Annotated in this window: 51 protein-coding genes and 1 pseudogene (2 of these 52 only partly in view); 27 read left to right on the forward strand and 25 right to left on the reverse strand. The window is 63.1% G+C overall.

The features are described from left to right. The 9 genes from ACPDZI_RS02060 to ACPDZI_RS02100 form a co-directional block, all read right to left on the reverse strand. Positions 1-1,772 carry the 5' portion of a cation:proton antiporter gene (locus ACPDZI_RS02060; protein ID WP_438833922.1) on the reverse strand. Its footprint begins 16 nt before the window's first position, so 1,772 of the gene's 1,788 nt are visible here — the first part of the coding sequence; its start codon is at positions 1,770-1,772; its stop codon lies beyond the left edge, outside the window. 176 nt (positions 1,773-1,948) lie between these two features. Further along, a complete protein-coding gene (locus ACPDZI_RS02065; protein ID WP_005308438.1) occupies positions 1,949-2,470 on the reverse strand; it encodes an MltR family transcriptional regulator in 522 nt (173 codons plus the stop codon). 114 nt (positions 2,471-2,584) lie between these two features. Then, positions 2,585-3,730: a mannitol-1-phosphate 5-dehydrogenase gene (locus tag ACPDZI_RS02070; RefSeq protein ID WP_016349320.1), complete on the reverse strand. Its 1,146-nt coding sequence runs from the start codon at positions 3,728-3,730 to the stop codon at positions 2,585-2,587. Between the two features lie 37 nt (positions 3,731-3,767). Continuing rightward, the gene (locus ACPDZI_RS02075) at positions 3,768-5,690 is read right to left on the reverse strand and encodes a PTS mannitol transporter subunit IICBA (RefSeq protein ID WP_016349321.1); all 1,923 of its coding nucleotides are present in this window, start codon (positions 5,688-5,690) and stop codon (positions 3,768-3,770) included. A 453-nt stretch (positions 5,691-6,143) separates the two neighbouring features. Further along, the gene (locus ACPDZI_RS02080) at positions 6,144-7,190 is read right to left on the reverse strand and encodes a DUF418 domain-containing protein (RefSeq protein WP_438833923.1); all 1,047 of its coding nucleotides are present in this window, start codon (positions 7,188-7,190) and stop codon (positions 6,144-6,146) included. Between the two features lie 21 nt (positions 7,191-7,211). Beyond that, positions 7,212-7,805, reverse strand: coding sequence for a TetR/AcrR family transcriptional regulator (locus tag ACPDZI_RS02085; protein ID WP_438833924.1), 594 nt, complete (start codon positions 7,803-7,805; stop codon positions 7,212-7,214). Positions 7,806-7,992: 187 nt separating this feature from the next. After that, on the reverse strand, positions 7,993-10,014 hold the full coding sequence (locus ACPDZI_RS02090; protein ID WP_276844609.1) for an exoribonuclease II: 2,022 nt from the start codon (positions 10,012-10,014) through the stop codon (positions 7,993-7,995). Positions 10,015-10,114: 100 nt separating this feature from the next. Beyond that, positions 10,115-11,014: a LysR family transcriptional regulator ArgP gene (locus ACPDZI_RS02095; protein ID WP_438833925.1), complete on the reverse strand. Its 900-nt coding sequence runs from the start codon at positions 11,012-11,014 to the stop codon at positions 10,115-10,117. A gap of 267 nt (positions 11,015-11,281) precedes the next feature. Then, positions 11,282-11,905, reverse strand: a complete 624-nt coding sequence (locus ACPDZI_RS02100) for an acyl-homoserine-lactone synthase (protein WP_076361577.1) — start codon at positions 11,903-11,905, stop codon at positions 11,282-11,284. A gap of 62 nt (positions 11,906-11,967) precedes the next feature. On the opposite strand from ACPDZI_RS02100, the gene ACPDZI_RS02105 reads away from it, so the two are divergent. The 3 genes from ACPDZI_RS02105 (at position 11,968) to ACPDZI_RS02115 (ending at position 15,691) form a co-directional block, all read left to right on the forward strand. Beyond that, the gene (locus tag ACPDZI_RS02105; protein ID WP_076361576.1) at positions 11,968-12,750 is read left to right on the forward strand and encodes a LuxR family transcriptional regulator; all 783 of its coding nucleotides are present in this window, start codon (positions 11,968-11,970) and stop codon (positions 12,748-12,750) included. 213 nt (positions 12,751-12,963) lie between these two features. Further along, positions 12,964-13,584, forward strand: a complete 621-nt coding sequence (gene lysE, locus ACPDZI_RS02110; RefSeq protein ID WP_011704530.1) for an L-lysine exporter — start codon at positions 12,964-12,966, stop codon at positions 13,582-13,584. A gap of 127 nt (positions 13,585-13,711) precedes the next feature. Continuing rightward, a complete protein-coding gene (locus ACPDZI_RS02115; RefSeq protein ID WP_029301886.1) occupies positions 13,712-15,691 on the forward strand; it encodes a bifunctional 2',3'-cyclic-nucleotide 2'-phosphodiesterase/3'-nucleotidase in 1,980 nt (659 codons plus the stop codon). Between the two features lie 56 nt (positions 15,692-15,747). On the opposite strand, the gene ACPDZI_RS02120 is transcribed toward ACPDZI_RS02115, so the two are convergent. The 9 genes from ACPDZI_RS02120 to hslR all read right to left on the reverse strand — a co-directional run bounded on the left by ACPDZI_RS02120 (position 15,748) and on the right by hslR (position 24,344). Next, a complete protein-coding gene (locus tag ACPDZI_RS02120; protein ID WP_438834546.1) occupies positions 15,748-16,683 on the reverse strand; it encodes an IS1595 family transposase in 936 nt (311 codons plus the stop codon). A 122-nt stretch (positions 16,684-16,805) separates the two neighbouring features. Then, positions 16,806-17,282, reverse strand: coding sequence for a glycine zipper 2TM domain-containing protein (locus tag ACPDZI_RS02125; RefSeq protein WP_005308463.1), 477 nt, complete (start codon positions 17,280-17,282; stop codon positions 16,806-16,808). A 137-nt stretch (positions 17,283-17,419) separates the two neighbouring features. After that, entirely contained in the window at positions 17,420-17,872 is a 453-nt protein-coding gene (locus ACPDZI_RS02130; RefSeq protein ID WP_438833926.1) for a GNAT family N-acetyltransferase, read from the reverse strand. Between the two features lie 120 nt (positions 17,873-17,992). Then, positions 17,993-18,388 (reverse strand): nitrous oxide-stimulated promoter family protein, encoded by a 396-nt coding sequence (locus ACPDZI_RS02135; RefSeq protein WP_026080215.1) that lies wholly within the window; start codon positions 18,386-18,388, stop codon positions 17,993-17,995. Positions 18,389-18,500: 112 nt separating this feature from the next. Next, entirely contained in the window at positions 18,501-20,303 is a 1,803-nt protein-coding gene (locus ACPDZI_RS02140) for an aminopeptidase P family protein (protein WP_438833927.1), read from the reverse strand. Positions 20,304-20,336: 33 nt separating this feature from the next. Beyond that, positions 20,337-21,002 (reverse strand): GntR family transcriptional regulator, encoded by a 666-nt coding sequence (locus ACPDZI_RS02145; protein ID WP_168967982.1) that lies wholly within the window; start codon positions 21,000-21,002, stop codon positions 20,337-20,339. 175 nt (positions 21,003-21,177) lie between these two features. Beyond that, complete coding sequence (pckA, locus tag ACPDZI_RS02150; RefSeq protein ID WP_011704536.1) at positions 21,178-22,803, reverse strand: phosphoenolpyruvate carboxykinase (ATP); 1,626 nt, start codon at positions 22,801-22,803, stop codon at positions 21,178-21,180. A 149-nt stretch (positions 22,804-22,952) separates the two neighbouring features. Then, positions 22,953-23,837, reverse strand: a complete 885-nt coding sequence (hslO, locus tag ACPDZI_RS02155; RefSeq protein WP_438833928.1) for an Hsp33 family molecular chaperone HslO — start codon at positions 23,835-23,837, stop codon at positions 22,953-22,955. 108 nt (positions 23,838-23,945) lie between these two features. Continuing rightward, positions 23,946-24,344, reverse strand: coding sequence for a ribosome-associated heat shock protein Hsp15 (gene hslR / locus ACPDZI_RS02160; RefSeq protein WP_016349333.1), 399 nt, complete (start codon positions 24,342-24,344; stop codon positions 23,946-23,948). Between the two features lie 214 nt (positions 24,345-24,558). Here hslR and exeC point away from each other — a divergent pair, with 214 nt between their 5' ends. From exeC to exeN, 13 genes and pseudogenes are all read left to right on the forward strand, one after another. Further along, positions 24,559-25,407, forward strand: coding sequence for a GspC family type II secretion system variant ExeC (gene exeC / locus ACPDZI_RS02165; protein ID WP_302054596.1), 849 nt, complete (start codon positions 24,559-24,561; stop codon positions 25,405-25,407). Positions 25,408-25,428: 21 nt separating this feature from the next. Further along, the gene (gene exeD, locus ACPDZI_RS02170) at positions 25,429-27,462 is read left to right on the forward strand and encodes a GspD family T2SS secretin variant ExeD (RefSeq protein ID WP_263680572.1); all 2,034 of its coding nucleotides are present in this window, start codon (positions 25,429-25,431) and stop codon (positions 27,460-27,462) included. Continuing rightward, positions 27,462-28,967 carry a GspE family T2SS ATPase variant ExeE gene (gene exeE, locus ACPDZI_RS02175; RefSeq protein WP_016349336.1) on the forward strand — a complete coding sequence of 502 codons (1,506 nt, stop codon included), beginning with the start codon at positions 27,462-27,464 and terminating at the stop codon, positions 28,965-28,967. Before exeD ends, exeE begins: the two co-directional genes overlap by 1 nt. 1 nt (position 28,968) lies before the next feature. Beyond that, complete coding sequence (gene exeF / locus ACPDZI_RS02180) at positions 28,969-30,189, forward strand: GspF family T2SS innner membrane protein variant ExeF (protein ID WP_166464098.1); 1,221 nt, start codon at positions 28,969-28,971, stop codon at positions 30,187-30,189. 151 nt (positions 30,190-30,340) lie between these two features. Then, complete coding sequence (gene exeG / locus ACPDZI_RS02185) at positions 30,341-30,772, forward strand: GspG family T2SS major pseudopilin variant ExeG (RefSeq protein WP_005308483.1); 432 nt, start codon at positions 30,341-30,343, stop codon at positions 30,770-30,772. 47 nt (positions 30,773-30,819) lie between these two features. Beyond that, positions 30,820-30,930, forward strand: a pseudogene (locus tag ACPDZI_RS02190) (type II secretion system protein); the annotation flags it as partial. 5 nt (positions 30,931-30,935) lie between these two features. Further along, on the forward strand, positions 30,936-31,487 hold the full coding sequence (gene exeH, locus ACPDZI_RS02195; RefSeq protein WP_029301893.1) for a GspH family T2SS minor pseudopilin variant ExeH: 552 nt from the start codon (positions 30,936-30,938) through the stop codon (positions 31,485-31,487). After that, positions 31,484-31,843 (forward strand): GspI family T2SS minor pseudopilin variant ExeI, encoded by a 360-nt coding sequence (gene exeI, locus ACPDZI_RS02200; RefSeq protein WP_005308487.1) that lies wholly within the window; start codon positions 31,484-31,486, stop codon positions 31,841-31,843. The genes exeH and exeI overlap by 4 nt, the downstream gene beginning before the upstream one ends. Before the next feature lie 44 nt (positions 31,844-31,887). After that, entirely contained in the window at positions 31,888-32,541 is a 654-nt protein-coding gene (gene exeJ, locus ACPDZI_RS02205) for a GspJ family T2SS minor pseudopilin variant ExeJ (protein WP_016349341.1), read from the forward strand. A gap of 89 nt (positions 32,542-32,630) precedes the next feature. Next, positions 32,631-33,656, forward strand: coding sequence for a GspK family T2SS minor pseudopilin variant ExeK (exeK, locus tag ACPDZI_RS02210; RefSeq protein WP_252411096.1), 1,026 nt, complete (start codon positions 32,631-32,633; stop codon positions 33,654-33,656). Between the two features lie 119 nt (positions 33,657-33,775). Further along, a complete protein-coding gene (gene exeL / locus ACPDZI_RS02215) occupies positions 33,776-34,960 on the forward strand; it encodes a GspL family type II secretion system protein ExeL (protein ID WP_146061914.1) in 1,185 nt (394 codons plus the stop codon). Then, positions 34,957-35,448: a GspM family type II secretion system protein ExeM gene (gene exeM, locus ACPDZI_RS02220; protein WP_016349344.1), complete on the forward strand. Its 492-nt coding sequence runs from the start codon at positions 34,957-34,959 to the stop codon at positions 35,446-35,448. The genes exeL and exeM overlap by 4 nt, the downstream gene beginning before the upstream one ends. A gap of 61 nt (positions 35,449-35,509) precedes the next feature. After that, positions 35,510-36,265 carry a GspN family type II secretion system protein ExeN gene (gene exeN, locus ACPDZI_RS02225; RefSeq protein ID WP_268031723.1) on the forward strand — a complete coding sequence of 252 codons (756 nt, stop codon included), beginning with the start codon at positions 35,510-35,512 and terminating at the stop codon, positions 36,263-36,265. A 60-nt stretch (positions 36,266-36,325) separates the two neighbouring features. On the opposite strand, the gene ACPDZI_RS02230 is transcribed toward exeN, so the two are convergent. Continuing rightward, positions 36,326-37,141, reverse strand: coding sequence for a helix-turn-helix transcriptional regulator (locus tag ACPDZI_RS02230; protein WP_268031722.1), 816 nt, complete (start codon positions 37,139-37,141; stop codon positions 36,326-36,328). A gap of 176 nt (positions 37,142-37,317) precedes the next feature. Between ACPDZI_RS02230 and tyrS the strand changes: the two genes are divergently transcribed. Further along, the gene (tyrS, locus tag ACPDZI_RS02235) at positions 37,318-38,586 is read left to right on the forward strand and encodes a tyrosine--tRNA ligase (RefSeq protein ID WP_438833929.1); all 1,269 of its coding nucleotides are present in this window, start codon (positions 37,318-37,320) and stop codon (positions 38,584-38,586) included. A 174-nt stretch (positions 38,587-38,760) separates the two neighbouring features. Here tyrS and yrfG read toward each other — a convergent pair whose 3' ends face one another. Further along, positions 38,761-39,429 (reverse strand): GMP/IMP nucleotidase, encoded by a 669-nt coding sequence (gene yrfG / locus ACPDZI_RS02240; protein WP_103827358.1) that lies wholly within the window; start codon positions 39,427-39,429, stop codon positions 38,761-38,763. Between the two features lie 138 nt (positions 39,430-39,567). Here yrfG and nudE point away from each other — a divergent pair, with 138 nt between their 5' ends. From nudE to ACPDZI_RS02255, 3 genes are all read left to right on the forward strand, one after another. Then, positions 39,568-40,176 carry an ADP compounds hydrolase NudE gene (nudE, locus tag ACPDZI_RS02245; RefSeq protein WP_029304530.1) on the forward strand — a complete coding sequence of 203 codons (609 nt, stop codon included), beginning with the start codon at positions 39,568-39,570 and terminating at the stop codon, positions 40,174-40,176. Positions 40,177-40,213: 37 nt separating this feature from the next. Continuing rightward, the gene (cysQ, locus tag ACPDZI_RS02250; RefSeq protein WP_011704554.1) at positions 40,214-41,026 is read left to right on the forward strand and encodes a 3'(2'),5'-bisphosphate nucleotidase CysQ; all 813 of its coding nucleotides are present in this window, start codon (positions 40,214-40,216) and stop codon (positions 41,024-41,026) included. 412 nt (positions 41,027-41,438) lie between these two features. Next, a complete protein-coding gene (locus ACPDZI_RS02255) occupies positions 41,439-42,710 on the forward strand; it encodes an aromatic amino acid transport family protein (RefSeq protein ID WP_044799096.1) in 1,272 nt (423 codons plus the stop codon). Positions 42,711-42,781: 71 nt separating this feature from the next. Here ACPDZI_RS02255 and ACPDZI_RS02260 read toward each other — a convergent pair whose 3' ends face one another. From ACPDZI_RS02260 to metJ, 3 genes are all read right to left on the reverse strand, one after another. Beyond that, positions 42,782-43,120, reverse strand: coding sequence for a tRNA-binding protein (locus ACPDZI_RS02260; protein ID WP_438833930.1), 339 nt, complete (start codon positions 43,118-43,120; stop codon positions 42,782-42,784). An 84-nt stretch (positions 43,121-43,204) separates the two neighbouring features. Next, on the reverse strand, positions 43,205-43,957 hold the full coding sequence (locus ACPDZI_RS02265) for a helix-turn-helix domain-containing protein (RefSeq protein WP_438833931.1): 753 nt from the start codon (positions 43,955-43,957) through the stop codon (positions 43,205-43,207). A gap of 35 nt (positions 43,958-43,992) precedes the next feature. Next, a complete protein-coding gene (gene metJ, locus ACPDZI_RS02270) occupies positions 43,993-44,316 on the reverse strand; it encodes a met regulon transcriptional regulator MetJ (RefSeq protein ID WP_005308521.1) in 324 nt (107 codons plus the stop codon). A 208-nt stretch (positions 44,317-44,524) separates the two neighbouring features. Between metJ and metB the strand changes: the two genes are divergently transcribed. The 3 genes from metB to ACPDZI_RS02285 all read left to right on the forward strand — a co-directional run bounded on the left by metB (position 44,525) and on the right by ACPDZI_RS02285 (position 48,883). Next, positions 44,525-45,688 (forward strand): cystathionine gamma-synthase, encoded by a 1,164-nt coding sequence (metB, locus tag ACPDZI_RS02275; RefSeq protein WP_429044936.1) that lies wholly within the window; start codon positions 44,525-44,527, stop codon positions 45,686-45,688. Next, a complete protein-coding gene (locus ACPDZI_RS02280; RefSeq protein WP_438833932.1) occupies positions 45,688-48,156 on the forward strand; it encodes a bifunctional aspartate kinase/homoserine dehydrogenase II in 2,469 nt (822 codons plus the stop codon). The genes metB and ACPDZI_RS02280 overlap by 1 nt, the downstream gene beginning before the upstream one ends. Positions 48,157-48,289: 133 nt before the next feature. Then, a complete protein-coding gene (locus ACPDZI_RS02285) occupies positions 48,290-48,883 on the forward strand; it encodes a hypothetical protein (protein WP_438833933.1) in 594 nt (197 codons plus the stop codon). Between the two features lie 142 nt (positions 48,884-49,025). On the opposite strand, the gene ppc is transcribed toward ACPDZI_RS02285, so the two are convergent. Further along, positions 49,026-51,659 carry a phosphoenolpyruvate carboxylase gene (ppc, locus tag ACPDZI_RS02290; RefSeq protein WP_017408960.1) on the reverse strand — a complete coding sequence of 878 codons (2,634 nt, stop codon included), beginning with the start codon at positions 51,657-51,659 and terminating at the stop codon, positions 49,026-49,028. Positions 51,660-51,874: 215 nt separating this feature from the next. Continuing rightward, complete coding sequence (gene argE, locus ACPDZI_RS02295) at positions 51,875-53,020, reverse strand: acetylornithine deacetylase (protein WP_323934129.1); 1,146 nt, start codon at positions 53,018-53,020, stop codon at positions 51,875-51,877. Between the two features lie 268 nt (positions 53,021-53,288). Between argE and argC the strand changes: the two genes are divergently transcribed. The 4 genes in view from argC to ACPDZI_RS02315 are tightly spaced (at most 54 nt apart) and all read left to right on the forward strand, a layout consistent with a single transcriptional unit that may run on beyond the window. Then, positions 53,289-54,296, forward strand: coding sequence for an N-acetyl-gamma-glutamyl-phosphate reductase (gene argC / locus ACPDZI_RS02300; RefSeq protein ID WP_438833934.1), 1,008 nt, complete (start codon positions 53,289-53,291; stop codon positions 54,294-54,296). A 23-nt stretch (positions 54,297-54,319) separates the two neighbouring features. Then, positions 54,320-55,099, forward strand: coding sequence for an acetylglutamate kinase (argB, locus tag ACPDZI_RS02305; RefSeq protein ID WP_438833935.1), 780 nt, complete (start codon positions 54,320-54,322; stop codon positions 55,097-55,099). A 25-nt stretch (positions 55,100-55,124) separates the two neighbouring features. Next, entirely contained in the window at positions 55,125-56,036 is a 912-nt protein-coding gene (locus ACPDZI_RS02310; RefSeq protein ID WP_171282074.1) for an ornithine carbamoyltransferase, read from the forward strand. 54 nt (positions 56,037-56,090) lie between these two features. Further along, a protein-coding gene (locus ACPDZI_RS02315) for an argininosuccinate synthase (protein ID WP_016349361.1) crosses the window boundary here: on the forward strand, positions 56,091-57,260 show its 5' portion. Its footprint extends 66 nt past the window's final position; the window shows 1,170 of its 1,236 coding nt (coding positions 1-1,170); its start codon is at positions 56,091-56,093; its stop codon lies off the right edge, out of view.

The raw sequence follows: 57,260 nt of genomic DNA on the forward strand, positions 1-57,260 counted from the left end.
TCCTTCGGTGGCTGCAGGGCGATCAGCAGCTCCCCGGCCAGCGGTTCGACGGGGCCGGTGACGATGCGGGTCCGCCCCTTGCCGTCCAGCACGAACAGCGGGATGGCGCCCGGGTTGGCCTCCTGGTACTGGGCCCAGTCGAACGCCTCGCTCAGGCGGGTCGCCTTGATCTGGCCGCCCCGGCTCAGCAGGCCGCTCAGCCGGGCGTAGTTGATGTCGGGACCGAACAGGTTCTGGCGGGCGCGAAAGGTGGCACTCTCCCGATTGGCCTTGCCGTGCTGATCGCTGGAGCGCAGGGAGTAGACCTTCTCCTCGCCGTAGAGGTGGGCGAAGTGCAGCACGCCGAGGGCGTTGTTGTGGCGGTTGGGGGAGAGCGCCAGCACTGTGCTGATGCTGGTGAGCGGCAGGTGCAGCTCGGCGTGTTCGGATTGCGGGTTGCCGAAGTAGCAGGGCAGGTTGCTCATCCGTGCCTGACGGCAGAACTCCCAGGCTGGATCGCAGAGCTGGACCGGCAGCCCCTGATCCGCCAGGGCCCGGCCGATGGCCCGCGCCACCGAGTTGGCCCCGATGATGAGCCAGGTGTTGGGGGCGCTCTGGCGCATCTTGAGCAGACCGGCCAGCGGTGCCGAGGTGAGGCTCTGCAGCACCACGGTGGAGATGATCACCGCAAACACCAGCGGCACCAGCTTGTCGGCATCGGGAATGCCGGCCTGGTGCAGGCTGATGGCGAAGGAGGCGCTGACCGCCGCCGCGACGATGCCGCGCGGTGCAATCCAGCCGAGCAGGGCGCGGGCTCGCCAGGATAGATCGGATCCCCAGGTGGAGACCAGGATGCAGAGCGGGCGCGCCACGAACTGCACCACGCACAGCAGTGCCAGCACCATGGGGCCGAGCTGCCAGAGCTGGGCCAGATCGAGGCGGGCCGCCAGCAGGATGAACAGGGAGGAGATGAGTATGACGGCGAGATCCTCCTTGAAGGCCAGCACCTCCTCCAGATCCAGCCCCTCCTGATTGGCGAGCCAGATGCCGAACACGGTGACCGCCAGCAGGCCGGATTCGTGGCTGAGCCAGTTGGAGAGGCTGAAGGTGACCAGCACCAGCGCCAGCACCCCGAACTTGTGCAGGCTGACCGGCAGCCAGTCCTTGCGGATCAGCAGGGTGGTGAGCCAGCCGGCGCCGACCCCGATGAGCGAGCCCACCCCCACCGTCTTGGCCAGCGCCAGCAGGGTGTGACCGATGAGATCTCCCTGACTGCCGAGGCGCACCGCCTCGAACACCAGCACCGCAAACAGGGCGCCGATGGGATCGATGACGATCCCCTCCCAGCGCAGGATGCGGTCTACCTCCCGGGTCGGGCGGATCACGTTGAGCATGGGGGCGACCACGGTGGGGCCGGTCACCACCAGTACGGCGCCGAGCACCATGGCGACCCGCCAGTCCAGTCCCAGCAGGAAGTAACCGGCGCTGCCGATGACGGCGAAGCTGGCCAGCATGCCCACCGAGCAGAGGTTGCGCACCACCTTGCCGATCCCTTTTAGCTCGGCCAGGTGCAGGGTGAGCGCCCCCTCGAACAGGATGATGGCGACCGACAGGGAGACCAGCGGAAACAGCAGGTCGCCGAGCAGGGCATCGGGGTCGAGCAGGCCGCTGACCGGGCCAAGCAGCAGGCCGGTGAGCAGCAGAAACAGGATGGCGGGCACCCGCAGCGACCAGGCCAGCCACTGGGCCAGCACGGAGACCAGGGCGATCCCGGCCAGGGAGAGAGCAATCATGCAGACCTCGATTAAGGCGATGAACCTGGAGGAAGTGTAGTGGGGAAGATGGTCAGATTGACACCAGCCGGCGGCGGGAACAAGGGGGTAAGCGGATCACGCGACAGCGGGCGTCACGGGGGCATGGCCGCGGGAGAGGGGCGGGGTGTGGCCGCTGGCTGCGGCCACCAGCTGGATTAGATGGGGCTCTCTTTGTGGAGTTCGGTGACGCAGTCGGCCACCGCCAGCACCAGCGCCGAGCGCACCACCTGATCGAGCCGGTTCAGCTGCATCTGGTAGAAGGGCCAGTCCTCCTCATTGGCGGGGGCCTCCTGCGGCATCATGCCGCCCTGGCTGACGCCGTGCAGGCGTGCCAGCAGATCGCGGATCGGCTTGTCGCTGAAGCGGTAATCCTTGGGGTCGCGCACCAGAAAATCGCGGATCTTCAGGTAAGCCTCGAGATCCTGATAGCGTTCGAGGGAGATGAGGCCGAGGGCGAAGATGAGCTTGAGGCGCACCTCCAGCTGGCCGAGAGGACCGCTCTGGTTGAGCAGGGGTTCGATGGCGTATTTGACGGCATACTCCTCCTGACGGAACGCGCGTCGCATCAGAGAGTCGACCGCCTCTTCCAGGATGGTCACGACCTCGAGAAAGAAGCCGCGAGGGCCATCTTGCTCGTTCAGTCGCTCCAGTACTTCATCTTCCTGGTGTGTGGTCATAAGTGCATTGGGTCCAGCTGACAGGGAGAGAGTGGGCCTCTCTCCCGGTTTTTATCGTATGAGGCGCTTAGGTTGCCGGCCTTAGTGGGCCGGCGGCGACGGCGCCTCATCAGGTCACTTCAAATTGCCATAACGGGTGACGATGGCGCTGACGATGTCGCTGTCGGCAGCCAGGCCGGTGATGCGAGCCAGAGCCTGGGCCGGACCCAGCTCCGCCAGCAGCTGTTGCAGCTCCACCGCCTGCGGGTCGTCGGCGTTGCGATAGTGCAGCGCCGCGGCGATCCCCTCCTGCAGGTGATCGCTGGGCAGGCCGTACTCCAGGGTGCCGAGCAACGGCTTCACCAGCCGATCCCCCGCCGCCAGCTTGCGCAGCGGCTGACGGCCGACCCGGTCAATCTCGTCCACCAGATAGGGGTTGGCGAAGCGGGCCAGGATCTTCTCGATATAGGCGGCGTGCAGACGCGGGTCGAAACCGTAGCGTTGTACCAGCACGGCGCCGCTCTCCTCCATGGCGCGGCGCACCTTGCTGCGGATCAGCGGATCCTCGATCGCCTCGCGGATGGTGCGATAGCCCCTCAGCTTGCCGAGGTAGGCGGTGACGATGTGGCCGGTGTTGAGGGTGAACAGCTTGCGCTCGACGAAGGCCATCAGGTTGTCGGTGGGCTCCATGCCCGCCACCTGCGGCAGCTCGCCCTTGAACTGGGTCTGGTCGACGATCCACTCGCTGAAGCTCTCCACCGTCACTTCCAGCGGATCATCGTTGGCAGCCGCCGGCGGAACGATGCGGTCCACCGCCGAGTCGACGAAGCCGATGCAGGCGTCGAGGGTGGCATGATACGCGACCGGCAGGTACTTGAGTACCTCCTGCTTGAGATGGCTGGTGCCGCGCACCATGTTCTCGCAGGCGATGACGTTGAGCGGTGTCAGGTTGCCGGCATCGAAGCGGGCCTGCAGCCCCTTGGCCAGGGTGCTGGCAATCTTGTCCAGAATGTTGGGGCCGACTGCGGTGGTGACCAGATCGGCGGTGATGATGCGGGCGATCACTTCGTGGCCGGCAGAGCTCACCGCCGCCACGTTGCGCACCACGTCCAGCTTCTGATCCGCTCCCACCACGTGCACCTTGTACTCCTGGCGGTGGTTGAGCTGGTCGATCAGGGTCTCGTTGACGTCGGCGAAAGTGACCTGGTGGCTGGCGTCAGCCAGCAGTTTTCCGATGAAGCCGCGACCGATGTTGCCGGCACCAAAATGCAATGTTTTCATGATATTAACCTCTTGAACCAAAGACGATGAAGGACGATCAGGCAGCCTGTTCGGCACCCAGCAGATCCAGGAATTCCTGGGGATCCTGAGTGCTGGCCAGTCGGTCGATGAGGCCGGGTTCGTCCAGTGCATTGGTCAGGCGGGTTATCACCTGCATGTGTTCGTCGTTGCGGGCGGCGATGCCGATCACCAGTCGCGCCACTTCATCGGCCGCCTCGCCGAAGGCTACCCCGGCCGGGTATTGGCAGATGACGATGCCGGTGCGCTTCACAAACTCCTTGGCGGCGATGGTGCCGTGCGGCACGGCGATGGATTCGCCGAGGTAGGTGGAGACCAGCTGTTCGCGCTCCAGCATGGCGTTGACGTAGTCGGGCGCCACGTAGCCCCGCTCCGCCAGCAGCTTGCCGGCAGCCCGGATGGCGGCCTCCTTGTTGTCGGCCTTGAGCCCCAGGTGCACATCATGACGGCTCAGGGTGAACACTTCGGCGGCCTGCGGCTCGTAGCTGTCGTCGTTGGCAGCTACCAGCAGCTGCGGGTTGGCGACATCATCGTTGGCGGCTTGAGTCAGACTCTGTACCAGCTCCTGATAGAGACCGTTGTCGAGGAAGTTGGTGAGCGAGATGTGGTGGGCGTGTGGCGCGTGGCGACGGGCCCGCTCGGTCAGATCCTTGTGGGTGATGACCCAGTCCACCTGATCGTCGAGCTGATCGATGGCGCGGTTGGTGACGCTGATGTCGAGGCCGGCGGCCTGCACCCGCTTGCGCAGCAGGCCGGCGCCCATGGCGCTGGAGCCCATGCCCGCATCGCAGGCGACCACGATGTTGCGCACTGCCATCAGTTCACCGCCCGGCTTCTTGGCCGCTGCGGTCTCGGGCTTGGCACCCTTCATGGCTTTCATCTTGCGAGTGGCTTCACCCAGAGCATCGGCCTCGTCGGCTTCCGGCTGCTGGGCACGCACGAACACGGCGGCGACCAGGAAGGAGACGGTGGTGGAGGCGACGATGGAGAGCAGCACCCCGATGAGGGAGGCTTTCGGCGTCATCAACAGCACGGCGAAGATGGAACCCGGTGAGGCGGGGGAGACCAGACCTGCGTTGAACAGGGTCAGGGTGAACACCCCGGTCATGCCGCCGGCGATCACCGCCAGGATGAGGCGCGGATTCATCAGCACGTACGGGAAGTAGATCTCGTGGATGCCGCCGAAGAAGTGAATGATGGAGGCACCGGCAGCGGACTGCTTGGCGGCGCCGCGACCGAACACCATGTAGGCCAGCAGCACGCCCATGCCCGGGCCCGGGTTCGCTTCGATCAGGAAGAAGATGGAGCGGCCGTGCTCGGTCGCCTGCTGGATCCCCAGCGGCGAGAAGATGCCGTGGTTGATGGCGTTGTTGAGGAACAGGATCTTGGCCGGCTCGACGAAGATGGAGGTGAGCGGCAGCAGGTTGTTGTCCACCAGGAAGCCGACGCCACCGGCCAGCACGCCGGAGAGCACCTTGACGAAGGGGCCGATCACGAAGAAGGCGAGGATTGCCAGCAGCATGCCTATAAGACCGGCAGAGAAGTTGTTGACCAGCATCTCGAAGCCGCTCTTGACGCGACCTTCCATCGCCTTGTCGAAACGCTTGATGGCCCAGCCACCGAGCGGGCCGACCATCATGGCGCCCATGAACATGGGAATGTCGGTCCCCACGATGACGCCCATGGTGGTGATGGCACCGACCACGCCGCCGCGCTCACCGCCCATCAGCTTGCCGCCGGTATAGCCAATCAGCAGCGGGAGCAGGTAGGTGATCATGGGGCCGACCAGCTTGGCCAAGGTTTCGCTCGGCAGCCAGCCGGTGGGGATGAAGAGGGCGGTAATAAAGCCCCAGGCGATGAAGGCGCCTATGTTGGGCATGACCATATTGGACAGGAAGCGTCCAAAATTCTGTATCTTGACTTTGGTATCCGGTGATAACATGTCGGGACCCCGTTTTAAGCCTGTTTGATTAAAAGTGGTAGTCGGGCTGGCCGGTTTTGCCGAACCGCCATCCCTGTCGTCTAAGCAACTTCAATCTACCAGCTTGCGATCAAATTAGGCTGAAAACGGGGTGTCTTGTGACGCAGCTCTCAAATACCCCGACCTCCCCCTCCTTTCATAGTGATGTCGATCACATTCACCCTCTGTATTTCGGCTACATTTCGATCTTTGCTGCCGCCAGCATCGTTTTTATGTGACACGAATCACCCTTTGCTGTTTGCGCAAACCTGATGTCAATGTGATCTGTCTCTCATTTCTATTATTTGTATTCAATTGGAGCAATTCACCTGACCTTAAAAGCGAGGGTGTTGACGATGAATTACTTTAATTCACATTCAAATAACCAATGAATCAATTATTTTGTAACCCACTTTCAGTTTTTCATGATGCCCTTCAGCCGCAGAGCCGACGCATCAGCCACTCCAGCGGGCCTCGCTCGAAGCGCTGACTCCAGAGATTGGCAAACAGTAACGCCGCCAGGGCGAAGAGGCTGGCGGCCAGCACCACCTCGGGCAGATCCTGCCCCTGCAGCCAGCCGATGGCCTCCAGTCCCCCCATGCCGAGCATGATGTGAGCCAGATAGAGGGTCAGGGTCTGCCGGCCGACCGGCAGCCACACTCGCCACCAGCGGGCCTCGGGCAGGGCGCGTCCCAGCCAGAGGCAGAGGGCGATCAGGGTGCTGGCCGCACCCATGCCGAACAGCAGGTAGAGCGGCGCCGGGGGAATGGGCTGGGTCGCCAGCAGTGGCGCCAGCTCGGGGTTCGGCAAGAGGGTCGGCAACCAGAGCGACAGCCCCTTGGCCAGCGCCATGGCACTCACCCCGCCGGCCAGCAGCCAGCGCTGGGTGACCGGATTGGCCAGAGACTGACGGCTCAGCCAGAGGCCGTAGAGCAGAAAGCCCAGCCAGGGCACCACCGGGTGCCAGCCGTTGAACAGCAGATTGCGGATGAAGCCGGTCAGGGTCCAGAACTCGGGATAGCTGAAGCTGTGCCACTGCCAGCCCCGATCGTAATCGAGCAGGAACAGCAGGCCGACGAAGCTTGCCGCCAGCAGCGGGATCAGGGCCAGTAGCCAGGGGGAGGGAAGCCGGAGACAGCAGGCTCCCAGCAGGAAGTAGACTGCGTAGTAGTGGATGATGTCGGCCGGAAACACCAGGTAGTTGAGCAGCCCCACGATCAGCAGGAACAGGGCCCGCCTGGCGGTGTGGCTCATGGCCGCCGACCACGCCAGCTTGCGGGTCGACAGCCCCAGCCCGATGCCGGCCAGCACCACGAAGCTGGCGGCGGAGCGCCCCTCCAGTGCATCCAGCAGGGGCTTGAGCCAGGTCGGCCCCCCCGCCAACACCCCCATGGCGATGCGAAAATTCACCAGCACCATGCCGATAAGCGCCATGGCGCGGGCCAGATCCAGTCCTTCCAGTCGATTGTGCGGGGTCGTCATGGTGGTGACTCCTTGGGGTGATCAGCCGGCCGGACCGAGCAGCTGGTCCAGCAAGGACGGCAACCTTTGTTCCACCGGTGCCTGCTCTGGATGCAGGGCCAGGGCGTGGCGCACCGCCTGCCCCTCCAGTGCGTCCAGCAGCAGCTGGGCCGTGAGATCCGGTTGCAGGTGTGCAGCCAGCTCCCCCGCCTGCTGGCCACGGCGCACCGCCGCCGCCAGGGCATCGCACAGCTGGCGCTGGTTGCTGGCGAAGGTAGCAGCCATCTCGGGGTGGCGGGTCAGCTCGGCCAGGATCTCGGTGCCGAGCAGCAGGTTCTCCGGGGTCAGCGACCAGGCGAGGTAGCCGGCGGCGAAGCGGGCCAGCGCCACCCTGGCCGGCCCCTGGGCCAGCTCATCCAGCAAAGGTTGCAGCTCGGCCGCCTCCAGCGAGGCGATCAGGGCGATCAGTTCCTCCTTGCGGGCGAAGTGGTTGTAGAGGTTGCCGAGGCTCACCCCGGCGGCGGCGGCGATGTCGCGCATGCCGGTCTGGTGGAAGCCCCGTTCGATAAAGCAGCCGAGCGCCGCCAGGATGATCTGCTCGCGCCGCTGCTCCAGCCGCAGGTTGTTGGTGGTCATGGGGATGCCTCTTGCCTGAAAATCCATTATGAGCGAACGTTCGTTCATTTGTGGATTCACTCTATGCTCGTAACGAGCAACTGGCAAGCTCGGGGCGTACAAAAAGTGATCGGCGGACTCGGCGGGCGGCATGGTCCAATAAAAAAGCCCGCAGGATGCGGGCTTTTGCAAGGTGGGGAAGCCTGGCTTATTCGGCTTTGGGGGCCTCGTCGGCAGGCGTGGCATCGGCCTCACTGACCGGGGCGACCGGCGCCGGGCCCGGCACCAGCTCCACCGCCGGCTTGGCGATGAGGGAGCGGGTCTCTTCCACCGCTTCGGTCAGCTTGACCTCGATGATCTGGCCGAGCTCGTAGACCACCTCGGTCTTGTCCAGATAGACGCGACCGTTGTCCCAGTTGCACTCCAGCCGATCCTTGTTGTCGAGGATATGGCGGGCGGGCATGAACACCACGGCACCGTTCTCGCGCAGACGCAGCTTGAGGCCGGCACGCATCACGTCGATGATCTCGGCGTTGAACACCTTGTCGGTGCCGGCATCGGCCTTGAGGTAGCGGACATAGAGCCAGTCGCCGATGTCACGCTCCACCATGCGGTGCAGGCGGCGGCAGGCGGTCAGGTGCTCGGTGAGCTCCAGGCTCGGGCGCTCACCCGGGGTCTTGCCGGCGATGACGGCTTTCAGCAGGCGATGGTTGACCATGTCGCCGTACTTGCGGATCGGTGAGGTCCAGGTGGCGTAGGCATCCAGCCCCAGGCCGTAGTGGGCGCCCGGCTCGGCGGACATCAGCGCATAGCTCTGGAAGCGGCGGATCTTGCCGTCCAGCCAGCGGGTGTCGAGGTTGTCGATCCAGCGGCGCAGGGCACAGAAGCCGGACAGGCTGGCGATCTCTTCTTTCTCGAACGGGGCCTCGGCGCTTTTCAGCAGATCGATGGCGCCGTCGAGGGACTCTTCGTCAAAGCCGGTATGGACGTTGAAGATGCCGTAGCCGACCTGCTTGCCGAGCACGCGGCCGGCACAGATGTTGGCGGCGATCATCGACTCTTCCACCATGCGGTTGGCGATACGGCGCGGCTCGACGTGAATGGCCAGCACTTCGCCGTTCTCGCCCAGCTCGAAGTCGTAGTCGGGACGATCCGGGAACACCAGGGCATGCTCGGTACGCCACTTGATGCGCGCCTCGGTCATCGCCTTCATCAGCGGCAGCTGTGCCAGCACGCCGGCGTCGATATCCAGCTGTTTGCCGTGTTCGGCCCAGTCGGAGACGTCGTCATAGGTGAGGCGGGCGTGGGAGCTGATGCGGGCGGCGAAGAACTCGGTCTCCTCCAGCAGCAGGCCGTCCTCGGCGATGAGCAGACGGGCACACAGGGTGTTGCGCTCCTCGCCCTCTTTCAGGGAGCAGAGCTCGTCGGAGAGGGTGCGCGGGATCATCGGCACGTTGCGGCCTGGCATGTAGACGGTGAAGGCGCGCTGGGCGGCTTCCTTGTCCAGCTCGCTGCCCTCGGCCACATAGGCGGTCGGGTCGGCGATGGCCACCAGCAGCTCCCAGCCGTTGTCCAGCTTGCGGATGGCCAGGGCATCGTCCATGTCCTTGGTCTTGGCGCCGTCGATGGTGAAGAAGGGGGTCGCGGTCAGATCGGTGCGCGGCAGCTCTTCCTCTTCGATCACCTTCCACTCCGGCAGATCCGCCGGCTCGACCTGGGCCAGATTGTGGCGCGCCAGCACCACCCACCAGGGCACGTTGTGATCTTCCTGCGAGGCGATCTTCTGGGTGATCTCGGCAGAGAAGTTGCCGTCCACCAGGGCGTGACGCTTGAGGGTGGCAACCACCCAGTCCCCTTCCTTGAACTCTTTCTCGTCCAGCCCCTTCTTGACGCGGGCCTTGATGGCATCCTTGATCAACGGGTGATCGGCGACCACGTTGAGGCGGTCGCGGAACATCTTGACGCGGGCCACGAAACGGGTGACGGACTGCTCCAGCAGGGCATCCGGCTCGGCCACTTCCTTCTCTTTCTCGGTACGGATCAGGGCGCTCACCCGGTCACCGTGCATCACCTTCTTCATGTAGGGAGGCGGCACGAAATAGCTGGTCTTCTCATCGACCTCCAGGAAGCCGAAGCCCCGATCGGAGGCGCGGATCACACCCTCTTTCTTGGGGATGTTTTCGCGGATTTGTTGCTTGAGCTGGGCCAGCAGCGGATTGTCTTGGAACATAAGTGAGGAACCTGAAGTGGAAAACCTGGGTGGAGACCTGATGACGGATCGCCCAGCACTATACGTTTTTACCCCTCCAAAGCCAAGGTGAATGGCCGGTTCAGCCGGGTTGCAGTGCCCGGCGACCCTGCTCGATCAGGCGCTGGGATATCTGTTTGTGCAGCCCCCGTTCCAGCACCCAGCGGTGCCAGTAGAGCCGCTCGACCAGATGCTGGTCCGGGCTGAGATCGAGCAGGCTGCCCTCCGCCAGCTGGCGGCGGATCTGCAATTCCGGGATCAGGCAGCAGGCCAGCCCCTGTTCGGCCATGGCAACGAAGGCCTCGGACGAGCGCACCGTGTGACAGGGGTAACCGCCGGGCTCCAGCCCGAAGTGGCGGGCCATGTAGCTGACGTGCATGTCGTCGCGCTGATCGAAGGCCACCGCCGGCGCCTTGGCCAGCGCAGCCAGGGTCAGCCCCTGCGGGAAGTGGCGGGCGACGAAGGCGGGGCTGGCGGTGAGCTGGTAGCGCATCTCGCCGAGCTCGTCGACGCAGCAGCCGGCCAGCGGCTGGCCGTGCAGGCTGACGGCGCCGAACGCCTGCCCCTCGCGTACCCGATCCAGGGTGCGGCTCTCGTCATCCACCAGCAAGTTCAGCTCGATGGGGTGCTGCTCCAGCAGCGGGGCCAGGGCCGGCAGAAACCAGGTAGCCAGGCTGTCGGCGTTGACGGCGATGCTGACCCGGATCGGCGCCTGCGGCTCGGCGGGGGAGAGCTCGCCAGCCAGTTCCAGCTCCAGCTGGCGCACCTGACGGTAGTGGGCCAGCAGCTTCTGACCGAGCGCGGTGGCCTGCAGCGGCTGGCCGCGGATCAGCAACGGTTCGGCAAACTGCTGCTCCAGCTGCTTGATACGCTGGGAGATGGCGGACTGGGTGATGTGCAGGCGCTGGGCGGCCCGCTCGAAGTTCTGCTCTTGCATGACCGCATCCAGCGCCAGCAGCAGCTTGTAATCCAACGCCTTCATCAGCATGCCTTATCAACAGAGGGGATTAAGAAGAGATGCTACTCAAGTGGTGGCGGCAGAACAACCGGGGATCGCTGAAAATGTCGGCAGGCCAGGCGTGACAAGGGCTGCGGGGTCAAAGCGGATTTGTCACTGTGAGATGTGACAGTGGTGGTCAAAAGGTATTCAAGAGATACTCTTTTGCGTCCGTTTTTGCATGGGGTGGAAACGGGCCATAGCGAGAACTTTTAATCCCGGGTCTTACCCCGGGATTTTTTTGCGTCGCCTTTATTCGGTGACCAGTTCGCGCGCCTCGTCATAGGCACCCTGCAGGGGTTGGCCGACGGCGCGGGCGAAGCGCTCATCCAGATGGAAGCGGATCCCGACTCCGCGCACGGCGCCCAGATCCACCGCCTGGCGGTGACCGAGCCGTTCGATGGGCAGGCCGAGACGGCGGAAGATGCGCTCCACTGGCAGGCTGACCACGGCAACCAGCTCGCGGATCCCCTTCGCCTTGGCGAAGGCATAGACCTCGCGGAAGATGATGCAGGTCAGTTCGCTGATGCCGTTGCCAAGCCGGGGAGCCCGTTCGGCATCGATGGCGAGGCGGGTCAGCTCCCACACGTCGTTGCTGCGCGGCGGGGCTTCGCCGGCGAGGGCGGTGGGGAAGATGCTGGGCAGCATGTAATCCTGGGCACAGCTGAGCAGACGGATGCAGCCGCACAGGCCTTCTTCGTCTTCGATCAGCACCCAGTGGGTGTCAGGGGTATCGAAACTGTCCTGCTCCAGACCACGGTGGGATTCCACATCCCAGCCGAGGCGGTCGGAGAAGACGCGATTGCGAAAGCGATAAAGCTCGTTTTCTACCTCCCATCTGGGGTGTTCTTTTAATTTTCCTTTGAAAACAAGCATTCAGATGTCTCCATTTCAGTGTTCGGCGCTATAATCGAGGCCCTGGCCAGGGGGGCTAGCATATGAAACAAGACCAACTGCTTGAGTACCTCGAACATTTCACTTCGGTAACGGACGGGGATCGTTTGGCCGAGTTGATCGGTCGGTTCACGCTCGGTATGGGTTACGACTACTACCGGTTTGCGCTGATCATTCCCATGTCGATGCAAAGACCCAAGGTGGTGCTGTTCAACCAGTGCCCAGATTCCTGGGTGCAGGCCTACACGGCCAACCATATGCTGGCCTGTGATCCCATCATTCAATTGGCCCGCAAGCAGACCTTGCCCATTTACTGGAACCGGCTGGATGAGCGGGCGCGTTTTCTGCAAGAGGGCAGTCTTGACGTGATGGGGTTGGCGGCGGAGTTCGGGCTGCGCAACGGAATTTCGTTCCCGTTGCACGGTGCGGCGGGGGAGAACGGCATACTGTCGTTCATCACCGCCGAGCGGGCATCGAGCGATCTGCTGCTGGAGTCCTCGCCCATCCTCTCCTGGATGTCCAACTACATCTTCGAGGCGGCGATCCGGATTGTGCGGGTCAGTCTGCGGGAAGATGACCCTCAGGAGGCCCTGACTGACCGGGAGACCGAATGCCTGTTCTGGGCCAGTGAAGGGAAAACGTCGGGTGAAATCGCCTGCATCCTGGGGATCACGGAGCGAACCGTGAACTACCACCTCAATCAGGTCACCCGTAAAACGGGGTCGATGAATCGCTACCAGGCCATCGCCAAGGGGGTGAGCAGTGGCATTTTGCTGCCCAATCTCGAGCAGGTCATGGTCACCAACTTCCCCAAGCTGATGCAATAAAACCCGATGATTCTCGGGGCAGAGTGACTGGCTAACAATTGTCAGATCCTGCAATTGACAGTCATGGCCGAATGACGGCCCTTCTGCCCCGAAGGGGTTATGCCTGCCGCGCAGTCATTAGCAAAACCAATGGCTCAGCAGATCAATGAATTTCTCTAAATAGAACTGCCCCCTTTATAGTGCCGTCCAATCACTCTGCTGGACGGTTCATCCATGTTTGCTACCACCCTGCAAGGCTTCACCCTCGGCCTTGCCATGATCATTCCCATCGGTGCCCAGAATGCCTTCGTGCTGAGTCGGGGCATCCACCGCAACCACCATCTGCTGACGGCGACCCTCTGCTGCCTGTGCGATCTCGTGCTGATCGGCATCGGAGTATTCGGCGGGGCCAACCTGCTGGCGGCCAGCCCGATCGGCCTGGCCCTGCTGACCTGGGGCGGCGTGCTGTTTCTCGGCTGGTTCGGTATCCGTTCCCTGCGCAGTGCCTGGCGCGGGCAGGGAGCCAAGCTTGCGGACTCGCCACAGTTGATGGGGGTCAAGAGCGTGCTGGCCATGACCCTCGGGGTGACCCTGCTCAACCCCCATGTCTACCTGGATACCCTGATGTTGCTCGGCTCCTTCGGCAGCCAGTTTGCCGAAGAGTTGCGGCCGGCCTTTGCGGCCGGGGCCATGCTGGCCTCGCTGGTCTGGTTCTACAGCCTGGCGTTCGGGGCGGCCGCCCTCTCGCCCTGGCTAGCTCGCGGCAGGGTTCAGCAAGCTATTGATACTATTGTTGGTTTCATCATGCTGGGGCTGGCGTTGCAGCTGGCGAGCGGGGCTCTGCTGGCGTCATAAGGCTATTTTTGTGCCGCACCTCATAAAAATTAATCCCGGCTTCATGCGCTGACATATTCGTCTGTTAAATTCCCGTCGCTGGTAAAGCGACACTCATAATAAAAGGGACAAGACAGTGAATAAAACCATGAAGCTGGGTGCTATTGCAGCCATCGTGCTGTTATCTGCCTGTAGCAATGAAAACGACAGCAAGGCGCAACCGGGTGAGGTTGCCCTGCGTCTGATCCAGACCTCCGATATCCACTCCAACGTACTGGGCTACGACTACTACCAGAACAAGGAAGATCGCAAGTTTGGCCTCTCCCGCACCGCGCTGCTGATCCGCGCGGCCCGCGCCGAAAACCCCAACAACCTGCTGCTCGACAACGGCGACCTGATCCAGGGCACGCCGCTGGCGGACTACATCTTCGAGCAGTCCGGTGCCGGTTACCTCGACAAGCAGGCCCACCCGGTGTTCAAGGCGATGAACGAGCTCGGCTACGATGCCGGCAACCTGGGCAACCACGAATTCAACTACGGGCTGGATTACCTCACCAAGACCCTGCAGGGAGCCAAGTTCCCCTATGTGAACGCCAACGTGTTCGAGGCGGGCGCCTTCAAGCGCGATGCCAAGGGGCAAATAGACTGGAGCGGCAACAAGTTCACCCCCTACCTGCTGCTGGAGCGCAAGGTGAAGGATGACAAGGGCCAGCTGCAGACCGTCAAGGTCGGCATCCTGGGGCTGACCCCGCCGCAGGTGCTGCAGTGGGACAAGCGTCACCTGGAAGGCAAGGTGGTGGTGGCCGACATGGTCGAGACCGCCAACCACTATGTGCCCGAGCTGCGCGCCAAGGGCGCCGATATCGTGGTGGTGGTGGCCCACACCGGCATCAACGCCAGCAGCTACGAGGCCATGATGGAGAACTCCGCCTGGCACCTGGCCAAGGTGAAGGGGGTGGATGCCCTGATGCTGGGCCACGCCCACAAGAACTTCCCGGGTGACTTCCCGGATCTGCCGGAGGTGGACAACAAGGCCGGCACCCTGAGCGGTATTCCGACCGTGATGCCGGGTTACTGGGGCAACCACCTTGGCATCATCGACCTCAAGCTGGAACAGGTGGACGGCAAGTGGCAGGTGAAACAGAGCCAGGCCAGCCTGCGCAAGATCGACTCCAGCGAGGGCAGCGCGGTGGATCAACGGGTGGTGGACCTGGTACAGGCCGACCACGACGCCACCAACCAGTGGCTGGACGAGCCGCTTGGCAAGATCACCTCCTCCATCCACAGTTTCTTCGCTCTGGTGCAGGATGATCCTTCGGTGCAGCTGGTGAGCGATGCCCAGCGCAAACATGCCGAACAGCTGCAAAAAGACGGCCTGCTCAAGGAGTCCTACCCCATCCTGTCGGTGGCAGCGCCGTTCCGTGGCGGCCGCAACGGCATCAATGACTTCACCTACGTGGCTCAGGGCGACATCTCCCTGCGCAACGTCTCCGACCTCTACATCTATCCGAACACCCTGCAGGTGGTCGAGGTGAATGGGGCCACCGTCAAGGAGTGGCTGGAGATGAGTGCCGGCCAGTTCAACCAGATCGACACCGGCAAGACCGAGGTGCAGTGGCTGGTGAACGAGAAGTTCCCCACCTACAACTTCGACGTGATCGACGGGGTCAACTACGAGGTGGATATCACCCAGCCGGCCCGTTACAACAAGGAAGGGGCCAAGGTCAGCGACGGCCAGCGCATCAGCAGCCTCACCTTCAACGGCCAGCCCATCGATCCGGCCCAGAAGTTCTACGTGGTGACCAACAACTACCGCGCCAGCGGCGGCGGCCACTTCCCGGGCATCGACGGCAGCAACATAGTGCATGAAGATCCCTTCGAGACGCGCGAAATCATCGCCCAGTACCTGAAGGCCCAGTCTGCCGACAACCCGGCCGGCTTCAGCCCGGCGGCCAACAACAACTGGCACATGAAGGCCCTGCCGGCCAACGTGGACGTGCGGCTCTACTCCTCGCCTCGCGAGGAGGCCAAACAGCTGGCCGGTGCGGATCTGGAGTACAAGTCCACCCTGCCGATGGATGACGCCCAGCACCCTGGTTACGCCATCTTCCGGCTGATCCGTCAGTAATTCCCGGCCGACATGGCAATAAAAAAAGCCCTCGCACTGCGAGGGCTTTTTCATGGCTATGTCCCAATTACGTGTTGCATGGGGCGCCCCAGCGCCTCATGCAAGCAACATGAGATATTCACTTCCCGCCCATAGCGCTCCAACATCCTTCGCCAACCCAGATAATTCCTCAGATAGTGGGTCGCGACCCCATGGAACCGTTCCATCCACTCCTTCAATCGCCTGTGGTACCCGTTCACATGTTGGATGTGATATGCACCTACCACTCGCTCTCCCGCACGGTTGTGCACCACTTGGTGGGTCATGCCCTGCGACTTGCTGAAACTGGCATACACCCCAGCGCCATCGCTGCACAGGACGGCATCCGGGGCGATAAGCGGCTCAAGCACCGCCTTAACTGCCCTGGCATTCAGCTGCTTCAACTGGAAGTCAGCCAGGTGACCTGCTCTGTCTTGCACCACCATCACCGGGATGTAATCCGGCCCTGTGCCTCGGGTACAGCCTTTGCCTCCACGATGGCGGGCCGGGCGGGGCAATCCGCGCTGTCCTTTGAACGACGCTAAGAAGAAGGTCTCATCGACCTCGACGATACCCTCTTCCCGTACTGCCTGGTGGCTAGCCATGGCCTTCAGGAAGCGGTGGCGCCATAAAAAGGCGGTGTTTTTACCGACCCCACAGCGGAGCGCCGCCTGCCGGACGGTCAGACCTTCGATGAGGGCCTGAGCATAGTCTTCCCAGCATTGTGGCTTGCGAAGTCGGGCGAGAGGCGTGTTGGTGAGAACGGAACTGGTGCGCAAACACTGCTTGCAGCGATAACGGCGCAGCCCGCGAGACCAGCCCCAGGGAGCCAACTGTGTGGCCTCGGCCTGACAGTGAGGGCAGCATTGGCATGCGGGCAGTTGAGTGGCCAACGAGGTGATGGGGTGAGGGGTGGTGAGTTCATGTTGCGCGAGACGACGCTGACGCAAAGTGAGTAATGGGAAGAGGGACAGTAGGTGTTGAAAGGCTTAGGTATCCATGGTGGAGGCCCTCAAGGTGATGACCTACTTCAAGATTAGCCTTTCAACACATAACTGGGACAGAGCCTTTTTCATGGGCGGAGGGTTCCGAGGGCTTAGTTGACCACGGCCACGTTGATGGTGCCGTTGCCCTGGGTCATGCGTACCCGGGCGCCCGGTACGAAGGTGGGGCTGGCCTTTTGCACCACCACGATGGATTCGCCGTTCTCTTTCTTGATCTCGAGTTCGACACCGTCCACCTGGTTGAGCTTGTCACCGGCTGCTTTGCCCGCTGCCGCACCCGCGATGGCGCCACCGGCTGCGGCGATGTCGCTGCCGCGCCCGCCGCCAATGGTGCTGCCGAGCAGGCCGCCGACCACGGCACCGCCGATGGTGCCGATCAGCGAGTTCTCATCGGCCTGGATCTTGACCGGGCGAGTGGAGAGGATGGTGCCGTAGCTGACGGTCTGCACCTGCTTGGCGCGATCCTTGGTGTAGACGTCACCGGAGTAGACGTCGCTGTTGGCACAGCCGCTGAGGGTGGTGGCGGTGGTGGTGGCCAACAGGGCGATGAGGGTAATGCGTTTCAACATGATGGGCCTCCTGGGCTGGCATCTAATCTGGTTTGTTCGGTCAGTGATTCAACTCTACGCCAACCGGATTGAGCATGAAACCAGCAAAGTGTAACCAATTATAAGGCCTGGGCCCCGCAAACCCCGTCACTGCCAGTTCAGCCGAGCCGTTTTTCCAGCAGCAGGCGGTCCTCGCCCGGGCCGAAATAGTCGCGTTCCTCAGCCAGCTGTTGATAACCGAGTCGAAAGTAGAGGCGCTGAGCCGGATTGGCCGGATCCACAGTCAGTCTGACCCGCTCGATCCCCAGTGTCAGCAGTGACTGCTCCACCTGCAGCATCATGCGTTCGGCCAGGCCGAAGCCGCGCGCCTCCGGCAGCACCGCCAGTGACAGCAGCCAGCTTTGCGACCGATCCTGTCCCAGTCCGCCCAGGGCATAACCCAGCAGCTTGCCGTCCAGCTCGGCCACCAGCAGCAGCTCGGGCCACAGATCCATGGCCTGGCGGAAGAAGAAGCCGGGATAGACATCCTCCCCGAATACATTGACGTCGATCTGCCAGATGGCGTGCATGTCGGTGTGGCGCGCCACTCTCAAAACGGGGGGCTGGTGCATCCGGGCTCCTGTGGTGTCGTACGTGCTGCCGGGCGGCAGTCAAAAAGGAGCCACAGGGTAGTGGGCCCGCCGGACTGATGCAAGCGGGTCTGAGGCGCTGAGCGGCAGGGCAGCCCCGACTCAGGGCGGCAGGGGACGGCTGCCCGGTCGTTTGGGGGCCTTGCGACGGCTGTCCAGCAGGTGGCGCAGGGCCAGCCAGGGGTGATGCCACAGCATGCGCGGGCCGCTCCACTTCATCACCAGCTGGATCTGCTTGCGCATGGCCGGGGCATAGCAGTGGATGTGGCAGTTGGCACAGGTGGGCTTGTGGCCGTGACCATAGCGGCAGCGGCGCAGCCGCTGGTGGGCAAACTCCTGCAACTGCTGGCAGTGGCGGCAGGCGGGATCCTGATGATGGTGGTCGCAGTAGAGGCGGATCATGGCGCTGACCGTCTGCTGCTCCCGCTTGAGCCTGGGATGCACGGGCGCCTTGTCGGCACGGGCCGGGCGCGCGGGGTGGGAGTGATGGGTTGTCATGCAGGGCATTGTCCGGACCTGGGGCGACGGGGTCTTGATACAGGTCAAACCGGCAGGCAAAAAAACAGGGCCCGCGGGCCCTGTTTCATCAGACAAGCAGCGTTGTCTGCGCTTAGATGAGGCTGGTTGCCTGCTCCAGCCAGGCGAGATCCTCTCCCTCCAGCAGCGGGCTCAGGCGGCGGTAGACCTCGGCGTGATACTCGTTGATCCAGCGGAACTCGGCCGGGCTCAACAGGCTGCGATCGATGAGGCGGGTATCGAACGGTACATAGGTCAGCCGCTCGAAGCCCAGCATCGGCAGCTCGCCGATCTGCTCCTGCTCGGTGACCACCACCAGGTTCTCGCAACGGATGCCGAAGGCATCTTCCCGGTAGTAACCGGGTTCGTTGGAGAGCACCATGCCCGGCTGCAGGGCCACTAGGCTGCCCTTGGGGGCGATGCGCTGCGGACCTTCGTGCACGCTAAGGAAGTGACCGACGCCGTGGCCGGTACCGTGGTCGTAGTTGTAACCGGCCTGCCACAGCGGCTGGCGGGCCAGCACGTCGAGCTGGATGCCGGCGGTGCCGCGCGGGAAGCGGGCCTGATCCAGCGCGATGTGACCCTGCAGTACCCGGGTGAACATCGCCTTGTGCTCGTCGGTCAGCTCACCCACCTTGATGGTGCGGGTGATGTCGGTGGTGCCGTCCAGATACTGGGCACCGGAGTCCACCAGATAGATGCTGTCCTGGCCAAAGGTGCGCGGGGTGCCGTTGGTGTGGCGGTAGTGGCACATGGCGGCGTTGGGGCCGAGCGCCGAGATGGTGTCGAAGCTTGGCTCGACATAGTGCTCCTGCTCGCGGCGGAAGGCTTCCAGCTGGTCGGCCAGAGTGCCTTCATCCACCCCGTCGAACTCGCCGCTGGCGATCAGCCGATCCAGCCAGGCCAGGAAGCGGGTAACGGCTACGCCGTCGCGCAGATGGGCGGCACGCATGCCGGCCAGCTCAACCTGGTTCTTGCACGCTTTTGGCAGCATGGTCGGGTCCTGACCGGCTACCAGGATGGCGCCCGCCTCTTCCATGACCAGCTGGGTCCAGGCGTTGGCAGTGTTGGGATCGGCCAGTACCTTCTGCTGATCCTCGCCGATGCGCTGCAGCACGTCACCCAGCTTGTCGATGGGGTAGACGGAGACATCCTGCCCCACGTGCTGGCTGAAGGCGAAGCAGTCGATCTTGTCGGTGTCGACGAAGAAATCCATGGTGGCGTTGGCGTAGAGCACAGCAAAGCCCAGCACCACCGGCAGCCGCTCCACGTCGCGACCACGCAGGTTGAGCAGCCAGTTGATGGGCTCGGCCTGGGTCAGCAGCACTGCATCCAGCCCGCGCTTGCGCAGATCGCTGGCCAGCATCTCGCGCTTGGCCTGGCTGGACTGGCCCGCCAGCGCTTCGCTGTAGAGGATGGCCGGATTCTTGGTGGGGGTGGGGCGATCGCTCCAGTGCAGATCGATGGGGTTCTGCTCCACGCGCACCAGCTCGATGCCGCGCTCGGTCAGCACCGCCTTGGCATTGTGATACCAGGCCAGGCTGTGCAGGCGGGCATCAAAGCCGACCCGGGAGCCGGACGGCAGCTGATCCGCCAGCCACTGCACATGGGGATCTTCCACCAGATGGAGAAACTCGAAGAGCTCGGCCGGTGCCTGCATGCGAGCCTGCACCGTGTAACGACCGTCGATGAACAGGGCCGCCCGCTGCGCCAGGATGATGGCGAGGCCGGCGGAGCCGTTGAAACCCGTGATCCAGTCCAGTCGCTCGGCGTAGGCGGGAATGTACTCCCCCAGGTGCTCGTCGTCGTGGGGGACGATGAAGGCGTCCAGCTCCATCATGGCCAGTTCGGCCCTGACCTGGGCGACGCGGGTTTCAATAATCTCGAAATGATTCATGTCGTTAATGCCAGATTGTAGTGATGTGAGTGTTCAGTGGTTGTGGCCGCTGTCCAGGATCCGCTTGACTGACTGGCCAGCCGCCTCGATATGTTGCTTGAGCAGTACCACCGCCTCGTGCTTGCGGCGAGCGCGGCACAGCTCCAGCAGCTGGGCGTGCTCGCGCTCGGCCTTGTCGACGCCATCGCTGGCAAAGAGCAGCTCGAAGCGCACATAGCGGTCACAGCTCAGATTGATCTGGGCGATCAGCTCCAGTGCCTGGGGGCGGCCAGCGGCCTGATAGAGGGTGGCGTGAAAACTGTGGTTCAGTTCGGCCCAGCGTTCGATCTGGGTGCCCGACTCGAGGGCCTGGTCGAACTGGGCGAGGATCGCCTGCGCCCTGGCGAAGGTCTCCTCCGTCATCAGGTCGACGGCGTGGAACAGGGTATCGGCTTCCAGCAGGGCTCGCAAATAAAAGAGCTCCTCGATGGCCGCGGCGTCCAGCATGGTGACCACGGCGCCACGGTGGGCCTCGAACTTCACCAGCCCCTGCGCTTCCAGCTGCATCAGGGCTTCGCGCACCGGAATGCGGCTCACCGCCAGCTCCTTGGCGATGGCGTCCTGGCGCAGGGGGGCGCCGGCGGGAAACTCACCGCGCAGGATCCGGCCACGGAGGTTTTCCATCACCATTTGGGTACGGGTCTTGTAGGGTGGAGTCATGATCGGGTCACAGGGGAATCGTTACAAAATTGTATATTGTATAAAGTTGGGCTGAATCTAACGCGCAAGGGCCCACAAGGCAAGGTTTGGCAGGAGTCAAACGCCGCGCTCTGCTCAAAAAAATACCGGCCAGCTGGGCTGACCGGTATGAGATTGGCAGTAAACGGGCTGGCTGTTACAGCTGCGGGCCTGCCGCTACCAGACGCTTGCCCTCTTCATTGTCGGTGAAGCGCTCGAAGTTCTTGATAAAGCGTCCTGCCAGGTCAACCGCCTTGGCATCCCACTCGGCCTTGTTGGCGTAAGTGTCGCGCGGGTCGAGGATCGCCGGGTTCACGTCGTGCAGGGCGGTCGGCACTTCCAGATTGAAGATCGGCAGCACCTTGGTCTCTGCCTTCTCGATGGAGCCATCCAGGATGGCGTCGATGATGGCGCGGGTGTCCTTGATGGAGATGCGCTTGCCGGTGCCGTTCCAGCCGGTGTTGACCAGGTAGGCTTCCGCGCCGGCGGCTTCCATCCGTTTCACCAGCTCCTGACCGTACTTGGTCGGGTGCAGGGAGAGGAAGGCTGCGCCGAAGCAGGAGGAGAAGGTCGGGGTCGGCTCTGTGATGCCGCGCTCGGTACCGGCCAGTTTGGCGGTGAAGCCAGACAGGAAGTGGTACTTGGTCTGCTCCTTGGTCAGCTTGGAAACCGGGGGCAGCACGCCGAAGGCGTCGGCGGTCAGGAAGATCACCTTGTTGGCGTGACCCGCCTTGGAGACCGGCTTGACGATGTTCTCGATGTGATAGATGGGGTAGGAGACCCGGGTGTTTTCGGTCTTGGAGCCATCGTCGAAGTCGATGGTGCCGTCGGCCGCCACGGTCACGTTCTCCAGCAGCGCATCGCGACGGATGGCGTTGTAGATGTCCGGCTCGGCTTCCTTGGAGAGCTTGATGGTCTTGGCGTAGCAGCCACCTTCGAAGTTGAACACGCCGTCGTCGTCCCAGCCGTGCTCGTCATCGCCGATCAGCTGACGCTTGGGATCTGTGGAGAGGGTGGTCTTGCCGGTACCGGACAGGCCGAAGAAGATGGCCACGTCCCCGTCCTGACCCACGTTGGCGGAGCAGTGCATGGAGGCGATGCCGCGCAGGGGCAGGAAGTAGTTCATCATGGAGAACATCCCCTTCTTCATCTCGCCACCGTACCAGGTGCCGCCGATGAGCTGGATCTTCTCGGTCAGGTTGAAGGCGACGAAGTTCTCGGAGTTGAGACCCTGCTCCTTCCAGTTCGGGTTGGTGCACTTGGCACCGTTCATCACCACGAAGTCCGGTTTGAAGGTTTTCAGCTCTTCATCGCTCGGGCGGATGAACATGTTTTTCACGAAGTGAGCCTGCCAGGCCACCTCGGTGATGATGCGCACGGCCAGGCGGGTGTCCGGGTTGGCACCGCAGAAGCCGTCGACCACGAACAGGCGCTTGCCGGAAAGCTGTTTGGTCACCAGGGATTTCAGATGTGACCACACTTCCGGGCTGATGGCTTTGTTATCGTTTTTACCCTGGTCAGACCACCACACAGTATTCTGGGTAGTGGCGTCTTTAACGATATATTTATCTTTGGGGGAGCGGCCGGTGAAGATGCCGGTATTGACATTGACGGCGCCCAGTTCGGTCACCACGCCGCGCTCGAACCCTTCCAGGTCGGCACGTGTCTCTTCCGCGAACAGCTGGTCGTAGGAAGGGTTGCGCAGGATTTCAGTGGAGTTCTTGATACCGTACTGGTCCAGTCCTAATTGCTTGGCCAGGGTGGGTTCTGCCACGATTGTCATTGTATTCTCCTGGGTTCAGAGGTTGGTAGGGTTCTATCTGGCGTTCATCCTATCACTTAGGTGGTAGAGTTTAGCGATCGCCATCAAACTTTATAAAATAGGGTATTTTTTTGTTATTTAAGTTAAAGGCGGGTTTTGCCCGCCTTCAATTAGTGTAACTTGTTTGCATCATTACCGGGAGCCCTGCTGAACAGGGTTTCGACGTCGATCCCATCAAATTGGTACTGGGCGCCGCAATAATCACAGTGCATGTCGATCTTGCCGAGCTCCTGCACCATCTCCATCACTTCCTCTTTCTCTATCTGCAGCAGAGCCCCTTCGCAACGAGCGCGGGAGCAGGTGCAGCGGAACTCGACCGCCTGCGGATCGAACACCCGCACCTTGTCCTGGTGGTAGAGGCGGTAGAGGATCTCTTCCGCTTCCAGCCCGAACAGCTCTTCATCCTTGATGGTGCTGGTGAGCTGGGTCAGGTGTTCGAAATCGTCGCTGTGATCCTCGCTCTGGGCGGGCAGCTCTTGCAGCAGGATGCCGGCGGCGCGCGGCTCACCCTGGTGGTAGCCGGTGCGGATCCACAGCTTGGTCGCCAGTTGTTCGGATTGGGCGAAGTAGTGCTCCAGGCAGCCGGCCAGGGTGTCGGCGTCCAGCGCTATGATGCCCTGATAGCGTTCACCCTGTTCCGGGGTGATGGTGATGACCAGCTGGCCTTCTCCGATCAGGCTCTGCAGCTTGTCGTCGCTCGGCAGTTCCCCTTCATAGCGGGCCACACCACGCAGCTGCTGGTTGTTGTCGCCGTTGATGACGGCCAGCCGTACCGGGCCGTTGCCCTGCAGCTGCACCGTGATGGAGCCTTCGAACTTGAGGGTGGCGGTCAGCAGGCTGGTGGCGACCAGCAGTTCACCCAGCAGTTTTTGCACCTGTACCGGGGAGTTCTGGGCCTCAACCACGTGGCGGTAGGTGTGGTCCAGCTGGACCAGCTCGCCCCGGACTTCGTACTCTTCGAACAGATAGCGATACAGGAGATCTTGGTTACTCATCATGCATTCCTGGGTTCTTCGGTGGGGTAAATAGATAAAAACATTAATAAACAGCTGGTTAGGAACTTATTCCGGCAACTGTCGTCATAAAAGGGCCATCTTGGCGGGTCAATATTGCTTGACCTTGATCAGCTGGCGCCGCTCCTGCTTGTCGGGGCGACGCTCGGGGCTTGGCGCAAACTGGCTGTTGAAGCGGCGTGCCTCGCTGTTTTCGGCCCGCTTTTTCAGGCTGGCCTCGGTCTCTTCATAGAGCTGCTGGGCCAGCGGGGCGGATTTGCGCTGCTCGCTCACCTCGAGCACCCGCACTTCCCGTTCGTCCTGGCCCTGCCAGCAGCGAATGAGGGCGCCGACCTCGACATGCTTGCCCGGTTTGCTGCGCTGGCCGTTGTAATGCACCTTGCCCCCTTCAATCTGGTCGCGGGCCAGGCTGCGGGTCTTGTAAAAACGTGCCGCCCACAACCACTTGTCGAGACGGACCAGGGCTGGGGTTTCTGCGGGGTTCGGCATGAATCGACTCCGGAATCGCTGAAAGGGGTGCCTGATTATACCAGAGGCGGGCCCCGGGATAGAAACAGGGGGGCTGATGGTGTGACGGAATGTCAATTTTCGCAGCTTCATCCCATCCGGTCGGTTGTCTCTGGGTCCATTGCCGTACACAATAGCCAACCGATTTGGATGCCAGAAAATATTGATAAACATGACGCTACCGTTCAGGGATGACTTGTTGAGCTCCCTTCTGGCCCGTTGTAAAACCGTGCCACTCTCCCGATTCAGCCAGCCTCTGTTCTGGCTTCTGCTGCTGTTGCTGGCCCACCAGTGTGCCGGTCTCACCTGGCGTCTGCTGGATCTCGGCAGCCGGCCCGTCAGCCAGTCCTGGCAACCGTCGGTGGTCGCCAATCAGAGCCAGGGTGCAAACCGGCTTGACCTGAGCGGCGTCAGCCGGCTGGCACTGTTCGGCAAGGCCAAACAGCAGGCCCAGGCGGCCGATGTTGTCGCAGCCGATGCTCCCAAGACCCAGCTCAACGCCCAGCTCAACGGCGTGCTGGCGAGCTCGGACCCGGCCAAATCCATCGCCATCATCGCCCACAACGGGCTGCAGAACTCCTACGGCATCGGTGATCTCATCGATGGTACCCAGGCCAAGATCCGCCAGGTATTCCCGGATCGGGTCATCATCGAGCGGGACGGCCGTGACGAGACCCTGATGCTGGACGGGGAGGAGTACGGCAAGCCGCTGCCCAAGCCGGGCAACCAGGACAGCAAGCTCTCCTCGGTACGCAACGAGCTGATGGGCAACCCCGGCAAGATCACCGATTACCTCAATATTTCCCCGGTCCGGGTCGATGGCCGCATGGTCGGCTATCGCCTCAATCCGGGCAGCAATCCGGAACTGTTCAATCAACTGGGGCTGGTCGCCAACGATATGGCGGTCAGCATCAATGGGCTGGATCTGCGGGATAACGCTCAGGCCATGCAGGCGATGCAGCAGGTGGCTGGCGCAACGGAAATGACCGTCACCGTCGAGCGGCAAGGACAGCTCTACGACGTTTATGTCGGCTTGTCAGAATAATGATTTGGAGTAGCACCAAGAATGAGAAATAAAGGGAAGGGCTGGCGTCTGGCCACCGTGGCTGCGGCGCTGATGATGGCAGGTTCTGCCTGGGCCACCGAATATTCCGCCAGCTTCAAGAATGCCGACATCGAAGAGTTCATCAACACGGTCGGCAAGAACCTGAACAAGACCATCATCATCGAGCCTTCGGTGCGCGGCAAGATCAACGTCCGCAGCTATGACCTGCTCAACGAAGACCAGTACTACCAGTTCTTCCTGAGCGTGCTCGACGTCTATGGCTTCGCCGTGGTCCCGATGGACAACGGCGTGCTCAAGGTGGTGCGCTCCAAGGATGCCAAGACCTCCGCCATCCCGGTGGTGGACGAGAGCAACCCCGGCAGCGGTGACGAGATGGTGACCCGGGTCGTGCCGGTGCGCAACGTCTCGGTGCGCGAACTGGCGCCGCTGCTGCGCCAGCTCAACGACAACGCCGGCGGCGGCAACGTGGTCCATTACGACCCCTCCAACGTGTTGCTGATCACCGGCCGCGCCGCCGTGGTCAACCGGCTGGTGGAAGTGGTACGCCGGGTCGACAAGGCGGGCGACCAGGAAGTGGACATCGTCAAGCTCAAGTACGCCTCCGCCGGCGAGATGGTGCGGCTGGTGACCAACCTCAACAAGGACGGCAACAATCAGGGTGGCAACACCTCCCTGCTGCTGGCCCCCAAGGTGGTGGCCGACGAGCGCACCAACTCGGTGGTGGTGAGCGGCGAGCCCAAGGCGCGCGCCCGCATCATCCAGATGGTGCACCAGCTCGACCGTGACCTGCAGAGCCAGGGCAACACCCGGGTCTTCTATCTGAAGTACGGCAAGGCCAAGGATCTGGTGGAGGTGCTCAAAGGCGTCAGCTCCAGCATCGAGGCGGACAAGAAGGGCGGCGCGGCCACCACCACAGGCGGTGGCGGTGCCAGCATCGGCGGTGGCAAGCTGGCCATCTCCGCCGACGAGACCACCAATGCGCTGGTGATCACCGCCCAGCCGGACGTGATGGCCGAGCTGGAGCAGGTGGTCGCCAAGCTCGACATTCGCCGTGCCCAGGTGCTGGTGGAGGCGATCATCGTCGAGATCGCCGATGGCGACGGCCTCAACCTCGGGGTGCAGTGGGCCAACACCAATGGAGGTGGCACCCAGTTTACCGACACAGGTCTGCCCATCGGTTCGGTGGCCATCGCCGCCAAGGATTACCAGAAGAACGGCACCACCACCGGCCTGGCCTCGCTGGCCAAGGATTTCAACGGTATGGCGGCCGGCTTCTACAAGGGTAACTGGGCCGCGCTGGTGACGGCCCTGTCGACCGATACCAAGAACGATATTCTCTCCACCCCGAGTATCGTCACCATGGACAACAAGGAAGCCTCCTTCAACGTCGGCCAGGAAGTGCCGGTGCAGAGCGGCTCCCAGAGCTCCACCACCAGCGATCAGGTGTTCAACACCATCGAGCGCAAGACGGTGGGTACCAAGCTGGTGGTAACGCCGCAGATCAACGAGGGGGATTCCGTGCTGCTCAACATCGAGCAGGAAGTTTCCAGTGTGGCGCAGACCCAGGCTCCCGGTACCAGCACGCTGGGCCCGACCTTCGATACCCGTACCATCAAGAACGCGGTGCTGGTGAAGAGCGGCGAGACAGTAGTACTGGGTGGCTTGATGGACGAGAAGACCCAGGAGAAGGTTTCCAAGGTGCCGCTGCTCGGCGACATCCCGGTGCTGGGCTATCTGTTCCGTTCTACCTCCAACTCGACCTCCAAGCGCAATCTGATGGTCTTTATCCGACCGACCATTTTGCGTGATGCCGATGTCTACAGCGGTATCTCCAGCAACAAGTATTCCCAGTTCCGCTCCGAGCAGCAGGAGGCGGCGGCGCAGGAGGGGTACCTCACCTCGCCCAAGCGCCAGGTGCTGCCCGAGTACGGCCAGGGCGTGACCATGTCGCCCGAGGTGCAGAAGCAGCTCCAGCAGACACAGTCGGCCCCGCAGACGAGCGGCGGGTCCCAGCCATTCGTGGGTAACAAGTAATGGCGGCATACCAGCTGGATGGCGTCGACATGCCAGCAGCCCTGCCCGAGCTGCCGTTTGCCTTCGCCCGCAACTTCGGGGTGATCCTGACCGAGCGGCAGGGGGCCCCGGTGCTGCTCTGCCGCCAGGGCGTGACGCCGCAAACCCTGCTGGAAGTGCGGCGGGTGGCGGGCTGCGCCTTCACGGTGGAGCAGATGGACGGCGAGGCCTTCGAAGAGCTGCTGATGGCCCACTACCAGCGCGACTCTTCCGAGGCGCGCCAGCTGATGGAGGATCTCGGCAACGAGATGGACTTCTTCGCGCTGGCCGAAGAGCTGCCCCAGAGTGAAGACCTGCTGGATGCCGACGACGACGCCCCCATCATCCGCCTCATCAACGCCATGTTGAGCGAGGCGATAAAAGAAGAGGCGTCCGACATCCACATCGAGACCTTCGAGCGGGCCCTGGTGATCCGGTTTCGCATCGATGGGGTGCTGCGGGAGATCCTGCGCCCCCATCGCAAGCTCGCCTCCTTGCTGGTGTCGCGCATCAAGGTCATGTCGCGGATGGACATCGCCGAGAAGCGGGTACCGCAGGATGGCCGCATCTCGTTGCGCATCGGCGGTCGGGCGGTGGACGTGCGGGTCTCCACCATGCCGTCCAGCTACGGCGAGCGGGTGGTGCTGCGTCTCTTGGACAAGAACAACGTGCGGCTCGAGCTCAAGCAACTCGGCATGACGCTGGCCAACCGCAACATCATCAGCGAACTCATTCGCAAGCCCCACGGCATCATTCTGGTGACGGGCCCGACCGGTTCGGGCAAGTCGACCACCCTTTACGCGGCCCTCTCCGAGATCAACTCGCGGGATCGCAACATCCTGACCGTCGAAGACCCCATCGAATATGACCTCGAAGGGGTGGGCCAGACCCAGGTCAACAGCAAGGTGGACATGACCTTCGCCCGCGGCCTGCGCGCCATTCTGCGCCAAGACCCGGATGTGGTGATGGTGGGGGAAATTCGTGACCTCGAGACCGCCCAGATCGCGGTGCAGGCGTCATTGACCGGTCACCTGGTGATGTCGACCCTGCACACCAACACCGCTATCGGCGCCATCACCCGGATGCGGGACATGGGCATCGAGCCCTTCCTGCTCTCCTCGTCGCTGCTGGCGGTGCTGGCCCAGCGGCTGGTGCGCACCCTCTGCCCCGATTGCCGCGCGCCGCGCCCCATCACCGAGCAGGAGCGCATTGCCATGGGCATCGAGCTGGCGCCGGATCAGCAGGTGTGGCGGCCAGTGGGCTGCGAGCAGTGCAACCACACCGGCTATCGCGGCCGGACCGGTATCCACGAGCTGGTGGTGATCGACGAAGCGGTGCGCGAGGCGATCCACAGCGCCAGCGGCGAGCTGGCCATCGAGCGGCTGATCCGGGGTCACACCCCCAGCATCCGCCGCGACGGCATCGACAAGGTACTCAAGGGGCAGACCAGCCTCGAAGAGGTGCTGCGCGTGACCCGGGAAGACTGAGATGGCAGCATTCGAATACAAGGCCCTCGACGGCAAGGGACGCAACAAGAGCGGCGTGCTGGAGGGGGATTCCGCCCGCCAGGTACGCCAGCTGTTGCGCGAGCAGGGGCTGACCCCGCTCGAGGTGAACGAGACCACCGAGAAGGCCAAGCGCGAGGCGAACCGCTTCGTGTTGTTCCGTCGTGGTGCCAGCACCGCCGAGCTGGCGATGATCACTCGCCAGCTGGCGACTTTGGTGGGGGCTGGCCTCACCATCGAAGAGGCGCTCAAGGCCGTCGCCGAGCAGTGCGAGAAGGCTCACCTGCGCAGCATGGTGGCCACGGTGCGCAGCAAGGTGGTGGAGGGCTATTCGCTGGCCGATTCGCTGGCGGCCTTTCCCCATGTGTTCGATCAGCTGTTCCGCTCCATGGTAGCGGCCGGCGAGAAGTCCGGTCACCTGGAGAAGGTGCTCAACCGCCTCGCCGACTACACCGAGCAGCGTCAGCACATGCGCACCAAGCTGCTGCAGGCGATGATCTACCCCATCGTATTGACCTGCGTCGCCATCGGCGTCATCTCCATCCTGCTCACCGCCGTGGTGCCCAAGGTGGTGGCCCAGTTCGAACACATGGGTCAGCAACTGCCGGCCACCACCCGCTTCCTTATCGGTACCAGCGAGCTGATGCAGCACTACGGCCTCTGGTTCCTGTTGCTGCTGCTGCTGGGTGGCTTTGTCTGGCGCTGGTGGCTGACCGACGACAAGCGTCGCCGTCACTGGCACCAGCTGATCCTGCGCCTGCCGGTGATCGGCCGGGTCAGCCGCGGTCTCAACACTGCCCGTTTCGCCCGCACCCTGAGCATCCTCAACGCCAGCGCCGTGCCGCTGCTGGAGGGGATGAAGATCTCCGGGGAAGTGCTCTCCAACGACTTTGCCCGCATGCGCATCGGTGAAGCCACCGAGCGGGTGCGGGAGGGGACCAGCCTGCGCAAGTCGCTGGATGAAACCAAAATTTTTCCGCCCATGATGCTGCACATGATCGCCTCCGGCGAGCAGAGCGGCGAGCTCGACAACATGCTGGAGCGGGCGGCGGACAACCAGGATCGGGAGTTCGAAACCCAGGTGAACATCGCCCTCGGGGTGTTCGAACCCATGCTGGTGGTCTCCATGGCCGGGGTGGTGCTGTTTATCGTGATGTCGATCCTGCAGCCGATCCTCGAGCTCAACAATATGGTGAATTTGTAAGGTTCGGACGTTCGAATACGCTTCGCTATTCGAACCTACCAATCCAATCAACTCAGTAGGTTCGATTAGCCGACAGGCGTCATCGAACGATCGAGGTTTAACAATTTATCGTTGATGGTTCATGCCATCTCATTTCGTGAGGGAGTAAGTCATGCAAAAGCGTCGTCAATCGGGTTTTACCCTGCTGGAAGTGATGGTGGTCATCGTGATCCTGGGGATCCTGGCCAGCCTGGTGGTGCCCAACCTGATGGGCAACAAGGAGAAGGCCGACCAGCAGAAAGCGGTCTCCGACATAGTGGCGCTGGAAAACGCCCTCGACATGTACAAGCTGGACAACAACCGCTACCCGACCACCGAGCAGGGGCTGGACGCGCTGGTCAACAAACCGACCGCCGCACCTGAGCCGCGCAGCTACCGCGAAGGGGGCTATATCAAGCGCCTGCCGCAGGATCCCTGGGGCAACCCGTACCAGATGCTGAGCCCGGGCCAGTTTGGCAAGATCGACATCTTCTCCATGGGGCTGGATGGCGAAGCCGGTACCGATGACGACATCGGCAACTGGAACCTGAAGGATTTCCAATAAGTGATCTCGCCGCGTCGCGCTCACCGAGTCATCCCGAGGCTGCCTGAATGAAGGTGGCCTCTTCTACCCGTCGCCAGGCCGGTTTTACCCTGCTGGAAGTGTTGCTGGTGGCCATGTTGATGGGTCGGCTCGAGGCCACTGCCATGCAGTTGAGGTTGGTGCCATGAAACATAGTCGTCAGGCCGGTTTTACTCTGCTGGAAGTGTTGCTGGTCGCCATGTTGATGGGGCTGGTTGCCACTGCCGTCACCCTCAGCATGGGCGGCGCCAGGGGGGATAGAGAGCTCGACAAGCAGGCGCGCCGCTTCATGGCCGTGCTGCAGCAGGCGCAGGAGTACTCGGTGATGGATGGCCGGCTGGTGGGCCTGCGTGTCGAGGACAACAGCTGGCAGTTCATGCAGCGCGCGGCCAAGGATCGCAAGTGGCAGGTAATGAGTGGTGACAAGCTGCTGGATCGGGTCGAGTTGCCCGACAACATGCGGCTGGCCATCGAGCTCGAGGGCTTCAGCTGGCGGACCGACTCCGACGAGAAGTACGAGAAGGGGCGCGACGAGAAGGAGCGCACCCCGCAGGTGTTCATCTTTCCTGGTGGCGAGCTGACCCCCTTCGTGCTGACCCTGACCCAGCAGGACGACGATCTGCGCTATGTGCGCACGGTCAAGGCGGACGAGTTCGGCCGCCTGCGCCTGCTGCAGGACGAGGAGGAAGAGGAATGAACGCCCGCGGCATGACCCTGCTGGAAGTCATGGTGGCGCTGGCGGTGTTTGCCATCGCCGGGCTGGCGGTGATGAAGACCGCCAGCGAGCACCTCTCCGGCCTCAACTATCTGGAGCAGAAGACCCTGGCGACCTGGGTGGTGGAGAACCAGCTGGTGCAGCAGAAGCTCGAAGCCAAGTGGCCCGGTGACAGCTGGGTGGAAGGGGACGAGCAGATGGCGGGCCAGACCTGGTACTGGCGCTATCGCGGCGTCGCCACTGCAGACAGCAACTTCAAGGCGCTGGACATGGAAGTGCGTACCGCGCCCAAGGCTGACAGCCCGGTGGCCATGATCCGGACCTATATCAGCCGATGAACCTGCATCAAGGTGTCTCCATAAGCCGGAGCCGGCATCAGCCGATGAACCTGAATCCGCTTTTCCCCACGCACCGGCACCAACGTCAGGCGGGGTTTACCCTGCTGGAGATGCTGGTGGCCATCGCCATCTTCGCCGGCCTGAGCCTGGGCGCCTATCAGGTGCTGCAAGGGGTGCTCACCAGCGACGAGGTGGCCAAGCGCAAGGAAGCTCGTCTCTCCGAGCTGCAACTGGCCTTCTCCGTGCTGGAACGGGACATCACCCAGATGGTGCCGCGCAGCGGCCGCATCGACGGTGAGAACAACAAGGTGCTGCTGGCGGCCTCCCGTTTCGGCCAGCAGAGTGACGACTGGGGCATGGCCTTCATGCGCGGCGGCTGGCTCAACCCGGACGGCATGCTGCCGCGCTCCGGCCTGCAGCGGGTCGGTTGGCGCCTCAAGGATCACAAGCTGGAGCGGCTGAGCTACCTCTACCCGGATCCGGTGATCGGCACCGAGCCGCGCATCCAGCCGATGCTGGAGCGGGTGACGGCGCTGCGGCTCTACTTCTACGACAAGGGTGCCTGGAAAGAGGAGTGGACCCAGCGCAACGTGCTGCCCTACGGGCTGGCGGTGGAGCTGGATCTGGAAGACTACGGCACCATCCGCCGCCAGTTCCTGATCGGGGCCGGTGGTCAGAGGGCAGAGAATGGTAACTGAGCGTCATTTTCCCCTGTCCGTCACCGAGGATGACGGCACTATTCGACGTCGCCAGTTCCTGATCGGCGCCGGCGGCCAGCGAGCGGACAATGGCAATTAAGCGCGGCCGGGGCCGATCCCGCACCACTCCGGGTCGCCAGGGGGGCATGGCCCTGCTGGTGGTGCTGCTCATCCTGTCGGTGATGGTGATCATCGCCAGCAACATGAGCGGCCGGTTGCAGCTGGAGCTGCGCCGCACCGCCAACCTCACCGCCGGCAAGCAGGCCTGGTGGTATGCCATGTCGGCGGAGGCGCTGGTGAGCAAGGTGCTGGCCCAGGATTTCAAGGACGACCCCAACGTGGTCAGCCTGGGGCAGAACTGGGCGCGCCAGGATGCGGTCTTCCCGGTGGATGACGGCAAGCTCACCGGCCGGGTGCGTGATCTGCAATCCTGCTTCAACCTCAACAGCCTGAGCGTGCCGTTGAAGGACGGGATCAGCGGCGACGATCTGGAGAAGCAGCCCTATCCGGTCAAGGTGTTCAAGGCGCTGCTCAAGCAGCTCGAGGTGGAAGATTACGAGGCGGTGCAGCTGACCGATGCCATCCGCGACTGGACCGACAAGGATACCGTGCTGGTGTCGAGCTACGGCGCCGAGGATGCCTATTACGAAGGGCTCACTCCCCCTTACCTGACTGCCAACCAGTGGATGCTCGGCACCGACGAGCTGCGGGCGGTGCGCGGGGTGAGCGCCAAACTGTACGCCCGGCTGGCGCCCTATGTGTGCGCCCTGCCCAACGACAAGCTGGTGGTGAACGTCAATACCATCCGGCCGGAGCAGTCGGCCCTGCTGGTGGCGCTCTATCTGGACAAGGTGGGGCTGGACGATGCCAAGCGGGTGCTGACCAGCCGCCCCCAGAAGGGGTGGAAGAACAAGAAGGAGATGACGGACCAGATGCCGCTGCAGGTGAGCTCCATTCCGGGGCTGGATGCGGCGCTGGACGTCAAGAGCAGCTATTTCGAGGCCAGGCTGATTGCCGAGGTGGGTGACACCCGGGCCCGGCTGGAGAGCGTCTTCGTGCGCGGCAAGGACAACAAGCTGGTGATGCTGCGCCGTCTGAACGGCGGCGCCGAATAACAAGGGAGGCGGGCAACGGCCGTTGGCCGGCCCGCGCCATCCCCCGATTGGACTGCAGCCCATGGCTGCGCGCCCGCCCATCCCGAGGGATGCGAGCGAGCATGGCAGGAGAGACATTAGTGAGCGAGAGTCTGGTCATCCGTCTGGGGACCAATGCGCAGCAGCCGGTCGAGTGGCTGGTGTGGTCGGGTGGGGAAGAGGAGGTGATCGCCTCCGGTACCCTGGCCTCGGCCCATGCCCTTGGCGAGCTGCAGGAGCGGGCCGGTGGCCGCCCGGCGGTGGTGCTGGTGCCCGGCAGCGATCTTATCTTCCGGCGGGTGAGCCTGCCGGGCAAATACAGCCGCCAGTCTGCGGCCGCCTTGCCCTATCTGCTGGAGGAGCAAATCGCCTCCGACGTGGATGAGCTGCACCTGGTGGTGCTGGGTCATCAGGGTCACGAGGTGGACCTGATGGCGGTCGACAAGGAGAAGATGCAGACCTGGCTCGGCTGGCTGGAGCAGGCCGGTCTCAAGAGTCGGCAACTGCTGCCGGACGTGCTGGCGCTGCCGCTGGCGAGCGAGGGCTGGTCGGCGCTGCAGCTGGGCAAGGAGTGGCTGGTCCGCCAGGGCCCCTGTCAGGGCATCGTCGCCGACGAGCCGCTGCTGGCTATGTTGCTGGCGGCGGAGCCGGCATCGGTGACCATTCACAGCCATACCCCGCCGCCGGCCATTGCGGCGGCCAGCTGGCATGCGGCCGATCCCGAGCTGCCCATGCTGTTGCTGGCCCGTGGCGCGCTCGCCAGTCAGGCCAACCTGCTGCAGGGCCCCTACCGGCCGCAGACCGAATACTCCCGCTACTGGCAGCAGTGGCGCAAGGTGGCGGTGGTGGCCGGAGCGCTGCTGGTGGTGGCGTTCGCCCAGCGCGGCGTGCAGCTCTATCAGCTGACGGAGCAGGACAAGGCGCTCAAGGCGGAGATCCGGCAGGTCTACACCCGGATCTTCCCGGGGGAGAGCCGCATCGTCAACGTGCGCAGCCAGATGACCCAGCACCTCCAGCAGCTTGGGCAGACGCCGCAGGATGGGGTGTTGATGGTGCTGACCGAGCTGGCGCCCACCTTCGCCGAAGTGCCCGGCCTCAAGCCCGAGGTGCTGCGTTTCGACGCGGCTCGCGGCGAGCTCAGGCTGCAGGTGACGGCCCCCGGTTTTGCCGAGATCGAACGTTTTCGCGAGCTGGCCGGCAAGCGCTTCGACGTGCAGCAGGGGGAGGTGCGCAGCACCGAAGGCAAGGTTGAAGGGGCACTGGTGCTGAAGGGTAAATCATCATGATGGACAAACTACAAGGCTGGTGGCGCGGCATCAGCGCCCGCGAGCAGCGGCTGGTGGCGGTGGGCGGCAGCGTGCTGTTGATCGGCTTCTGCTACTGGGTCATCTGGCAGCCCATCGGCAATCGCATCGACGAGCGGGAGCGGCAGGTATTGAGCCAGCAGCAGACCCTCGCCTGGCTGAAAGAGAAGGGTGAAGAGGTGCTGGCGCTGCAGGGTGGTCAGGGCCGCCAGCTCGATACCAGCGGCACCCTGGAAGGGGTGGTCAACCGCACCGCCTTCAACCAGAAGATCAAGATTGCCCGGTTGCAGCCCCAGGGCCAGGAGCTGCAGGTGTGGATCGACACGGTGGCGTTCGATGATCTGCTGATCTGGCTGGCGACCCTGGCGGATCGCCATGGCGTGCAGGTGCAGGTGATCGAGGTGGCCCGCGAGAATCTGGCGCCCGGTCTGGTCAAGGTACGCCGCTTGCAGCTGAGCCGTCCCCAATGAAACAACGCGTCCCGAGCAGGGCCATGCGCCTGCTCGGGCGTTTGCAGTCGAGTCGTTTTCTATGAAGCAAAGAGTGCTGATTGCCGTGCTGTTTCTGGCGGCCTATCTGGTTTTCCTGCTGGCCAAGCTGCCGGCGTCACTGGTGGTGCGCTACTTGCCGCTACCGCCCCTGATACAGCTGGAAGGGGTTAGCGGCACCCTCTGGAGCGGCCAGGTTGCCCGCCTGCAATACGCCAGCGAGTCGCTGACCCAGCTGCGCTGGGAGCTCAACGGCTGGTCGCTGCTGCGTTTTGCCCCTGAGGTGTCCCTGCGCTTTGGCGAGCGCAGCGGCCTCAACGGGCAGGGGGTGGTTGGCTGGAGCGGCGCCGCCTTTGGTCGCGACATCACCCTCAACGTGCCGGCCCCCTGGCTGCTGGCGCGGGTGCCGATGCAGCTGCCCGTGCCGGTGACGGTGGCCGGCCAGCTGCAGCTCAAGCTCGATCAGGTTGCCCAGGGCAACCCCTGGTGCGACAACCTCTACGGCAACCTCTACTGGTACGGGGCCGATGCCGATACCCCGGCCGGCAAGCTGGTGCTGGGGGATCCCGAGATCAAGCTGACCTGCATCGACTCCCGGCTGGTGGCCGAGCTCAAGCAGGGCTCGGAGGCCGTACAGGTGCAGGGCAAGCTGGAGCTGCAGGCCAATCGCCAGTACCTGTTCCAGGGCACCCTGAAACCCGGGCCCGAGCTGCCGGAGCAGATGAAGCAGGGGCTGCCCTTCCTCGGCCAGCCCGACGGTCAGGGGCGCTTCCCGCTGCGCTATCAGGGCCGCATCTGACGACCTTGCTGTCTGAGCTAGCAAACATCAACACCACCCCGCCCCGGCGGGGTGGTGTCGTTATGGGGCCGCGGCGGCCGGCGCCGTGATGAGGTGATTGAGGAAGAAGCGGAACAGCTCGGCCCGCGAGCGCAGGTGCAGCTTGGCGTAGAGGTGCTTGCGATGATTCTTCACCGTACCGCTGCCTATGCCGAGCTCCGCGGCAATCGCCTCGGTGTCGAGCCCCTGCAACAGCAATCCCGCCACCTGACGCTCGCGGCGGGTGAGGCTTGCGCCCCCCACGCTGGCGATGGCCTGCTCCACGGTCGCCTTGAGATCGGTGCCACCCGGCAGTGCCGGACTCTGTGCCAGCAGGGCGGCCCCCTCCCGCCAGTGTTGGCGGCACAACGAATGGACCAGCGGAAACAGCGCCTCCAGCCGGGCCAGCTCGTCACGGCTGAGGCTGCTGCGCTTGTCGAGGCGGCCCAGAAACAGCATCAGGGTGAAGCCGCCGCGCACCGGCAGGATCAGCCCCACCTCCTCCTGCCAGCCGGTGGCCTGATAGAAGTGGTGGCGATACTCGGGGTCGAGCCGCCCGCGCGACACTTGCGCCAGCGTCCAGACCCCGGCAGGTAAGCCCTGCTCCAGCGCCTGCATAAAGGGATCCTGACTGAAGTGGCGGGTGAGGTAGCGATCAAACAGCAGCGCCCGCTGGTGGTGCAGGTTGTCATAGAGGTAGACGGGCCGTTGCCCCACCCCGAGCAGCAGGGCACAGTCGAACGCCACCTGTTGCTGGATCAGGCGCACCAGGGCCGCCGCAAAGGTACTGCCGTGCAGGGCATCGACGACGGCGGTGAGGTTCGTGGTCAGGGAATCTGCGGTGAGGGGTTGGGTCATGGCGATGGCTTCCGGGTGGCGGGCAGGCTCCCCGCGATGGTCATGCGATGGTCATGCGATGGTCACACGATAGCCGGATGCTAGCACGAGAGTGGCAAAACTGTCCCCTAGGGGACATATTCGGCGCAGACCAAAGCGGCGAGGATGTGGGCTTTCCTCTTGCTGTTGGAGCACCCATGATCAACCCCCACCTGCTCGATGAGCTGACCCGACGCGGCCTGGTGGCCCAGAACTCCGACCCGGCGGCGCTGGCCGACCATCTTGCCACCCCGCGCACCGTCTACTGCGGGTTCGATCCCACCGCTGGCAGCCTGCACATCGGCCATCTGGTGCCACTGTTGATGCTGCGCCGCTTCCAGCTGGCGGGCCACACCCCGGTGGCACTGGTGGGTGGGGCCACCGGCCTTATCGGCGATCCCAGCTTCAAGGCGACCGAGCGCAACCTCAACAGTGCCGAGACGGTGCAGGGCTGGGTGGCCAGCCTGTCGGCCCAGATAAAAGCGCTGCTGCCGGCCAGCGAAGGGCTGGCGGCGCCGTTGCTGGTCAACAACGCCGACTGGATGGGGCAGATCTCTGCCCTCGATTTTCTGCGCGACATCGGCAAGCACTTCTCGGTCAACGCCATGTTGGCCCGCGAATCGGTGCGCCAGCGGCTGGCCCGCCCGGATCAGGGCATCTCCTTCACCGAGTTCTCCTACGCTCTGCTGCAATCCCAGGACTTCGCGGTGCTCAACCAGCGCCTCGGCTGCACCCTGCAGATCGGCGGCAACGATCAATGGGGCAACATTACCAGCGGCATGGACCTCACCCGCCGCCTCCATCAGGCCCAGGTCTATGGCATGACGCTGCCGCTCATCACCAAGGCGGACGGCACCAAGTTTGGCAAGACCGAGGGCGGCGCTATCTGGCTCGATCCGGCGCTCACATCTCCCTACGCCTTCTACCAGTTCTGGCTCGGCACCGCGGACGAGGATGTCTACCGCTTCCTGCGCTACTACAGCTTTATGCCGCTGAGCGAGATTGAGGCGCTGGAGGCGGAGGATGCGAAGCGACAGGGACGCAAGCTGGCGCAGCAGGTGCTGGCCGACGAGCTGACCGAGCTGGTGCACGGCAAGGGGGCGCTGGCTGCAGCGCAGCGCATCAGCGAATTGCTGTTCAGTGGCGACGTAGCGCGCCTTGGGGAAAGCGATCTGGCCCAGTTGGCGCAGGATGGCATGCCGGGCTGGTGTATCGAGGGGGAAACCAGCCTGGTGACCCTGCTGGTGGAGAGCGGTCTGGCCAACTCCAGGCGGATCGCCCGCGAGCTGCTGGCGGCAGGCGCCATCAGCCTCAACGGCGAGATCCGCCGGGATGAGCCACTGACGGCGACCGACCGGCTGTTCGGCCGCTACCTGCTGCTGCGCCGGGGCAAGAAGCAGTACCGGCTGGTGACGTGGCTGGGGTGAGCGACCCGGGATCGACAAGGGCTGCCTGGGCAGCCCTTTTGTTTATCCGTCAGTTCGGTGAGTGCTGCTCCCCTGCCTCTCGGCTTACACGGCCAGCGGCAATAACTCGGCATAATCGCGGAAGGGGTGGGGGAGGCGGTGTCTGGTTACCCAGATGCTCCCCTGCATTTCGGCTTACCCGGCCAGCGGCAATAACTCGGCGTAATCGCGGATCGCCGGGAAGGCGGTGATGTGCTGCTCGGGCTGGCAGCTGTCCGGGTTCTGGATGGCGAGCTGATAGCCGATGCCGTAGTCGGCGGCGGCGCGCAAGATCCGCTCGCTGTCATCCACGAACAGGGTGCGGGCCGGGTCGAACGCCAGCCGCTCGGCCAGTGCCTGCCAGCAGTGCTGGCTTTCCTTCGACCAGCCCAGTTCGTGGGTGCTCACCATCAGATCGAGGTGGCCGGCCAGCCCCAGTTGGGCGTCCTTCACCGACAGGCTGGCGGGGTGGGCATTGGTGAAGAGCACCAGCTGCTTGCCCGCCGCCCGCAGCGCGGCCAGGAAGGGGATGACGTGGGGCCGCCACTGGATCTTGGCCAGGATCTCCTGCTTGAGGGCCCGGATGTCGAGCCCCAGCGTCTCGCTCCAGTAATCCACGCAGTACCAGTTGAGGGTGCCGCTGACGGCCTGGTAGTGCGCCTCGATCTGCACTCTGGCTTCGGCCAGCGGCAGGCCGAGTCGCTCGGCATAGCGCTCGGGTACCAGTTGCTGCCAGAGGTGGTTGTCAAAATGGAGATCGATCAGGGTGCCATCCATATCGAGCAGGACAGTGTCTATCTGGTGCCAGGGCAGTGGGGTCGGCATGGGGCCTCGGTGGTCGGGTCGGAACGGGCGGGCATTATAACGGATTTTTCCCGCCGCTTTCCCACCCTTGCCCCGTGGTGTTCGAGAGGGGAGTCGTTTACTCTTGAAACACGATTTTTTAACGAGCAGCCAGCCCCGATGAGTGACCTCCACCAACGCAAACCCGTCCACCTCAGCGTCGACACCATGGCGCATGACAAGAGCAAGCCGGAGATCCTCAAGGCCGAGATCGTGGCCGAGAGCCGGCTGTTCAAGGTGGAGTCGCTCCACCTCAAGTTTTCCAACGGCGAGGAGCGGGTCTACGAGCGGATGCGCGGCGGCAACCGGGGCGCCGTCATGGTGGTGCCCCTGTTCGATGCCCACACCCTGCTGCTGGTGCGCGAGTACGCGGCGGGCACCCACTCCTACGAGCTGGGCTTTCCCAAGGGGCTGATCGACCCGGGTGAAGATGCCTTCGAGGCGGGCAACCGGGAGTTGATGGAGGAGGCGGGCTTCGGGGCCAACAGCCTGACCCTGCTCAAGCAGGTGTCGCTGGCGCCGGGCTACTTCTCCAGCCGGATGGACATCTTGCTGGCACGGGATCTATTCCCCGAGCAGCGGGTGGGCGACGAGCCCGAGCCCCTCGAGGTGATCCCCTGGCCGCTGACCCGGATCGACGAATTGCTGGCGCGACCCGACTTCACCGAGTCGCGCAGCATCAGTGCGCTGCTGCTGGCCCAACGCTGGCTGGCGGAGCAGGCAGAGTAGCCCGCAGACGGGCAGTTTGAATACAGAGGATAACAAGATGCAGGAGTTGTTGGCCTGGGTGCCGGGGGTCAAGGAGATCGCGCGCGAAGCGGGCAGGATCCTTCACGAAATCTATCACGGCGGTCAGTTCGAGCGTCAGCTGAAGGAGGATGCGACCCCGGTCACCAGTGCCGATCTTGCTGCCGATGCCTACCTCAAACAGGCGCTGTCGGCGCTCACTCCCCATGTTCCCGTGCTGACCGAAGAGGCGGCCGATATCCCCTTCAGCCAGCGCGCCAACTGGCGCCAGTACTGGCTGGTGGATCCCCTCGACGGCACCGGCGAGTTCATCGCCGGCAGCGGTGACTTCGCCACCCTGATCGCCCTGGTGCAGGACAACGTGCCGGTGCTCGGCGTCATCTACGCTCCCGAATCGAACGTGCTCTACTGGGCGGTGCGCGGTCATGGCGCCTTCAAGGAGGCGAACGGCGAGGTGCACCCCATCAGTGCCATGCACCACGAGCACGATCAGCCCGATTCGCTGGTGGTGGCCATCAGCCGCCGCCAGAAGCTGGAGAATCTGACCCGCCGCCTCAACCCGGCCATCAACTACGAGCTGATCCCGCTCGGCTCCAGCTCGCTCAAGTCCTGTCTGGTGGCGGAAGGGGCGGCCGACTGCTACGTGCGGCTCGGTCCCACCGGCGAGTGGGACACCGCCGCCGCCCAGTGCATCGTCGAGGCGGCCGGTGGCCGCATCCTCAGCCTGGCGCTGCAGCCGCTGCGCTACAACGAGACGGAGTCGCTGGAGAACCCGGACTTCATCGTGATGGGGGATCCGGATCTCGCCTGGGGCAGTATTCTGGCGCACTGAGCGGGTGAACAGGTCATCATTGACGGCAATCAGGCGGCCCCATGGCCGCCTGATTGCTTGGTGTGATCCGCTGGTTTCATCGGGAATGAACAGAAATATCCGCTGGCAAAGCGCGGGAATGACAGTGAATCATCACAAGAGAGGGCAGCGGAATGGCACGATTTTTCAGGTAATTCTGCAAACGATCATTTGACCAAAATAAAAAATTGACCAAGAGTGAAAATTTGGTTTTAAATTTCATATTTTTAATAAAATTCAGTTTTACTTATTTATGTGATCCCGATTCCATTCCCAATCTCACTGGCTGAAGCCCGTAATGGTAGTGATATGTTTCAGGGTGGATTTTTGAGGATTAAATCCCGATAAACCACAATGATCTCAGATTAAAACACTGACAAAAAGTGAATTAGTAATGAGTTTATCTGTAGACGTCACCAAGGAGCTGTCCGGTTCCTGCTCCACCACCGTCAGCGCTACCCCCTGGCGCCGCCACGACACCCACTGGGTCATCAGCCTGTTTGGCACCGCCGTCGGTGCCGGCATCCTGTTCCTGCCCATCAATCTGGGTCTGGGCGGGATCTGGCCCCTCATCATCGTCTCCGTGCTGGCCGGCCCCATGACCTTCCTGGCCCACCGCGGGCTGGCGCGCTTCGTGCTTTCCTCGTCGCGCCCCCACGCCGACTTCACCGAGGTGGCTCAGGAGCACTTCGGCAAGATGGCCGGCCGCCTCATCTCGGCGCTCTACTTCCTCTCCATCTTCCCGATCCTGCTCATCTACGGGGTCGGGCTGACCAACACGGTGGAGAGTTTCATGATCAATCAGCTCGGCATGGATGCCCCGAACCGGGTGATGCTCTCCGGTCTGCTGGTGTTCGCCATGATCGCCGTGATGCTGGCCGGCGAGAAGGCGATGCTGCGCGCCTTTGCCGTCATGGTCTATCCGCTGGCGGCCATCCTGGCGGCGCTCTCCTGCTACCTGATCCCCCAGTGGCAGTGGCCTCAGCTGGGCAGCCTGGAGGGCGGCAGCTTCCTCAACACCGTCTGGCTGGCGCTGCCGGTCACCGTGTTCGCCTTCAGCCACGCCGCCGCCATCTCCGGCTTTGCCAACGTGCAGCGCCGGGAGTACGGCGAGCAGGCGGAAGCCAAGAGCAGCCTGATCCTGCGCAACACCACCGTCATGCTGGTGGGCTTCGTGCTGTTCTTCGTCTTCTCCTGCGTGCTGAGCCTCTCGCCGGCCCAGCTGGCCGAGGCCAAGGCCCAGAACGTCTCGGTGCTCTCCTACCTCGCCAACATCACCGACAATCCGGTGATCGTGACCCTGGGGCCGCTCATCGCCTTCATCGCCATCAGCTCCTCTTTCCTCGGTCACTTCCTCGGTGCCCGCGAGAGCCTGAAAAGCCTGATCGCCAAGCCCACCGGCCTGTCGCTGGCCAAGGCCGACCGGCTCGGCATCGCCCTGATGTTCTTCTCCATCTGGGGCGCCGCCATCATCAACCCAGGTATCCTGGGGCTGATGGAGACCCTCTCCGGCCCGGTGATCGCCATGATCCTGTTCATCATGCCAGTGGTGGCCATCTACAAGGTGGAGGCGCTGGCCCGCTTCCGCCACCGCTGGGCCAACGGCTTCATCCTGCTGACCGGTTCATTGGCGGTGTCGGCGCTGATCTTCAGCCTGCTGAAGTAACGGCGAGCAACCAGCCGCAAAGAGAGAGGCGACCCCAGGGTCGCCTCTTTTGTATCGGTCCGGTGGTGGCTTCAGCCGAGCTTGGCGCCGTTTTGCACCGTCTGCTCGGGGATGGCGATCACCACGGCGCCGTCCGGCCGGTAGAAACCGGTCAGCAGAAACTCCGACTGGATCGGCCCTATCTGCTTAGGGGGAAAGTTCACCACGGCGACGATCTGGCGGCCCACCAGCGTCTCCGGTTGATAGAGGTCGGTGATCTGGGCGCTGCTCTTGCGCACCCCGAGCTCGGGGCCGAAATCCGCCCACACCTTGTAGGCCGGGCGGCGCGCCTCGGGGAAGGGCTCGACCCGCACCAGGGTGCCCACCCTGAGCTCCACCATCTCGAAATCCTGCCAGCTTATGGTCTGCATCTTGGCTCCTCGTTGCCCATACCTTGCATGAGCCTCAGCATGCCTCGAAACCACCTGCGCCGTCTTCGGCAAACGGCCGCCCGGTTACGGCAAGCGGCCGTTTTGTTGGCGCCAGAGGGAAGGGGTCAGTCCGGTTTCGGTCAGGAAGCGCTCGCCGAAGGCCCCCTGATTCTGGTAACCGCAGCGGTTGGCCACGTCGCCGACGGGCAGGACGGTGTGAGCGAGCAGGGTACGCGCCAGCGCCATGCGCCGCGCCCGGATGTAGTGGGAGACGCTCATCCCCACCTGCTGTTGGAAGGCGTGCTTGAACTGGCTCTGGCCGAGGCAGGCGATGGCGGCCAGCCGCTCGTTGTTGAGGGGCTCGGCGAGATGCGCCTCGATATGGCGCTGCACCTTGCCGATGCGCGGAGCGAGGCGGGCACGGCCGCGCGAGCCTGCCTGCTGCGCCTCTGCCAGCAGACCCAGCCACACCTGCTCCATGCCGGCCACGTGGCGCCCCTCGGCCACCATGCGGTGCAGGAAGGCGAGGTAGTGGCGCTGGGCCTCGTCCAGCTCGATGAAGGGGCGCTCGCCCAGCTCGCCGGGCAGCCAGTGACTCTCCTGCACCAGAAACGAGAGCGCCGGATCGGCGGCATAGTCGTGCCGCTCACCGGGGGCAATGATGCAGGTAAAGCCGGGGGTGATCCGCCGCCCTTGGCCCTGCACCTCGATCTCGATGGGACCGTCGAGGGGGATCACCAACTGGGCATGGTCGTGGCTGTGGCTGCAGACGTCGCTCTGGTAGCGACGCAGGCTGAAAGGGGCGGATAGCGATGACGCGGCCTGGGGCCGCGTCATCGAAGGGGGTTTGCTGTTTGGCATCTGCTGCAGGATTACTCGGCGTCGAAATCTTCGATCTCTTTGCCCAGCGCTTCCATGATGGCACGCGCCTCGGCAGGGACGCTGTCCGGATGATCCTTGCGCAGATCTTCGTCGCAGGGCAGCGGCTGACCGGTGAAGGCGTGCAGGAAGGCTTCGCAGAGCAGCTCGCTGTTGGTCGCATGACGCAGGTTGTTCACCTGGCGACGGGTGCGTTCATCGGTCAACACCTTCAGCACCTTGAGCGGGATCGAGACGGTAATCTTCTTGACCTGTTCGCTCTTCTTACCGTGTTCCGCGTAGGGGCTGACGTAGTCGCCGTTCCACTCTGTACCCATGATCCACCTGTTCTCATTTAGCCGTGAGCGCGGATTTTAACCCTTAAGGAATTTAATGGCAATCCAACAGCAAAGCCATTTAGACGTCTAGAAGTGTTGACGGCCTTTTTAAGCTGGCGTAGTGTGGTTCACCATGAGCCTGCAATGGCGGGATGGCGCGTGGCAGAAACAGCATGCCAGCGTGTGAAGAGACATCAAGGAGAGTGACATGACCCACAAGGCCACCCAGGCGGTACGCACCGGGATTGAGACAGACACACAGCACGGTGCCGTGGTGCCGCCCATCTACCTCTCCAGCAACTACACCTTTGCCGACTTTGGCGAGCCTCGTCAATACGATTATGCCCGCTCCGGCAACCCGACCCGCACCAATCTGGCGGACGCGCTGGCGGCACTGGAAGGGGGCGCCGGCGCCGTGGTGACCGGCACCGGCATGGGGGCCGTCCATCTGGTGACCACCGCTCTGCTCAAGGCGGGGGATCTGCTGATCGCTCCCCACGACTGCTACGGCGGAACCTGGCGCCTATTCGAGTACCTGGCGGCCAAGGGCCACTACCGGGTGCAGTTCGTCGATCAGGGGGATGCGGCGGCACTGGCCGAAGCGCTGGCCCAGCAGCCGGCGCTGGTTTGGGTGGAAACCCCCTCCAACCCGCTGCTGCGGGTGGTGGACATCGCCGCCATCGCCGAGGCGTCTCACGCGGCGGGCGCCAAGGTGGCGGTGGACAACACCTTCCTCTCGCCACTGCTGCAACAGCCGCTGGCGCTGGGGGCGGACCTGGTGGTGCACTCCACCACCAAGTACATAAACGGCCACTCCGACGTGGTGGGCGGGGTGGCGATCGCGAAGGATCACGAGCTGGCCGACTCCCTGGTGTGGTGGGCCAACTGTCTGGGGCTCACCTCCGGGGCGTTTGACTCCTACCTCACCCTGCGCGGCCTGCGCACCCTGGCCCCCAGATTGCGCGCCCATCAGGAGAACACCGACCGCATCCTCGCCTTCCTGCAGCAGCAGCCACTGGTCAAGCGCATCTATCACCCCAGCCTGCCGAGCCATCCGGGCCATGATATTGCGCGCCGTCAACAGTCCGGTTTCGGCGCCATGCTAAGTTTTGAGCTCGATTGCAATGAGGCGGGCATTCGCGCCTTCCTGGCGGCCCTCACCCTCTTCTCGGTGGCCGAATCCCTCGGCGGGGTGGAGAGTCTGGTGGCCCATCCGGCCAGCATGACCCACAGGGCCATGACCCCGGCCGCCCAGCAGGCGGCAGGCATCAGCAGCCAGCTGCTGCGCCTGTCGGTCGGTATCGAGCACGGTGAGGATCTGGTGGCCGATCTGGCCGCGGCGTTTGCACAGGCACAGCAGGTGGCGAAGTAATGGAAAAGCAGCAACAAGGAGAGATCGCGTTGGCAACAGAAGCAGGCTTGACGCGACGTCACGTCCACAAATTCGGTGGCAGCAGTCTGGCGGATCCGGTCTGTTATCGCCGGGTCGCCAGCATTCTCGAACAGCAAGCCGAGCAGCAGGGGGGCGGGCGAGAGCTGGTGGTGGTCTCCGCCGCCGGCAAGACCACCAACCGGCTGATCCAGCTGGTGGAGCTGGCCGAAGCAGGCGATGAAGCTGCCGGCGAGGCCATCTCGGCCCTGCAGGCCTATCAGCAGAGCCTGATCGACGGCCTGCTGGAAGGTGAACTGCAGCTTGATCTGAGCAAGCAGCTAGCCGACGACATGCAGCTCATCGCCAAGACGCTTGAGGGGCAGTTTGACCGCTTCGAGCGCAACGGCCTGCTCGCCTTTGGCGAGGTGTGGTCGGCGCGCCTGCTGGCGGCCCTGCTCACCAGCCGCGGCGACAAGGCCATCTGGCTCGATGCCCGCAGCTTCCTGCGCGCCGAGGATGGCGCCCTGGTCAAGGTGGATACCGCGCTGTCCAGCGAACTGCTCAAGGCGCGGCTGGCGGAACACGCCGGGCGCATCGTGGTGACCGGCTTTATCGCCGCCGACATGGAGGGACGCTCCCTGCTGCTTGGCCGCAACGGCTCCGACTACAGCGCCAGCCTGTTGGCCCTGCTGGCGGACGGCGAATCCACCACCATCTGGAGCGACGTGGCCGGGGTCTACAGCGCCGACCCGCGCCGGGTCAAGGAGGCGCGCCTGCTGGAGCGTCTGAGCCTGGCTGAAGCGAACGAGCTGGCCCGCCTCGGCTCCTCGGTATTGCACTCGCGCACCCTGCAGCCAGTGGCCGACAGCCGCCAGCGCCTCACTTTGCGCTGCAGCTACAACCCGGATGAGGGCTGCACCCACATCCTGCGCCGTGCCCCGCGCTCCGGCGGCGCCCGCATCGTCTCCTCGGTGGATCAGATCGCCCTCATCGAGCTCAAGGTGCTGCCGCAGACCCATTATGAGCAGACGGTGGCAGCCATCGAGGCCCATCTGGCCCGCCATCGCCTCAACCCGCTCACCCTGCAGCGCCAGCCGGATCGCCGGATCCTGCGCCTCGCCTACACCCTCGAGGTGGCGCAGGGGGCGTTCGAGCTGCTGCGCGACTTCCAGCTGCAGGGCAGTTTCACCGGTCTTATCCAGCGTGAAGGCTACAGCCTGGTGGCGCTGGTGGGGGCTGGCGTCACCGACAACGCCGAGCAGTGCCACCGCTTCTACCAACTGCTGGCGGATCAGCCGCTGGAGTTCGTGCAGGTGGCCAAAGACGGCCTGAGCCTGGTGGCTGTGCTGCGCCAGGTGGTGCTGGAGCCACTGCTCATCGCCCTGCACAGCGCCCTGTTCAGCCGCCCGAACCGGGTCGGGCTGGTGGTGTTCGGCAAGGGCAACATCGGCGGTCACTGGTTGAATCTCTACGCTCGCGAGAAGGAGCGGCTCGAACATGAACTTAACCTGGCGCTCACCCTCTACGGGGTGTTCAGCTCGGAAGGGGGACTGCTCGATGAAGAGGGACTGGATCCGCTCAAGGTACAGGACAACTTCAACCCCAAACCGCTGATCTGGCCCGAGCTGCTGGCCCAGCTGGAGCAGCACGGCTTCGATACCCTGATTACGCTGGACATGACCGCCAGCGAGACGGTGAGCCGCTATTACCCGGACTTTGCCCAGCTCGGCATTCACATCATCGCTGCCAACAAGTTTGCTGGCGCCGCCGACAGCGAGTTCTACCAGCGCATCAAGCAGACCTGCCGCGACCATCAGGTGCAGTGGCGCTACAACGCAACCGTCGGTGCCGGGCTGCCGATCCAGTCCAGCATCCAGATGCTGCGCCAGAGCGGCGACCGCATTCAGGGGGTCTCCGGCATCTTCTCCGGCACCCTCTCCTGGCTGTTCCAGCAGTATGACGGTACTCGCCCCTTCTCCGAGCTGGTGGACGAGGCGTGGCAACATGGCCTGACCGAGCCGGATCCCCGCGAGGATCTCTCCGGCCAGGATGTGCGCCGCAAGCTGCTCATTCTGGCGCGGGAGGCGGGCTTCGAGCTCGACTCTGCCGACATCGAGCTGGAGAACCTGGTGCCCGTCCCGCTGCGCAAGGTGAGCACGGATCAGTTCATGGACAGGCTCAAGGATCTGGATGACTCGATCCAGACCGCCTTCGAGGGGGCGCGCCGGGTCGGCAAGGTGCTGCGTTACGTCGCCCGCTTCGAGCACGACGGCAAGGCGCGAGTGGGGCTGGAGGCGCTGGAGCCCCACCACCCGTTCGCCAACCTGCTGCCGTGCGACAATATCTTCGCCATCGAGAGCGACAGCTATCGCACCAACCCGCTGGTAATTCAGGGGCCGGGCGCAGGCCGGGAAGTGACGGCCGCCGCCATCCAGTACGACCTCTGGCAGATCTGTGCCTCTCTCTAAGGCACATGGTGGGGACTGGGACCCACCTATCTAACCGAATTAAAAGGCGCCATAGTGGCGCCTTTTTCTTACATATATCATTAATAATGAGTTATCCGAATATTAATGGCTGACATAAGGAAGGATATTTTCCATGGACGATAATGCAAATACAGATGTAAACAAGGAGAAGAAAGAGCAAGTGATATTGCTCTATGGGAGATGTCTGCTCAATCTTCAGCAGTTTGAACTTTTGCTTAAGCGGGTGCTCCCGGTGCTGAAGATGGAGGGCAATATAGATACGCTGGAAGATAATCGAAAGCTGGATGCACAGGCGCTTAGCCTAAGAATGCTGGGACAGCTGATTGGCGAATTTGTAAATCGCATGGGTGAAAGCAAAAATGAACCTGAGCTGGATGCTGGAATTGGTCTGCCTTATATCCGCTTTAAGTTTGAATTAGGTAATATCGAAGAGCATTGTGTGCGTTTACGGAATCTGCTTGGGATGCGTAATGAATTGGTGCACCATTTCCTTGAAACGTTTCCACTTAATTCAGACGAGAATTGTGAGAGTGCATTAATCCACTTGGCTCATATATCTGTGAAGATTGAAGAAAACCGCCTAGCGTTTAGAGCCATGTTGAAAGCATTTGAGGAGGGGCGTAATTATCTATGTCAGCTTTTGAGCTCCGATGCTGGCATGTCCCTATTGCTTGGTGAAGAGCTATCGGAATCATCTGATAGGTAGCCGAAGATAAGATTGAAGGAATGTACAAACGGGCTGTTATCTCAATCTTCTCGTCATTGACGGCTCTTTGGCATTTGTTCCAAATAGAAAAAGGGCGCCAATCTGGCGCCCTTTTTCTATTTGCGTTGCAGCCTGTCAGCCATCAACCCGTGTTGCGCATACCGGCTGCGATGCCGGCGATGGTGACCATCAGCGCCTGATCCAGCTCGGGATGCAGGGTCTCGGCATGGTTGCGCGAGCGGCCCAGTAGCTCGACCTGCAGCACGTTGAGCGGGTCTGTGTAGGGGTTGCGCAGCTTGATGGACTCCTTGATCCAGGGCTGGTCGTCGAGCAAGTCGCCCTGCGGGCGCAGCTCCAGCACCACCTGGATGGAATCGGCAAGCTCCTGACGCAGCTGTTTGCCGAGGCCCCACAGCTCTTTGGGCACCAGTCGGGTGTCGTAGTACTCGGCGAGCCAGACGTCAGCCTTGAGGAACACCATCTCCAGCATCTCGAGGCGGGTGCGGAAGAAGGGCCACTGACGGCTCATCTCTTCCAGCACGCCCTTCTGACCGTCGGCGATGGCTTGCTGCAGCCCCTTGTGGGCACCGAGCCAGGCCGGCAGCATCAGCCGGTTCTGGGTCCAGGCAAAGATCCAGGGGATGGCGCGCAGGCTCTCGACCCCGCCGTTGGGCTTGCGCTTGGAGGGGCGCGAACCGAGCGGCAGCTTGCCGAGCTCCATCTCGGGGGTGGCGGCGCGGAAGTAGGGCACGAAGTCCGGATGACCACGCACGATACTGCGGTAGTGATCGCAGGAGACTGACGCCAGCTGCTCCATTACGGCGCGCCAGCACTCCTTGGGTTTGGGCGGCGGCAGCAGGTTCCCCTCCAGCACGGCGCTGGTGTAGAGGTTGAGGCTCTGGATGGCTACTTTCGGCAGGCCGAACTTGAAGCGGATCATCTCGCCCTGTTCGGTCACCCGCAGGCCACCGCGCAGGGATCCCGGCGGTTGCGACAGGATCGCCTGATGGGCAGGCGCGCCGCCACGGCCGACGGTACCGCCACGGCCATGGAACAGAGTGAGGCGCAGGTTGTTGGCCTCGGCCAGCGCCACCAAGGATTCCATGGCGGCGTACTGGGCCCAGCCGGCGGCCATCATGCCCGCGTCCTTGGCGGAGTCGGAGTAGCCGATCATCACGTACTGACGGCCCTGGATGTAGCCGCGATACCAGTCCACCGACAGCAGGCGTTCCATCACGGCGGTGCCCGCCATCAGGTCTTCCTGGGTCTCGAACAGCGGGGCGACCGGCATGCGGAACTTGCAGCCGGCCTCTTTGAGCAACAGCTGCACCGCCAGCACGTCGGACGGTGCGCCAGCCATGGAGATGATGTAGATGCCGAACGCGTCGGGGTCGTGCTGGGCGATGACCTTGCAGGTATCCAGGGTCTCGCGGGTCTCGTCGCTCGGCTCCCAGTCGGTCGGGATGAGCGGGCGGCGGGAGTTGAGTTCGCTCAGCAAGAAGGCTTGCTTGTCATCTTCGCTCCACTCGGCGTAGTCACCCATGCCGAGGTAGCGGGTCAGCTCGGAGAAGACTTGGCCGTGGCGCTCGCCATCCTGGCGGATGTCCAGCTTGACCAGGTGGATGCCGAAGCAGGCCAGCTTGCGCAGCACGTCCAGCAGCATGCCGTCGGCGATGTTGCCCATGCCGCAGGCGTGCAGGGAGTGGTAGCAGAGCTCCAGCGGCTCGCGCAGCTGGGCGGTGGTCTTGACCAGATCCCGGCTCTCGCTCGCCTGGCCCTGTACCTTGGCGGTGAGGAACTCCTGGGTCTCGCGCAGCTGTTCGCGCAGCTCGCGTACCAGGGCGCGGTAAGGTTCGGGGTGATCGCCGACCCGCTCGCGCACGGCGTCGGTGCAGTCGGACATGGAGAGCTCGGAGGTGAGTTCCTTGATGTCCTTGTAGAACAGGCTCACCGCCATCCAGCGGCCCAGCTCCAGCACTTCGGCGGTCACCTTGGCGGTGACGAAGGGGTTGCCGTCGCGGTCGCCGCCCATCCAGGAGGTGAACTTGACCGGCGCGGCATCCAGCGGCAGCCGCACACCCAGGTGGTGTTGCAGCCGCTCGTCCAGATTGCGCATGAATTCGGGGATGGCCGGCCACAGGCTGTTTTCCACCACGGCAAAGCCCCACTTGGCCTCGTCTACTGGGGTCGGGCGCTGTTCGCGGATCTCGTTGGTGTGCCAGGCCTGGTTGACCAGCTGTTCGATGCGATTGAGGATCTTGTCCCGCTCGCGGGGCAGCAGATCGGAGAGTTCCAGCGCCTCGAGGCAGTCGTTGAGCTGTACGTGCTTGTGGATCAGGGTGCGACGGGTCACCTCGGTGGGGTGAGCGGTCAGCACCAGATCGATGTCCAGCTCGCGCACGGCCTGGATGATGGCTTCCTGCGACAGATTGGAGGCTTTCAGCTTGTCGAACATCTGCTCGAGCGGATCCGGGGTACAGACCTGCTCTTCGCAGCGACGGGAGATGGTGTGGAACTGTTCGGCCACGTTGGCCAGGTTGAGAAACTGGCTGAAGGCGCGGGCCACCGGCAGCAGCTCGTCATCGCTCAGATTGCGCAGGGTATCGAGCAGACGTTCCCGGTCCGTCTCATTGCCTTTGCGGGAGGATTTGGCCAGCTGGCGAATGGTTTCGATCTTGTCGAGGAAGGCCTGTCCCTGATGATCCTTGATGGACTTGCCCAGTAGTTGACCCAGCATGCCTACGTTGGCGCGTAGTGCGGCGTACTTTTCGTTCATTCCACATCCTTATCTTGTTGGTGCCTGACACCCATCCGGGGTGAGAGACGACCTCACTTATTGTTGTGCGATTACAACATATGCTCCGTCATCTTAGGGTGACAATCTACCCAGATTGTCTGCGCAAGGTCAAATAACAGGCCGATTCAGAACATGTATTTCCATCACCTGTCCCGAGGTGCGATGTCATGTAACTTACTTACATTCCCGTCAATTCAGAGACAGAAACGGCGGATCAGGTGCTGCAATACGCTGGTGGTCGGTTTGACGAACGACAGATCCAGATATTCGTCCGGCTGGTGGGCCTGGGCGATGTGGCCGGGCCCCAGCACTATTGTCTGGCATCCCAACTGCTGGATAAAGGGAGCCTCGGTGCAATAGTTCACGGATTCGGCGGCCCGGCCGCTCGCCCGCTCGGCCTCGCGCACCAGCTCGGAGTCATCGGCGCAGGCGTAGGCGGGGATCGGCTCGTGCAGGTGCTGCAGGTGCAGGCAGCCCGGCTGGTGAATTTCGATGGGGGAGAGCGCCTCTTTCAGCATGCCCATCAGCTCGTCGGGGCCCACCTGCGGGGTGGGGCGCATGTCGATGTGCAGTTCGCAGCAACCGCAGATGCGGTTCGGGCTGTCGCCCCCCTGGATGTAGCCGAGGTTCAGGGTCGGTTGCGGCACGGCGAATCTGTGGTCGGCATACTTCTCCTTCAGGCTGTGCTGCAGCTTGAGCACTTGGCCCATGGCCTGGTGCATGATCTCCAGCGCGTTGACGCCGTTGGCGGGATCCGAGCTGTGACCGCTCTTGCCGGTAATGCGGATGGCTTCCGACATGTGCCCCTTGTGGGCCACCACCGGCACCAGCCCCGTCGGCTCGCCAATCACCGCGTAGTCGGGTTTCAGCTCGGCTGCGGCGGCGATGGCACGGGCCCCTGCCATGGTAGTTTCTTCATCGGCGGTAGCCAGAATGCGTAGCGGTTTGCTGAGCGTCTTGAGATCGATCTCCTTGAGCGCCTCGACGATAAAAGCGAAGAAGCCCTTCATGTCGATGGTACCGAGGCCATAGAGGCGGTTGCCCTCTTCGGTCACCTTGAAGGGATCCTTGCGCCAGGCCCCCTCATCAAACGGCACCGTATCGGTGTGGCCCGCCAGCAGCAGCCCCCCTTCACCCTGGCCTATCGTCGCCACCAGATTGAACTTGCCCGGCAGATCGGGCAGGGCGGTCACCTCGCACTGGAAACCGAGCTGACCGAACCAGTCGGCCAGCAGCCGGATCACCGCCTCATTGCTCTGATCCCAGCGGGGATCCGTGCTGCTGATGGACGGAATCGCAATAATATTCTTGTAGAGTGAAAAAAAATCCAGATTGGCCACCTGCTCCTCCTTGCTTCCCCGGAATGTTTCTGTTAGAAAATACAAATGCAAAGTGAGTGCATGAATATTCTGTAAGTTTGCCTGAATACGTGGCTCATCGACAAGGCTTCTAGTTGTAAGGGAAAGTTAATGTTCTGTCACCTGATCTATAACCGACGACACACACCCGCCTGAATTGCCCCTCCGCACTCGTGCATGGGGCATCGAACCTCCTTGTGCACCGCAGCACCATGCTGTGAATCTCGAACTCTGACTTGGAATACTCAACATGCTTAACACCGTTATCGTCGGTGCCAGTGGCTACGCGGGAGCCGAACTGGCCGCCCTGGTCCAGAACCATCCACAACTCAAGCTGTTCGGCCTCTATGTTTCCGCCGGCAGCCAGGACGCCCACAAGCGTTTCTCTTCTCTGCATCCCCAGTGGGTCGGCGCGCTGGACCAGCCGCTGCTGCCGCTGGACGAGGATGGGATGACCCGGATCCTGACCCAGGCCGATCTGGTGCTGCTGGCCACCGCCCACGAGGTGAGTGCCGAGCTTGCACCGAAGTTCCTCGCCAAGGGTCTGCCGGTGTTCGATCTCTCCGGTGCCTTCCGGGTCAGAGATCAGCAGTTCTACGCCTCCTATTACGGCTTCACCCACGAGAGCGAGCAGTGGCTGGATCAGGCCGCCTACGGCCTGGCCGAGTGGAATGCCGAAGCGGTCAAGGCGGCCCAGCTGATTGCCGTGCCCGGTTGCTACCCGACCGCCTCCCTGTGCGCCCTCAAGCCGCTGCTGCAGGCCGGCCTCATCGCCAAGGGGTGGCAGCCCATCATCAACGCCGTCTCCGGGGTCTCCGGTGCCGGTCGCAAAGCGGCCATCAACACCAGCTTCTGCGAGGTGAGCCTCAACCCCTACGGCACCTTCAACCACAGGCACCAGCCGGAGATCAGCCACCACCTCGGCAAGGAGGTGCTGTTCCAGCCCCACCTTGGCAACTATGTGCGCGGCATTCTGGCCACCATCTATGTGCAACTGGCGGATGGCGTGACGCCGACCCAGGTGGATCAGGCCTACCTCAAGGCCTACGAGGGCAAGCAGCTGGTGCGTCTCACCGGTCAGATGCCCTCCATCCGTGGCGTGGCGGGCACCCCGTACTGCGACCTTGCCTGGCAACAGCAGGGCAACATGCTGGTGGTGGTATCCGCCATCGACAACCTGCTCAAGGGCGCCGCCTCCCAGGCCATGCAGTGCATAAATATCAAATTCGGATTTGAACCGGCCACCGGCCTGATTTAAGGACTCAAGGAAGGATCGCAACGATGAACAAGCAGACTCTGGTAATCAAGTTGGGCGGTGCACTGATCGAAAACGACGAGGCGCTGACCGCCCTGTTTGCCACCCTCAAGACCTTTCTGGACGAGCAGCACAGACCCCTGGTGCTGGTGCACGGCGGCGGCTGCCTGGTGGATGACTTGCTCAAGGGGCTGGGGCTCACCTCCACCAAGAAGAACGGTCTGCGGGTGACCCCGTTCGAGCAGATCCCCTTCATCGCTGGCGCGCTGGCCGGTACCGCCAACAAGATGATGATGGCCAAGGCCATCGCCACCGACATCCCGGCGGTGGGACTCTGTCTGGCGGACGGCGGTCTGTGCCAGGTGACCCAGCTCGACCCGGATCTCGGTGCCGTCGGCGAGTGCAAGCCGGGCAACCCGGCACTGGTGGCAGGGGTCCTCGGTCAGGGCTTCCTGCCGGTGGTGAGCTCCATCGGCATCACCGCCGAGGGGCAGCTGATGAACGTCAACGCGGATCAGGCGGCCACCGCCATTGCCGAGGCACTGGGCGCCGACCTGGTGATGCTGTCGGATGTGAGCGGCATCCTGGATGGCAAGGGCAAGCTGGTGCCCCAGCTCGACAAAGTGACCGCGCTGGATCTGATGGAGAAGGGGGTGATCAGCGACGGCATGGCGGTCAAGGTGAAAGCCGCCCTGCACGCTGCCGAGACCCTGGGAAAACCGGTCTGCGTCGCCAGCTGGCGCTACCCGGATCAGCTGCTCAAGCTGCTGGCTGGCGGCGCGGTCGGCACCCAGGTAGCCATTTGATCTCCACCGGAACAAGGAATATCCGATGCAACATCTTCTGAAAGACAGTGATCTGAACAAAGCCCAGATTGAAGCGCTGATTGCCCTGGGCAAAGCGGTCAAGGCCGATCCGAAAAAGTACGGCCAGGCACTGGCCGGCAAGAGCGTGGTCACCCTGTTCGAGAAACCCTCCCTGCGTACCCGGGTCACCTTCGACATCGGCATCGCCAAGCTGGGTGGCCACAGCGTCTATCTGGATCAGCAGAACGGCGCGCTGGGCAAGCGGGAGTCGGTGAAGGATTTCGCCGCCAACCTGTCGCGCTGGTGTGATGCCATCGTCGCCCGGGTGTTCGATCACCAGACTCTGGTCGAGCTGGCCGAGCACGGCACAGTGCCGGTGGTGAACAGTCTGTGCAACCTCTACCACCCCTGTCAGGGGCTGGCCGACTTTATGACCATTAGCGAGCACTACGGCGATCTGTCCAAGGTGAAGCTGGCCTATCTCGGCGATGGCAACAATGTCAGCCACTCCCTGCTGCTGCTGGGGGCGACCCTGGGTACCGACGTGACCCTGGTCTGCCCGAAAGGCCACGGCCCGGATACCCAGATCTTCCTGCAGGCCCAGGCGCTGGCGGCCCAGTCTGGTGCGACCATCCACATCAGCGACGACGTGGCGGCCATCGAAGGGTTTGACGTGGCCTACACGGATACCTGGGTCTCCATGGGTGACAACACGCCAATGGAGCAGGTAAAAGATATCTTTATGCCTTATCAGATCAACCAGGCCCTGCTCGACCGCACCGGCATCCAGCACGTGCTGCACTGCCAGCCGGCGCACCGGGAGCTGGAGATCACCTCTCAGGTCATGGACGGGCCTGGCTCCCTCATCATGGACGAGGCAGAAAACCGGATGCATATCCAGAACGCCGTACTGCTGACCCTGCTTGGGCACAAATAACGGCAACCGACCCCAAATAACACCCTTTTATCGAATCATCATGGAGAGAAGTAAATGAGCGGAATCAACAAGATCGTACTGGCTTACTCGGGCGGACTGGATACCTCGGCCATCATTCCCTGGCTGAAGGAAAACTATGATGCGGAGATCATCGCCTTCGTCGCCGACGTCGGTCAGGAGCGTGACGATCTGGAAGGGATCGAGCAAAAAGCCATCGCCTCCGGCGCCACCAAGTGCATCGTCAAGGATCTGCGGGAAGAGTTCGTCAAAGAGTACGTCTACCCGACCCTGAAGACCGGCGCCGTCTATGAGGGCACCTACCTGCTGGGTACCTCCATGGCCCGTCCGGTGATCGCCAAGGCGATGGTCGAGGCCGCGCTGGCGGAAGGGGCCGATGCCATCTCCCACGGTTGCACCGGCAAGGGCAACGATCAGGTGCGTTTCGAAGGTGCGGTCGCCGCGCTGGCGCCCCAGCTGAAAGTGATTGCCCCCTGGCGTCTGTGGGACATGCGCTCCCGGGAAGATCTGCTGGCCTACCTGGAGACCCGCAACATCCCCTGCAAGGCGACCCTGAAGAAGATCTACAGCCGTGATGCCAACGCCTGGCATATCTCCACCGAGGGTGGCGAGCTGGAGAGCACCTGGAACGAGCCGTCCGAAGCGGTCTGGCAGTGGACCGTGCCCGCCGAGCAGGCACCGGATCAGCCGGAGTACGTCAAGCTGACCGTGGCCCAGGGTGAAGTGGTGGCCGTTGACGACCAGCCGCTCAGCCCGCACCAGATCCTGATGACCCTGAACGAGCGTGCCGGCAAGCACGGCGTGGGCCGCATCGACATCACCGAAAACCGGATGGTGGGCATGAAGTCCCGTGGCTGCTACGAGACCCCGGGTGGTACCGTGATGGTCGCCGCACTGCGCGCCGTGGAAGAGCTGGTCTTGGATCGCCCGACCCGCGCCTGGCGGGAAAAGCTGGGTGCCGAGTTCTCCCACTTGGTCTATGACGGTCGCTGGTTCACCCCGCTGTGCAAGGCCATCGTCGCCTCTGCCAACGCCATCGCCGAAGATCTCGACGGTGAAGTGGTGCTGAAGATGTACAAGGGTCAGGTCACCGCGGTGCAGAAGAAGTCGCCGAACAGCCTCTACTCCGAAGACTTCGCCACCTTCGGCGCCGACGAAGTGTACGACCAGAGCCATGCCGAAGGCTTCATCCGTCTCTACACCCTG

The organism is Aeromonas oralensis (assembly GCF_049665575.1).
Lineage (GTDB): Bacteria > Pseudomonadota > Gammaproteobacteria > Enterobacterales > Aeromonadaceae > Aeromonas > Aeromonas hydrophila.

Coding starts and splice junctions, on each gene's coding strand:
- ACPDZI_RS02065 (WP_005308438.1), bottom strand. CDS start 2,470: ATGACCACACACCAGGAAGATGAAGTACTGGAGCGACTGAACGAGCAA.
- ACPDZI_RS02070 (WP_016349320.1), bottom strand. CDS start 3,730: ATGAAAACATTGCATTTTGGTGCCGGCAACATCGGTCGCGGCTTCATC.
- ACPDZI_RS02075 (WP_016349321.1), bottom strand. CDS start 5,690: ATGTTATCACCGGATACCAAAGTCAAGATACAGAATTTTGGACGCTTC.
- ACPDZI_RS02080 (WP_438833923.1), bottom strand. CDS start 7,190: ATGACGACCCCGCACAATCGACTGGAAGGACTGGATCTGGCCCGCGCC.
- ACPDZI_RS02085 (WP_438833924.1), bottom strand. CDS start 7,805: ATGACCACCAACAACCTGCGGCTGGAGCAGCGGCGCGAGCAGATCATC.
- ACPDZI_RS02090 (WP_276844609.1), bottom strand. CDS start 10,014: ATGTTCCAAGACAATCCGCTGCTGGCCCAGCTCAAGCAACAAATCCGC.
- ACPDZI_RS02095 (WP_438833925.1), bottom strand. CDS start 11,014: ATGAAGGCGTTGGATTACAAGCTGCTGCTGGCGCTGGATGCGGTCATG.
- ACPDZI_RS02100 (WP_076361577.1), bottom strand. CDS start 11,905: ATGCTTGTTTTCAAAGGAAAATTAAAAGAACACCCCAGATGGGAGGTA.
- ACPDZI_RS02105 (WP_076361576.1), top strand. CDS start 11,968: ATGAAACAAGACCAACTGCTTGAGTACCTCGAACATTTCACTTCGGTA.
- lysE (WP_011704530.1), top strand. CDS start 12,964: ATGTTTGCTACCACCCTGCAAGGCTTCACCCTCGGCCTTGCCATGATC.
- ACPDZI_RS02115 (WP_029301886.1), top strand. CDS start 13,712: ATGAAGCTGGGTGCTATTGCAGCCATCGTGCTGTTATCTGCCTGTAGC.
- ACPDZI_RS02125 (WP_005308463.1), bottom strand. CDS start 17,282: ATGTTGAAACGCATTACCCTCATCGCCCTGTTGGCCACCACCACCGCC.
- ACPDZI_RS02130 (WP_438833926.1), bottom strand. CDS start 17,872: ATGCACCAGCCCCCCGTTTTGAGAGTGGCGCGCCACACCGACATGCAC.
- ACPDZI_RS02135 (WP_026080215.1), bottom strand. CDS start 18,388: ATGACAACCCATCACTCCCACCCCGCGCGCCCGGCCCGTGCCGACAAG.
- ACPDZI_RS02140 (WP_438833927.1), bottom strand. CDS start 20,303: ATGAATCATTTCGAGATTATTGAAACCCGCGTCGCCCAGGTCAGGGCC.
- ACPDZI_RS02145 (WP_168967982.1), bottom strand. CDS start 21,002: ATGACTCCACCCTACAAGACCCGTACCCAAATGGTGATGGAAAACCTC.
- pckA (WP_011704536.1), bottom strand. CDS start 22,803: ATGACAATCGTGGCAGAACCCACCCTGGCCAAGCAATTAGGACTGGAC.
- hslO (WP_438833928.1), bottom strand. CDS start 23,837: ATGAGTAACCAAGATCTCCTGTATCGCTATCTGTTCGAAGAGTACGAA.
- hslR (WP_016349333.1), bottom strand. CDS start 24,344: ATGCCGAACCCCGCAGAAACCCCAGCCCTGGTCCGTCTCGACAAGTGG.
- exeD (WP_263680572.1), top strand. CDS start 25,429: ATGAGAAATAAAGGGAAGGGCTGGCGTCTGGCCACCGTGGCTGCGGCG.
- exeE (WP_016349336.1), top strand. CDS start 27,462: ATGGCGGCATACCAGCTGGATGGCGTCGACATGCCAGCAGCCCTGCCC.
- exeF (WP_166464098.1), top strand. CDS start 28,969: ATGGCAGCATTCGAATACAAGGCCCTCGACGGCAAGGGACGCAACAAG.
- exeG (WP_005308483.1), top strand. CDS start 30,341: ATGCAAAAGCGTCGTCAATCGGGTTTTACCCTGCTGGAAGTGATGGTG.
- exeH (WP_029301893.1), top strand. CDS start 30,936: ATGAAACATAGTCGTCAGGCCGGTTTTACTCTGCTGGAAGTGTTGCTG.
- exeI (WP_005308487.1), top strand. CDS start 31,484: ATGAACGCCCGCGGCATGACCCTGCTGGAAGTCATGGTGGCGCTGGCG.
- exeJ (WP_016349341.1), top strand. CDS start 31,888: ATGAACCTGAATCCGCTTTTCCCCACGCACCGGCACCAACGTCAGGCG.
- exeK (WP_252411096.1), top strand. CDS start 32,631: ATGGCAATTAAGCGCGGCCGGGGCCGATCCCGCACCACTCCGGGTCGC.
- exeM (WP_016349344.1), top strand. CDS start 34,957: ATGATGGACAAACTACAAGGCTGGTGGCGCGGCATCAGCGCCCGCGAG.
- exeN (WP_268031723.1), top strand. CDS start 35,510: ATGAAGCAAAGAGTGCTGATTGCCGTGCTGTTTCTGGCGGCCTATCTG.
- ACPDZI_RS02230 (WP_268031722.1), bottom strand. CDS start 37,141: ATGACCCAACCCCTCACCGCAGATTCCCTGACCACGAACCTCACCGCC.
- tyrS (WP_438833929.1), top strand. CDS start 37,318: ATGATCAACCCCCACCTGCTCGATGAGCTGACCCGACGCGGCCTGGTG.
- yrfG (WP_103827358.1), bottom strand. CDS start 39,429: ATGCCGACCCCACTGCCCTGGCACCAGATAGACACTGTCCTGCTCGAT.
- nudE (WP_029304530.1), top strand. CDS start 39,568: ATGAGTGACCTCCACCAACGCAAACCCGTCCACCTCAGCGTCGACACC.
- cysQ (WP_011704554.1), top strand. CDS start 40,214: ATGCAGGAGTTGTTGGCCTGGGTGCCGGGGGTCAAGGAGATCGCGCGC.
- ACPDZI_RS02255 (WP_044799096.1), top strand. CDS start 41,439: ATGAGTTTATCTGTAGACGTCACCAAGGAGCTGTCCGGTTCCTGCTCC.
- ACPDZI_RS02260 (WP_438833930.1), bottom strand. CDS start 43,120: ATGCAGACCATAAGCTGGCAGGATTTCGAGATGGTGGAGCTCAGGGTG.
- ACPDZI_RS02265 (WP_438833931.1), bottom strand. CDS start 43,957: ATGACGCGGCCCCAGGCCGCGTCATCGCTATCCGCCCCTTTCAGCCTG.
- metJ (WP_005308521.1), bottom strand. CDS start 44,316: ATGGGTACAGAGTGGAACGGCGACTACGTCAGCCCCTACGCGGAACAC.
- metB (WP_429044936.1), top strand. CDS start 44,525: ATGACCCACAAGGCCACCCAGGCGGTACGCACCGGGATTGAGACAGAC.
- ACPDZI_RS02280 (WP_438833932.1), top strand. CDS start 45,688: ATGGAAAAGCAGCAACAAGGAGAGATCGCGTTGGCAACAGAAGCAGGC.
- ACPDZI_RS02285 (WP_438833933.1), top strand. CDS start 48,290: ATGGACGATAATGCAAATACAGATGTAAACAAGGAGAAGAAAGAGCAA.
- ppc (WP_017408960.1), bottom strand. CDS start 51,659: ATGAACGAAAAGTACGCCGCACTACGCGCCAACGTAGGCATGCTGGGT.
- argC (WP_438833934.1), top strand. CDS start 53,289: ATGCTTAACACCGTTATCGTCGGTGCCAGTGGCTACGCGGGAGCCGAA.
- argB (WP_438833935.1), top strand. CDS start 54,320: ATGAACAAGCAGACTCTGGTAATCAAGTTGGGCGGTGCACTGATCGAA.
- ACPDZI_RS02310 (WP_171282074.1), top strand. CDS start 55,125: ATGCAACATCTTCTGAAAGACAGTGATCTGAACAAAGCCCAGATTGAA.